Annotated in this window: 49 protein-coding genes and 1 pseudogene (2 of these 50 running past the window's edge); 18 read left to right on the forward strand and 32 right to left on the reverse strand. The window is 73.9% G+C overall.

The features are described 5' to 3' along the window. The 6 genes in view from ACZ7KX_RS16850 to ACZ7KX_RS16875 are tightly spaced (at most 52 nt apart) and all read right to left on the reverse strand, a layout consistent with a single transcriptional unit that may run on beyond the window. Positions 1-191: the 5' end (the start) of an SRPBCC family protein gene (locus ACZ7KX_RS16850; RefSeq protein ID WP_350520172.1), read on the reverse strand. Its footprint begins 265 nt before the window's first position; the window shows 191 of its 456 coding nt (coding positions 1-191); it begins with the start codon at positions 189-191; the stop codon falls past the left edge of the window. 1 nt (position 192) lies between these two features. Then, the gene (locus tag ACZ7KX_RS16855; RefSeq protein ID WP_350520171.1) at positions 193-453 is read right to left on the reverse strand and encodes an acyl carrier protein; all 261 of its coding nucleotides are present in this window, start codon (positions 451-453) and stop codon (positions 193-195) included. A 43-nt stretch (positions 454-496) separates the two neighbouring features. Next, entirely contained in the window at positions 497-1738 is a 1242-nt protein-coding gene (locus tag ACZ7KX_RS16860) for a beta-ketoacyl synthase N-terminal-like domain-containing protein (RefSeq protein WP_470327073.1), read from the reverse strand. A 5-nt stretch (positions 1739-1743) separates the two neighbouring features. Continuing rightward, positions 1744-3000, reverse strand: a complete 1257-nt coding sequence (locus tag ACZ7KX_RS16865) for a beta-ketoacyl-[acyl-carrier-protein] synthase family protein (protein ID WP_470327074.1) — start codon at positions 2998-3000, stop codon at positions 1744-1746. Then, complete coding sequence (locus ACZ7KX_RS16870; RefSeq protein ID WP_350520168.1) at positions 2997-3422, reverse strand: cupin domain-containing protein; 426 nt, start codon at positions 3420-3422, stop codon at positions 2997-2999. Before ACZ7KX_RS16870 ends, ACZ7KX_RS16865 begins: the two co-directional genes overlap by 4 nt. Positions 3423-3474: 52 nt before the next feature. Further along, entirely contained in the window at positions 3475-4650 is a 1176-nt protein-coding gene (locus ACZ7KX_RS16875) for a SchA/CurD-like domain-containing protein (RefSeq protein WP_470327075.1), read from the reverse strand. Positions 4651-4964: 314 nt separating this feature from the next. On the opposite strand from ACZ7KX_RS16875, the gene ACZ7KX_RS16880 reads away from it, so the two are divergent. Next, positions 4965-6590, forward strand: a complete 1626-nt coding sequence (locus ACZ7KX_RS16880) for an FAD-dependent oxidoreductase (RefSeq protein WP_470327076.1) — start codon at positions 4965-4967, stop codon at positions 6588-6590. 72 nt (positions 6591-6662) lie between these two features. Here the strand turns inward: ACZ7KX_RS16880 and ACZ7KX_RS16885 are convergent, their stop codons facing one another. Next, complete coding sequence (locus tag ACZ7KX_RS16885; protein WP_470327077.1) at positions 6663-8324, reverse strand: APC family permease; 1662 nt, start codon at positions 8322-8324, stop codon at positions 6663-6665. 426 nt (positions 8325-8750) lie between these two features. Between ACZ7KX_RS16885 and ACZ7KX_RS16890 the strand changes: the two genes are divergently transcribed. Beyond that, positions 8751-9017: a hypothetical protein gene (locus ACZ7KX_RS16890; protein ID WP_470327078.1), complete on the forward strand. Its 267-nt coding sequence runs from the start codon at positions 8751-8753 to the stop codon at positions 9015-9017. 15 nt (positions 9018-9032) lie between these two features. Here the strand turns inward: ACZ7KX_RS16890 and ACZ7KX_RS16895 are convergent, their stop codons facing one another. Continuing rightward, positions 9033-9377, reverse strand: a complete 345-nt coding sequence (locus tag ACZ7KX_RS16895) for a hypothetical protein (RefSeq protein ID WP_470327079.1) — start codon at positions 9375-9377, stop codon at positions 9033-9035. After that, positions 9374-9679, reverse strand: a complete 306-nt coding sequence (locus ACZ7KX_RS16900) for an SAV_915 family protein (RefSeq protein ID WP_470327080.1) — start codon at positions 9677-9679, stop codon at positions 9374-9376. Before ACZ7KX_RS16900 ends, ACZ7KX_RS16895 begins: the two co-directional genes overlap by 4 nt. A gap of 344 nt (positions 9680-10023) precedes the next feature. Here ACZ7KX_RS16900 and ACZ7KX_RS16905 point away from each other — a divergent pair, with 344 nt between their 5' ends. Further along, positions 10024-12243, forward strand: coding sequence for an NADP-dependent isocitrate dehydrogenase (locus ACZ7KX_RS16905; RefSeq protein WP_470327081.1), 2220 nt, complete (start codon positions 10024-10026; stop codon positions 12241-12243). A 172-nt stretch (positions 12244-12415) separates the two neighbouring features. Here the strand turns inward: ACZ7KX_RS16905 and ACZ7KX_RS16910 are convergent, their stop codons facing one another. Beyond that, positions 12416-13006 carry a YdcF family protein gene (locus tag ACZ7KX_RS16910; RefSeq protein ID WP_350520160.1) on the reverse strand — a complete coding sequence of 197 codons (591 nt, stop codon included), beginning with the start codon at positions 13004-13006 and terminating at the stop codon, positions 12416-12418. Between the two features lie 163 nt (positions 13007-13169). Further along, positions 13170-14201 carry a cytochrome c oxidase assembly protein gene (locus ACZ7KX_RS16915; protein WP_470327263.1) on the reverse strand — a complete coding sequence of 344 codons (1032 nt, stop codon included), beginning with the start codon at positions 14199-14201 and terminating at the stop codon, positions 13170-13172. 206 nt (positions 14202-14407) lie between these two features. On the opposite strand from ACZ7KX_RS16915, the gene ACZ7KX_RS16920 reads away from it, so the two are divergent. After that, entirely contained in the window at positions 14408-15424 is a 1017-nt protein-coding gene (locus ACZ7KX_RS16920) for an NAD-dependent epimerase/dehydratase family protein (protein WP_470327082.1), read from the forward strand. Between the two features lie 145 nt (positions 15425-15569). Here the strand turns inward: ACZ7KX_RS16920 and ACZ7KX_RS16925 are convergent, their stop codons facing one another. The 5 genes from ACZ7KX_RS16925 to ACZ7KX_RS16945 form a co-directional block, all read right to left on the reverse strand. After that, positions 15570-16577, reverse strand: coding sequence for a 2-hydroxyacid dehydrogenase (locus ACZ7KX_RS16925; protein WP_470327083.1), 1008 nt, complete (start codon positions 16575-16577; stop codon positions 15570-15572). A 153-nt stretch (positions 16578-16730) separates the two neighbouring features. After that, the gene (locus ACZ7KX_RS16930; protein ID WP_350520156.1) at positions 16731-17756 is read right to left on the reverse strand and encodes a 6-phosphofructokinase; all 1026 of its coding nucleotides are present in this window, start codon (positions 17754-17756) and stop codon (positions 16731-16733) included. A gap of 351 nt (positions 17757-18107) precedes the next feature. Beyond that, on the reverse strand, positions 18108-18836 hold the full coding sequence (locus tag ACZ7KX_RS16935) for a type 1 glutamine amidotransferase (protein WP_350520155.1): 729 nt from the start codon (positions 18834-18836) through the stop codon (positions 18108-18110). A gap of 46 nt (positions 18837-18882) precedes the next feature. After that, entirely contained in the window at positions 18883-20145 is a 1263-nt protein-coding gene (locus ACZ7KX_RS16940) for a MurT ligase domain-containing protein (RefSeq protein ID WP_360267817.1), read from the reverse strand. Between the two features lie 273 nt (positions 20146-20418). Then, positions 20419-21066, reverse strand: a complete 648-nt coding sequence (locus ACZ7KX_RS16945) for a GNAT family N-acetyltransferase (RefSeq protein ID WP_470327084.1) — start codon at positions 21064-21066, stop codon at positions 20419-20421. Between the two features lie 326 nt (positions 21067-21392). Here ACZ7KX_RS16945 and ACZ7KX_RS16950 point away from each other — a divergent pair, with 326 nt between their 5' ends. Both ACZ7KX_RS16950 and ACZ7KX_RS16955 read left to right on the forward strand, forming a co-directional pair. Next, entirely contained in the window at positions 21393-25349 is a 3957-nt protein-coding gene (locus ACZ7KX_RS16950) for a non-ribosomal peptide synthetase family protein (protein WP_470327085.1), read from the forward strand. 106 nt (positions 25350-25455) lie between these two features. Further along, positions 25456-25680, forward strand: coding sequence for a hypothetical protein (locus ACZ7KX_RS16955; RefSeq protein WP_470327086.1), 225 nt, complete (start codon positions 25456-25458; stop codon positions 25678-25680). A gap of 173 nt (positions 25681-25853) precedes the next feature. Here ACZ7KX_RS16955 and ACZ7KX_RS16960 read toward each other — a convergent pair whose 3' ends face one another. Further along, complete coding sequence (locus ACZ7KX_RS16960; protein WP_470327087.1) at positions 25854-26237, reverse strand: nuclear transport factor 2 family protein; 384 nt, start codon at positions 26235-26237, stop codon at positions 25854-25856. A 233-nt stretch (positions 26238-26470) separates the two neighbouring features. Between ACZ7KX_RS16960 and ACZ7KX_RS16965 the strand changes: the two genes are divergently transcribed. Then, on the forward strand, positions 26471-26761 hold the full coding sequence (locus tag ACZ7KX_RS16965; RefSeq protein WP_350520149.1) for a muconolactone Delta-isomerase family protein: 291 nt from the start codon (positions 26471-26473) through the stop codon (positions 26759-26761). A gap of 43 nt (positions 26762-26804) precedes the next feature. Here ACZ7KX_RS16965 and ACZ7KX_RS16970 read toward each other — a convergent pair whose 3' ends face one another. From ACZ7KX_RS16970 to asnB, 4 genes are all read right to left on the reverse strand, one after another. Continuing rightward, entirely contained in the window at positions 26805-27248 is a 444-nt protein-coding gene (locus tag ACZ7KX_RS16970) for a hypothetical protein (RefSeq protein ID WP_396546063.1), read from the reverse strand. Positions 27249-27324: 76 nt separating this feature from the next. Then, on the reverse strand, positions 27325-28779 hold the full coding sequence (locus ACZ7KX_RS16975; RefSeq protein WP_470327088.1) for a pyridoxal phosphate-dependent decarboxylase family protein: 1455 nt from the start codon (positions 28777-28779) through the stop codon (positions 27325-27327). A 131-nt stretch (positions 28780-28910) separates the two neighbouring features. After that, positions 28911-30029, reverse strand: a complete 1119-nt coding sequence (locus ACZ7KX_RS16980) for a hypothetical protein (protein WP_470327089.1) — start codon at positions 30027-30029, stop codon at positions 28911-28913. Positions 30030-30247: 218 nt separating this feature from the next. Next, entirely contained in the window at positions 30248-32104 is a 1857-nt protein-coding gene (asnB, locus tag ACZ7KX_RS16985; RefSeq protein WP_470327090.1) for an asparagine synthase (glutamine-hydrolyzing), read from the reverse strand. A gap of 273 nt (positions 32105-32377) precedes the next feature. Between asnB and ACZ7KX_RS16990 the strand changes: the two genes are divergently transcribed. Both ACZ7KX_RS16990 and glmS read left to right on the forward strand, forming a co-directional pair. Continuing rightward, positions 32378-32653 carry a hypothetical protein gene (locus ACZ7KX_RS16990; protein WP_350520144.1) on the forward strand — a complete coding sequence of 92 codons (276 nt, stop codon included), beginning with the start codon at positions 32378-32380 and terminating at the stop codon, positions 32651-32653. A gap of 86 nt (positions 32654-32739) precedes the next feature. Then, positions 32740-34566 carry a glutamine--fructose-6-phosphate transaminase (isomerizing) gene (gene glmS / locus ACZ7KX_RS16995; protein WP_350520143.1) on the forward strand — a complete coding sequence of 609 codons (1827 nt, stop codon included), beginning with the start codon at positions 32740-32742 and terminating at the stop codon, positions 34564-34566. 161 nt (positions 34567-34727) lie between these two features. Here glmS and ACZ7KX_RS17000 read toward each other — a convergent pair whose 3' ends face one another. The 4 genes from ACZ7KX_RS17000 to ACZ7KX_RS17015 all read right to left on the reverse strand — a co-directional run bounded on the left by ACZ7KX_RS17000 (position 34728) and on the right by ACZ7KX_RS17015 (position 41861). Next, positions 34728-35579: a hypothetical protein gene (locus ACZ7KX_RS17000; RefSeq protein ID WP_470327091.1), complete on the reverse strand. Its 852-nt coding sequence runs from the start codon at positions 35577-35579 to the stop codon at positions 34728-34730. Then, positions 35576-39793, reverse strand: a complete 4218-nt coding sequence (locus ACZ7KX_RS17005) for an AAA family ATPase (RefSeq protein ID WP_470327092.1) — start codon at positions 39791-39793, stop codon at positions 35576-35578. The genes ACZ7KX_RS17000 and ACZ7KX_RS17005 overlap by 4 nt, the downstream gene beginning before the upstream one ends. A 141-nt stretch (positions 39794-39934) precedes the next feature. Further along, entirely contained in the window at positions 39935-40846 is a 912-nt protein-coding gene (locus ACZ7KX_RS17010) for a glutaminase (RefSeq protein WP_470327264.1), read from the reverse strand. A 235-nt stretch (positions 40847-41081) separates the two neighbouring features. Continuing rightward, complete coding sequence (locus ACZ7KX_RS17015) at positions 41082-41861, reverse strand: DUF3152 domain-containing protein (protein WP_470327093.1); 780 nt, start codon at positions 41859-41861, stop codon at positions 41082-41084. Positions 41862-42242: 381 nt separating this feature from the next. Here ACZ7KX_RS17015 and ACZ7KX_RS17020 point away from each other — a divergent pair, with 381 nt between their 5' ends. Next, positions 42243-42458: a heavy-metal-associated domain-containing protein gene (locus tag ACZ7KX_RS17020; RefSeq protein WP_470327094.1), complete on the forward strand. Its 216-nt coding sequence runs from the start codon at positions 42243-42245 to the stop codon at positions 42456-42458. A gap of 62 nt (positions 42459-42520) precedes the next feature. On the opposite strand, the gene ACZ7KX_RS17025 is transcribed toward ACZ7KX_RS17020, so the two are convergent. Beyond that, a complete protein-coding gene (locus ACZ7KX_RS17025; protein ID WP_470327095.1) occupies positions 42521-43144 on the reverse strand; it encodes a DinB family protein in 624 nt (207 codons plus the stop codon). Between the two features lie 100 nt (positions 43145-43244). On the opposite strand from ACZ7KX_RS17025, the gene ACZ7KX_RS17030 reads away from it, so the two are divergent. Beyond that, on the forward strand, positions 43245-44285 hold the full coding sequence (locus ACZ7KX_RS17030; RefSeq protein ID WP_470327096.1) for a helix-turn-helix transcriptional regulator: 1041 nt from the start codon (positions 43245-43247) through the stop codon (positions 44283-44285). Positions 44286-44685: 400 nt separating this feature from the next. On the opposite strand, the gene ACZ7KX_RS17035 is transcribed toward ACZ7KX_RS17030, so the two are convergent. Beyond that, positions 44686-46020, reverse strand: a complete 1335-nt coding sequence (locus tag ACZ7KX_RS17035) for an aminotransferase-like domain-containing protein (RefSeq protein ID WP_470327097.1) — start codon at positions 46018-46020, stop codon at positions 44686-44688. A 191-nt stretch (positions 46021-46211) separates the two neighbouring features. Between ACZ7KX_RS17035 and ACZ7KX_RS17040 the strand changes: the two genes are divergently transcribed. Next, on the forward strand, positions 46212-46988 hold the full coding sequence (locus ACZ7KX_RS17040; protein ID WP_470327098.1) for an enoyl-CoA hydratase-related protein: 777 nt from the start codon (positions 46212-46214) through the stop codon (positions 46986-46988). Positions 46989-47212: 224 nt separating this feature from the next. On the opposite strand, the gene ACZ7KX_RS17045 is transcribed toward ACZ7KX_RS17040, so the two are convergent. Next, positions 47213-48136 (reverse strand): LysR family transcriptional regulator, encoded by a 924-nt coding sequence (locus ACZ7KX_RS17045; protein ID WP_470327099.1) that lies wholly within the window; start codon positions 48134-48136, stop codon positions 47213-47215. A gap of 219 nt (positions 48137-48355) precedes the next feature. Between ACZ7KX_RS17045 and ACZ7KX_RS17050 the strand changes: the two genes are divergently transcribed. The 3 genes and pseudogenes from ACZ7KX_RS17050 to ACZ7KX_RS17060 form a co-directional block, all read left to right on the forward strand. Further along, positions 48356-48940, forward strand: coding sequence for an SRPBCC family protein (locus ACZ7KX_RS17050; RefSeq protein WP_470327100.1), 585 nt, complete (start codon positions 48356-48358; stop codon positions 48938-48940). Between the two features lie 117 nt (positions 48941-49057). Beyond that, positions 49058-49402: a hypothetical protein gene (locus ACZ7KX_RS17055; protein ID WP_470327101.1), complete on the forward strand. Its 345-nt coding sequence runs from the start codon at positions 49058-49060 to the stop codon at positions 49400-49402. Between the two features lie 302 nt (positions 49403-49704). Beyond that, positions 49705-50031: pseudogene (locus ACZ7KX_RS17060) on the forward strand (response regulator transcription factor); the annotation flags it as partial. 49 nt (positions 50032-50080) lie between these two features. On the opposite strand, the gene ACZ7KX_RS17065 reads toward ACZ7KX_RS17060, so the two are convergent. The 3 genes from ACZ7KX_RS17065 to ACZ7KX_RS17075 form a co-directional block, all read right to left on the reverse strand. Beyond that, positions 50081-50740, reverse strand: a complete 660-nt coding sequence (locus ACZ7KX_RS17065) for an ankyrin repeat domain-containing protein (protein ID WP_470327102.1) — start codon at positions 50738-50740, stop codon at positions 50081-50083. 321 nt (positions 50741-51061) lie between these two features. Continuing rightward, entirely contained in the window at positions 51062-51553 is a 492-nt protein-coding gene (locus ACZ7KX_RS17070) for an HPP family protein (RefSeq protein ID WP_396546044.1), read from the reverse strand. Between the two features lie 161 nt (positions 51554-51714). Continuing rightward, positions 51715-52629 (reverse strand): immunity 49 family protein, encoded by a 915-nt coding sequence (locus ACZ7KX_RS17075; RefSeq protein WP_470327103.1) that lies wholly within the window; start codon positions 52627-52629, stop codon positions 51715-51717. A gap of 304 nt (positions 52630-52933) precedes the next feature. Between ACZ7KX_RS17075 and ACZ7KX_RS17080 the strand changes: the two genes are divergently transcribed. Both ACZ7KX_RS17080 and ACZ7KX_RS17085 read left to right on the forward strand, forming a co-directional pair. Further along, a complete protein-coding gene (locus ACZ7KX_RS17080; protein ID WP_470327104.1) occupies positions 52934-53389 on the forward strand; it encodes an IS110 family transposase in 456 nt (151 codons plus the stop codon). Between the two features lie 281 nt (positions 53390-53670). Continuing rightward, the gene (locus ACZ7KX_RS17085) at positions 53671-54147 is read left to right on the forward strand and encodes a transposase (protein WP_470327265.1); all 477 of its coding nucleotides are present in this window, start codon (positions 53671-53673) and stop codon (positions 54145-54147) included. Between the two features lie 244 nt (positions 54148-54391). Here ACZ7KX_RS17085 and ACZ7KX_RS17090 read toward each other — a convergent pair whose 3' ends face one another. Continuing rightward, positions 54392-54691: a hypothetical protein gene (locus tag ACZ7KX_RS17090; protein WP_470327105.1), complete on the reverse strand. Its 300-nt coding sequence runs from the start codon at positions 54689-54691 to the stop codon at positions 54392-54394. A 414-nt stretch (positions 54692-55105) separates the two neighbouring features. Here ACZ7KX_RS17090 and ACZ7KX_RS17095 point away from each other — a divergent pair, with 414 nt between their 5' ends. After that, on the forward strand, positions 55106-56266 hold the 5' portion of the coding sequence (locus tag ACZ7KX_RS17095) for a glycosyltransferase (protein ID WP_470327106.1). The gene runs 78 nt beyond the window's last position; 1161 of the gene's 1239 nt are visible here — the first part of the coding sequence; its start codon is at positions 55106-55108; its stop codon lies beyond the right edge, outside the window.

Raw genomic sequence — 56266 nt, forward strand, 5'->3', positions numbered from 1 at the left:
CTCCACACCTGGCCGTTCTCGTCCGGGTGCATGGTGAGCCGGAACTGCACGCGGTCGCCGTCGCGCTCCAGCACCTCGACCGAGGCGTACTCGCTGAACAGGTCCGGCCAGTTCTCCAGGTCGTTGGTGATCTCCCAGACCAGGTCGAGCGGCGCGGCGATGACGATCTCGTTGTCGGTGTGTCCGGGCATCTCAGGCACCAGCCTTCGCGGAGAGGGAGGAGTTGACCAGCTCGATGAACTCGGCCGGGGTCTTGGCGGACTCGGCGCCGGAGGTGACCTTGAGGCCGTGCCGGTTCTCCAACTCGCCGACGACGCCGAGCAGTCCGAGCGAGTCGACGCCGAACGCGTCGAACTGCGCACCCGGCTGCTCCAGGTCGCCCGGCTCCACGATGACGCCGGCCCGGGCCTGCAGCAGGGCGGCGAGCTCCGGATAGCTGAGGGTGTTGCTCACGGGGTGTGTCCCTTCGAAGGTGTGACGGAGTGGTTCGGCAGGTTCAGGCCCGCTCGCCGCGCCGGAGCACCAGCGCGGAGTTGGAGCCCATCAGCCCGCGGCTGAGCACCAGGGCGGTGCGCAGCACGGCCGGGCGGGCGCGGCCGGTCACCAGGGCGAGGTCGTGGCAGACCTCGGTGACGTTGGGGGTGGGCGGCAGCACGCCGTCCTCCATGGCCAGCACGGCGGCGGCCACGTCCAGCAGCGGGGCGCCGCAGTAGGCCCGTCCGGTGCCGGTCTTGGGCGCGGTGACCGGGACGCGCTCGGCGGCCGGGCCGAGCGCGTCGGCCAGCGCCAGCGCCTCCGCCCGGTCGGCGGCCGGGACGCCGAGGGCGTCCGCGAAGACCACGTCGATCTCCTCGGGCGCGATCCGGGCCTCGTCCAGCGCGATCCGGATCGCGGCGGCCAGCCCCTCGCGGGACTCCTCCCAGCGGGAGGCCCCGGTGAAGGTGGCGCCGTGCCCGGCCAGGTGCGCCCGGACGTTGGCGCCGCGGCGCCGGGCCGTCCGCTCGTCCTCCAGCATCAGCATCGCGCCGCCCTCGGCGGGGGCGAAGCCGCAGGCCCGCGCGGTGAACGGCAGGTAGGCCTCCTCGGCCCGTTCGGCCAGGCTGAGCTCGGGGTAGCCGAGCTGGCAGACCATCGAGTAGGGGGCCAGGGGGGCCTCGGCGGCGCCGACCACCACCGCGTCGGTGCCGCGCTCGATCGAGCGGGCCGCGTGCGCGAGGGCGTCCAGGCCGCCGGCCTCGTCGCTGGCGACGACCCCGCAGGGGCCCTTGTAGCCGCCGCGGATCGAGATCTGGCCGGTGCTGGCCGCGTAGAACCAGGCGATGGACTGGTACGGTCCGACGAACCTCGGTCCCTGGCCCCAGAGTTGCTGGAGTTCACGCTGGCCGAACTCGCCGCCGCCGGAGCCGGCCGCGGTCACCACGCCGACCGCGAAGGGCTGTTCGGGGTCGGGCCGGAAGCCGGCGTCCGCCACCGCCAGGTCGGCGGCGGCCATCGCGTAGTGCGTGAAGCGGTCGGTCTGCACCAGGTAGCGGTTGTCGATCGCCGACTGCGGCTCGAAGTCCCGTACCTGGCCCGCGATCCTGAGCGGCAGCTCGGTGCAGCCCTCGCGGGATATCCGGTCGAGGACGCTCACGCCCTGCCTGGTGGCCTTCCAGAAGGCGTCGGCCCCGACGCCGTTCGGCGCCACCACGCCGAGGCCGGTGACCACCGCCCGGCGGCCCTGCTGACGTGACGTCATGGAACTCACCCCGTTCTGTTGAGCACGACGGCGGACTGGAATCCGCCGAATCCGCTGCCGACCGAGAGGATGTGGCTCAGCGGCAGCTCGCGCGCGGTGCGCGGCACGTAGTCGAGGTCGCACTCCGGGTCCGGAGTCTCGTAGTTGGCGGTCGGCGGCACGACGCCGTGGGCGAGCGCCAGGGTGCAGGCGACGACCTCGATCGCGCCGATCGCGCCGAGCGAGTGGCCGACCATCGACTTGATCGAACTCATCGGGGTCCCGAAGGCGTGCCCGCCCAGCGAGCGCTTGACCGCGGCGGTCTCGTGCCGGTCGTTCTGCTTGGTGCCCGAGCCGTGCGCGTTGACGTAGTCGACGTCGGTGCGGTCGACCCGGGCGTGGGCGAGCGCGTGGTCGATCGCCCGGGACATCTCCAGCCCCTCCTTGGTGAGGCCGGTCATGTGGTAGGCGTTGCCGAAGGTGGCGAAGCCGCCGACCTCGCCGTAGATCCGGGCGCCGCGGCGCCGGGCGTGCTCCAGTTCCTCCAGCACCAGGACGGCGCCGCCCTCGCCGAGGACGAAGCCGTCGCGCTCGGCGTCGAAGGGACGGGAGGCGTGCTGCGGGTCGTCGTTGCGCTCGCTGGTGGCCTTGATGGCGTCGAAGCAGGCGACGGTGATCGGCGAGATCGGGGAGTCGGAGGCGCCGGCGACGCAGATGTCGGCGCGGCCCTCCTCGACCGCCTGGAAGCCGTAGCCGATCGCGTCCAGGCCGGAGGTGCAGCCCGTGGAGACGGTCTGCACCGGGCCGCGGGCGCCGGTCCGCTCGGCCACCGCGGAGGCGAGCGTGCTGGGCGCGAAGGCCCGGTGCAGCTGCGGCTCCGCCTGCCGGTGGTCCACGTCCCAGCGTGCGCCGGCGGAGCTGACCAGGGCGTAGTCGTGTTCCAGTCGGGTGGTGCCGCCGACGGCGGTGCCGAGCGAGACGGCGATCCGCCAGGGGTTCTCGGCGGTGAGGTCCAGGCCGGCGTCGGCGATCGCCTCGTCGGCCGCGACCATCGCGAACTGGACGTAGCGGTCGGCCCGCTGGACGTCCTCCGGGCCCAGCCCGTGGGCCGCCGGGTCGAAGTCGACCTCGGCGGCGATCCGGGAGCGGAACCCGGTGGGGTCGAAGAGCGTGATGCCCCGGGTCGCGGTGCGGCCGGCCGTGAGGAGCTCCCAGAACGCCGGGACGCCGACCCCGCCGGGCGCGACCACACCGATCCCCGTGACGGCGACGCGCCGGGTCACGAGGCCACCTTGGCGTGTTCCGGCGGGCCGGAGGCGGCGGACTCCTCGGTGGTCACGTGGCCGAGATCGGGGCGCGGGGCGAGCGGGCCGAGGTGGAAGACCATCCGAGCCTCGGTGTCGCCGACGTTGCGGAAGCGGTGGCGCATGTTGATCGGGATCATGAGGCCCTGGTCGGCCTTGAGCGGCCGGGTCTCCCCGTCCAGGTCGACCTCCAGCTCGCCGCAGACGACGAACACGAACTCCTCGGAGTACGGGTGGTAGTGCTCGCCGATCCGCTCGCCGGGCCGGACGATCGCCAGGCCCATGAAGCCGCTGGTCGCCCCGCACGTGGTCGGGGTGAGCATGGTGCGGAGCTCGGCGCCGTGGCGGCGGTTCTCCGGAGCCTCGTCGACGTTGACGATCCGTGGGTACTGCGTGGTCATGATGGTCTTCCTCCGTGGAATCGACGTGGAGTTGACGTGGGGTGACGGAGCGTCAGTTGGCGTGGGGGTCGGCGGAGCTGCGGTCGGTGACGGGGTTCATGGCGCGGGCTGCGAGGAAGGCGCCGAGCCCGGTGACGGTGCGCAGGTCGCCCTGCGGGCCGAGGTCGAGCAGCCGGGCCAGCGCGGCCGCCTCCAGGTCGTCCGCCACGCCGAGGGCGGCGGCCGGGTCGGCTTCGGCCGGCACCCGCAGGTCGACCAGGCGCACCACCACGTCCTCGCGCTGGAAGACGGTGCCCGCCGCGACCGGCCCGGTCGGGTCGGCGGTGGCCAGGTTGTCGTGCCGGGCCAGCAGCTCGGCCACGGCCTGCCCGTTGCCCGGGCGGACGGGGTAGAGCACGGCGTGCCGGTGCAGGCGGCCGGAGGCGGGGGAGCCGGCGATCGCCTGGTGCTTGGCGGGCAGCGCGGCCTTGGCGAAGAAGGCGCGGGCGGCCTGCGGGTCGCCCAGTTGGCGGGCCTCCTCCAGGTACGGGTTGATCGCCTCCTCGACGGCCCGCACCTCGGGCTGCATCGCCACGTGCCGCAGGGCGTCGCCCAGGTTGCCGACCACCTCGACGGCCCGCACCACCCGGTTGCCGTGCATGAACAGCGAGGTCCGCTGCAGCCGGGTGTGCTCGTCCACCTCGGCCCGGGGGGAGGCGTAGCCGGACAGGATCCTGGCCACCTCGGGCTCGCTGCCGGGCTTGACGGTGAAGGTCAGCGCGTGGCGGACCACGCCGTCCGGGCCCGGTTCGGCCTTCGGCGGGCCGACGTGGCCGGCCGGTGCGGTGCGCGGCAGGCCGGGCGGCACCTCCATCGGGGCGCGGGTGCCGGTCGAGCCGGCCGCCGAGGTCTCGCGCAGGACGGCGTAGCGCAGCGAGCGGAAGTTGTCGCTGACGCAGCCGTGCATCGGCTTGACCATCTCGCGGTGGGCCGGGCTGTCCACCCACTCCAGGAAGGTCTCCTGGTCCCGCCACTCGCTGGTGATCAGCCACTGGCGCGGGTCGTTGATCGACTGGCACAGCTGGTCGCTGACGTGGCCGGGGACCGAGGCCACCTGGTGGCGCAGCTGCTCGTAGACGTCGAGGAAGCGCTGCTGGGCGCCGTCCTGGATCTCCAGCATCAGCACCACCCGCAACCGGGAGTCGGACTCGTCCTGCTGCTTCGGCTGGGGTTCGGACAGAGTTGTCATGATCCACTTTCTGCTCTGGGTCGCACGCTGCGGGCCGTGTCGGCCGTGTCGGCCGCGCCCGGCGGGTGCTTCCCGGCCTGGGAAGGGCGGTGCGACGGCGGTCGGGCCCGAGCGGTCGGCTCCAGGCCTGAGGTCGATCGTGGGCGGCGCACCGGGCGCGGCGCGAGATTTGCGGGCCATCCGGGCGAAGGGGCGGCACAGCCGGCCTCGGGCGGGGGATGGAAGAGCGGGGCCCCCGGCTGAGCGGGCCCGTCGAGGGCGGCGCCGAGCCCAGTAGCCGGGCCGCGGAATCCCGTTACAGGGCGGAGCAATTGATGAATCCGAAGATCGACGACCGGGTGCCGGTCCTGATCGTGGGCGGCTCGCTGGTCGGGCTGTCGGCCTCGCTCTTCCTGGGCCGACTCGGGGTCAGACACCTGCTGGTCGAGAAGCACGCCGACACCTCGCACCACCCGCGCGGCCGAGGCAACAACGTCCGCACCATGGAGCTGTACCGGGTGGCCGGGATCGAGCCGGCGATCCGCGAGGCGGCCTCGATCCTCGCCCCCAACCACGGCATCCTGCAGGCGCCCTCGCTGACCGGCGCCGAGCAGGAGTGGCTGTTCCGCGAGATCGACCCCGGCGGCCGGCTGGCCCGGTTCAGCCCCAGCTCGTGGTGCCTGTGCAGCCAGAACGACCTGGAGCCGGTGCTGCTGCGGGCGGCCCGCGACCTGGGCGGGGACGTCCGGTTCAGCACCGAGCTGGTCTCCTTCGAGCAGGACGCCGACGGCGTGACCTCGGTGCTGCGCAGCAGGGAGAACGGCGAGGAGCGGGTGGTGCGCTCGGACTTCCTGATCGCGGCGGACGGCCCGCGCAGCCCGGTCCGCGAGCGGCTGGGCATCGGCCAGAGCGGCAAGGGCGAGCTCTTCCACAACGTGAGCATCACCTTCCGCGCCAAGCGGCTGGCCGAGGTGGTCGGCGACCGGCACTTCATCGCCTGTTACCTGACCAACCCGGAGGCGGACGGCGCGCTGCTGCCGGTGGACAACCAGGAGGAGTGGGTCTTCCACGCCCCGTGGCACCCCGAGCACGGCGAGCCGCTGGAGGCCTTCACCGACGAGCGCTGCGAGCGGCACATCCGCACCGCCGTCGGCATGCCGGAGCTGGACGTCGAGGTGACCGGCCGGGCGCCCTGGCACGCCGCCGAGCGGGTGGCCGAGCGGTACGGCGCCGGGCGGGTCTTCCTCGCCGGGGACTCCGCGCACGAGATGTCCCCGACCGGCGCCTTCGGCTCCAACACCGGCATCCAGGACGCCCACAACCTGGCCTGGAAGCTCGCCGCCGTGCTGTGCGGCTGGGCCGGGCCGCGGCTGCTGGAGACGTACGGGCAGGAGCGGCGGCCGGTCGCCCAGGTGACCGGCGAGCGCGCCTCGGCCCGCTCCGCCGAGCACAGCCACCCGGGCTACGCGGTGGTGCCGGGCGTCGGGCGGCAGGCCGGGGTGCTGGCGGTGGCGCTCGGCTACCGCTACCCGGTCGGCGCGGTGGTCGGCACGGACCGGGCGGGCGCCGTCGTCCCCGAGCAGTTCGAAGTGGCGGGTGAGCCGGGCAGCCGGGCCCCGCACCAGTGGCTGCTGCGGGCGGGCGTCAGGCTCTCCACGCTGGACCTGTACGAGCAGGCGATGGTGCTGCTCACCGGCCCCGAGGGCGGCGCCTGGCAGACGGGCGCCCGGAGGGCCGCGGACCGGCTGGCCGTTCCGCTGGACGCCTACCGGATCGGCGACGGCGCCGAGGACGACCTGGCCCCGGAGCCGGGCTCGGACTTCGCCGCCCTGCACGGCATCGGCCCGCAGGGCGCGGTGCTGGTCCGCCCGGACGGCTTCGTCGCCTGGCGCTCGCCCGGCCCGGCGCTGGACCCGGAGGCCGAGCTGGGCACGGTGCTGCGGACGGTGCTGGGCCTCTGAGCACACGCGGAAGGGCCCGCCGGTCGCTCGACCGGCGGGCCCTTCCGCGTCAGTGGGTGGGGTGGGTGGGGGTCAGTGACCGCCCGCGTCCACCACCTCGACGTCGGCGACCTCACGCTCGATCGCCTCGGCCGGCAGGGCCACCCGGATCGCCCAGAAGTAGATGCCCAGGGCGAAGACCGCGACCAGGCCCATGTCGTACCACATCGGGATCCGGCCGGTGCCGTCGCCGAAGCCGCCCTGCCAGGAGATCAGGCCGAGGCCCAGCAGGTAGACCGGCAGCCACTGGGCGGACTTCCAGCTCAGGCGCGGCGCGTTCGGCAGGCCCTTCTTGATCGCGTAGGCCGCGTATCCGCCGAGCAGGAGGTAGCCGAGCACGATGGCCATGCCCAGGCGGGACAGGGTGTGCCAGCCGGACCAGTAGATGATCAGGCTGGAGACCACGAACGCGGCCGGGGAGATGACCGCGCCGAAGGGCAGCCGGTAGGAGCGGTCGTGGTTCGGCAGCCGGCGACGCAGGGCACCGAAGGCGAGCGGGGCGCCGGCGTACATCAGCACGCTGGCGGAGGTGATGAAGCCGACCAGCTCCTGCCAGCTCGGGAAGGGCAGGAAGCAGATCACACCGGTGATGAACGACATGACCAGGCCGAACCACGGCACGCCGTTCTTGTCCAGCTTCTCGAACTTCTGCGGCGCGTAGCCGTTCTTGCTCAGGCCGTAGGAGATGCGGGAGGTGGAGGTGGTGTAGATCAGGCCGGTGCCGCCGGGGGAGACGATGGCGTCGAAGTACAGCACCCAGGAGAGCCAGCCGAGGCCGACCAGGGTGGCGAGGCCGGCGAACGGACCCTCGATGCCCGGGAAGTCGAGCTTGTCCCAGCCGTTGATGAAGGAGCTGACCGGCAGCGAGCCGATGAAGGCGACCTGCAGCAGGACGTAGATCAGGGTGCCGATGGCGACCGAGCCCAGGACGGCGCGGGGGATGTCGCGCTTGGGGTTGCGGCTCTCACCGGAGATCTGGATGGCCTGCTCGAAGCCGAGCAGCGCGAAGATGATGCCGCTGGAGCTGATCGCGGCGAGCACGCCCTTGGCACCGAACGGCGCGAAGCCGTGCGAGGTGAAGTTCGAGGCGTGGAAGTTGGTGATCGACAGCGCCAGGATCGTGAGCAGCGGGACGCCGATCTTGAGCCAGGTCGCGATCGAGTTGGTGGCCGCCAGGACCCGCACACCGAGGAAGTTGACCGCGACGAAGACGCCCATCAGCAGCACCGCGACGATGAAGCCGCTGGTGGTGAGGGTGCCGTTCGCGTTGAGGAAGCTCTTGGCGAACTGCCAGTGGCCCGCGTAGCCGATCATCGCCTCGACCTCGATCGGGGCGACGGTCGCGGCCTGGAGCCAGGAGAACCAGCCGAAGGACATGCCGGCCAGGCCACCGAAGGCGTAGTGCGGGTAGCGCGCGGTGCCACCGGCGACCGGGAACATTCCGCCGAGCTCGGCGTGCACGAAGGCGAGCAGCACGATCGCGACTGCGCCGATGCCCCAGGAGAGGAGGGCCGCCGGTCCGGCGGCGACGACGGCGTTCTTGGCGCCGAACAGCCAGCCGGAGCCGATGATCGAGCCGACCGAGGCCCACATGAGGCCGATGAGGCCAACGTGGCGCTTGAGCGACCGGGTGGTGGTGCCGGATTCGGCGCCGGTGCTCTGTCCGGGCGGCGAGATCTGGTTGAGGGAAGCCATGGGCGATCTCTCTGTGTGTGGGGGCTCCGCATGGGCGGAGCGCGGAGAGTTGCCACACAGTAGGGCTATTCATAGACCTCTGCACAGATTTCATTACTGAATGTTTACTTTCTTTGCCGGATATCCGTGCTGGTAGGAGGCATTCTGTTCAGTTGTCTGTTACGTTACCTGTGGGTAAGTCCGGGATCTGAGCAGCGATTGAGGTTTGGGCTGCGAACCTGCAATATTGACGCCTCGGGCGATTCATGGAATTGAAGATCTCCGCATAGTGATGCGCCGGGGTTGTTGATCTTCGCCGAATCTGGTGCCCCGCAAGGGTGTTGACTGTCCGTCAGCTCGGCGGCTCCCCCTTCGCTCCCGCCGTCGGCCACTCGGGCGGGCGTCCAGTGGTCGCCCGGGGCGCGCGGCCGTGCTGGGGTGGTCCGCATGAACCGCTCACGCCTGGCCCGGTTGGCCGCCGCGACCGCCTCCGTCCTCCTGCTCGCCGCCACCGCCACCGGCACCGCGGCCGCCGCCGCCACTGCTCGGGCGGTGGCGACCGGGCTCCGGGACGTCACCTCCGAGCAGTGCCGGGGCGCGGGCGGGCACGTCGAGGGCAGCGGTTACTGCGTCGACGCGTTCGGTGACGACGCCTGGGGCCAGCCCGTCGACGGCCAGGCGATCAACCCGGACCCCCGCCCCGGCGAGGAGTGAGCCACCTCACGTCCCTCACGGGACCGGCCGCAGGGTGACCGGGGCCGGGGTGAGGGTGCGCAGGACCAGGTCGATGTGGACCCTGGCGGCGCCCGCGCGGTAAAGGGCCGCGGAGATCGTCCGTAACTCCTCCGGACCGGTGCAGACGAGCCGGAGCTCCAGGTCGGCCTCGCCGGCCAGGGCGAGGCCGCTCCGGACGGCCGGGAACTCGGCCGCGATCCGGTCGAAGTCGAGCGCGACCGGGCCGTGGCTGACCCGGGCGATCGCGTGCAGCGGTCGGCCCGGCCGCAGGTGGGCCTCGGCGTCCGGCCCGGCCGGCCCGGCCGGCCCGGCCGGGACGAGCCGGAGCGGGGCCGTCACCGGTGCTGGAGCAGTGCGGTCGGGGCCGGGGCGGCCGGCGTGGCGGGGGCGGTGACGGGCGGGGCGACCAGCCTCGGGTCCAGCACCAGGACGTCCACGCCGAGCGGGGCGGTGAGGGCGCGCAGGGCGGGCTCGCCGAGCTCGGTGTGGGGGTGGCCCGGCCCGAGGAGTGCGGCGAGGGCCTCGGGGCTGGAGAATCCGACCGCACAGCGGCGGCCGTCGCGCAGGCGGAAGAGGCGGAGTGCGGTGCTGCTGCCGGGGCCGGAGGTGGTGACCGGTACGTGCCAGACGACGCGGGCCATGCGAACGCTCCCGAAGGGGGTGGTGGTGCCTGCCGGAACTGCTTCCTCGACGCTAGGGCGGCCGACCCCGGGCGGCCCCGGTCCTGACGCAGCGTTGACCGAATGAGGTGGTGCGTTGACGCACTCCTGACGTTCGACTCACCCGGGTGGACCACACCGGTGATCGGGGCTGCTCCGTTTGCCTCGCGTCCCGGCTCGGACCACCGTGGATCGTGTCGCTCGTCACGGCCGCCGGACGCCTCCGGGGAGACCGGCGCGCACTCCGGGGCGGGGGGAGGTGGAGCGAGGGGCCCGTGACGAGATATCTTGACGTCAAGACGTTGGAGACGTGAAGCGGAGTACCGATGACTGACTCGACCATCATCTATACGCACACCGACGAGGCTCCGGCCCTGGCGACCTACTCGTTCCTGCCGGTGGTCCAGGCGTACGCCTCGACCGCGGGTGTGCGGGTGGAGACCCGCGACATCTCCCTGGCCGGGCGGATCATCGCGAGCTTCCCGGAGCGTCTGACCGAGGCCCAGCGGATCGGCGACGCCCTCGCCGAGCTGGGCGAGCTGGCCAAGACCCCCGGTGCCAACATCATCAAGCTGCCGAACATCTCGGCCTCCGTGCCGCAGCTGAAGGCCGCCGTCGCCGAGCTGCAGGCCCAGGGCTACGCCCTGCCGGACTACCCGGACGACCCGCAGACCGACGAGGACAAGGACGTCCGCGCCCGTTACGACAAGGTCAAGGGCAGCGCCGTCAACCCGGTCCTGCGCGAGGGCAACTCGGACCGCCGCGCCCCGCAGTCGGTCAAGAACTACGCCAAGACCCACCCGCACCGCATGGGTGCCTGGACCGCCGAGTCCAAGACCAACGTCGCCACCATGGGCGAGAACGACTTCCGCTCCACCGAGAAGTCCGCCGTGGTCGAGGCCGACGGCGCCCTGCGCATCGAGCTGGTCGCCGAGGACGGCACCACCACCGTGCTGCGCGAGAAGGTGCCGGTGCTGGCCGGCGAGGTCGTCGACGCCTCCGTGATGCGCGCCGCCGCCCTGAACACCTTCCTGGCCGCCCAGGTCGCCCGCGCCAAGGCCGAGGGCGTGCTGTTCTCGGTGCACCTCAAGGCCACCATGATGAAGGTCTCCGACCCGATCGTCTTCGGCCACGTCGTGCGCGCCTTCTTCCCGAAGACCTTCGCCGCCCACGGTGCCACGCTCGCCGCCGCCGGTCTGAACCCGAACAATGGCCTCGGCGGCATCCTCGCCGGCCTGGACGCCCTGGCGAACGGCGCCGAGATCAAGGCCTCCTTCGAGGCCGAGCTGGCCGAGGGCCCGGCCCTGGCCATGGTCGACTCCGACAAGGGCATCACCAACCTGCACGTGCCGAGCGACGTCATCGTCGACGCCTCGATGCCGGCCATGATCCGCACCTCCGGCCACATGTGGGGCCCGGACGGCCAGGAGGCCGACACCCTCGCCGTGCTGCCCGACAGCAGCTACTCCGGCGTGTACCAGGCCGTCATCGACGACTGCCGCGCCAACGGTGCCCTCGACCCGGCCACCATCGGCTCGGTGCCGAACGTCGGCCTGATGGCGCAGAAGGCCGAGGAGTACGGCTCCCACGACAAGACCTTCGAGATCGAGGCCGCCGGCACCGTCCGCCTGGTCGACGCCGAGGGCAACGTGGTGCTGGAGCAGGCCGTCCAGCCGGGCGACATCTTCCGCGCCTGCCAGACCAAGGACCTGCCGATCCAGGACTGGGTCAAGCTGGCCGTCACCCGCGCCCGCGCCACCGGCGACCCGGCCGTGTTCTGGCTGGACGAGACCCGCGCCCACGACGCGGTGCTGATCGAGAAGGTCAAGACCTACCTGCCGGAGCACGACACCACCGGCCTGCAGATCGAGATCAAGTCCCCGGTCGAGGCCACCAAGTTCTCGCTGGAGCGCATCCGCCGCGGCGAGAACACCATCTCGGTGACCGGCAACGTGCTGCGTGACTACCTGACCGACCTGTTCCCGATCCTGGAGCTGGGCACCAGCGCCAAGATGCTGTCGGTCGTTCCGCTGATGGCGGGCGGCGGCCTGTTCGAGACCGGCGCCGGCGGCTCCGCCCCGAAGCACGTCCAGCAGCTGGTCAAGGAGAACTACCTGCGCTGGGACAGCCTGGGCGAGTTCTTCGCGCTGGCGGCCAGCTTCGAGCACCTGGCCAGCAGCACCGGCAACGCCCGCGCCCAGGTGCTGGCCGACACCCTGGACCGCGCCACCGGTACCTTCCTCAACGAGGACAAGTCGCCGAGCCGCCGCCTCGGTGGCATCGACAACCGCGGCAGCCACTTCTACCTGGCCACCTACTGGGCCCAGGAGCTGGCCAAGCAGACCGCCGACGCCGAGCTGGCCGAGGCCTTCGCAGGCCTGGCCAAGACGCTCACCGAGCAGGAGCAGGCCATCGTGGAGGAGCTGATCGCCGTGCAGGGTTCGGCGGTCGACCTCGGCGGCTACTACCAGCCGGACCCGGCCAAGGCCGCGGCCGTGATGCGCCCCTCGAAGACCTTCAACGAGGCGCTCGCCAACCTCGGCTGAACCGGGCCGGGCCGCACCGGGCGCGAGCCCGGACCGAGCCCAGCCGAGCCGAACCACCGGGAGGCCCCCGGGTCCGTGCCAGCGGACCCGGGGGCCTCCCCGCGTCTCCCGGGCCGCGGGCGGGCTCCCCGGTCGGCTCCCGGCCCGGTCCGGAGGCACGTGGGGGTGGGGCTCAGATCCGGCCGAACACGGCCAGTGCGGTACCGACGGCCTCCCGGAGGAGCAGGTACGGGCCGTGCGCCAGCGGGCCGTCCGCCCCGAGCACCTCCGCGGGGGCGCCGGCCCGGCGGGCGGCGAGCGCGGAGCGGACGGTGTGGAAGCCGCTGGTGACCACGGTGCACCGGTAGCCGGGCCGCTCCGAGGCCATCAGGGCGGCGCTGAAGCGGAGGTTCTCGGTGGTGTTCGCGGCCCGCTCCTCGCGCCGGATCCGCTCGGCCGGGACGCCGCGGTCGATCAGGTAGCGGGCCATCGCGGCGGCCTCGGTGCACTGCTCGTGCGGACCCTTGCCGCCGGTCACCACGACCAGCGGGGCGTACCCCGCGGCCTCCTCGGCGGCGAGCCGGGCCAGCGCGGCGTCCAGCCGGCCCGCCAGCGTGCGGCCGGGCTCGCAGCCGTCCAACGCGGCGCCCAGGACGACCAGGTAGTCGGAGCCGACCGGCGCGGGCCGACGGCGCCGGTACAGCAGCGCGAAGCCGAGGAAGCCGAGCAGCCAGAGCAGGGCGTACCCGCAGAGCAGGGCGGCGACGATCAGCAGGACGTGCATACCCGTTCGAACGCGTTCGGCGGAACCACCGTTCCGGCGCCGCCCCCGGCACCGGCCCCGGCACCCGCCCCGGGCGCCGCTCCGGAACGGCGGAACCCCCGCTCCGGAGACGGAACGGGGGTTCTCGGGACCAGGGGGATCCGGAGCGGGGCCGGCGCCGGGCTCAGCCCGCCTCGGCGGCAGGAACCGCGGGTGCGGCGGGAGCAGCGGGAGCGGCCGGGGCGGGCCGGGCGGCGCCCGCCCCGGGGCGCCGGTCGTTCCGGTGCAGCGAGGCCAGGTAGGCGTTGTACGCCTCCAGCTCGGCGTCGCCCGAGCGGTCCTCGGCGCGGTCGCGGCGGCGGGCCTGCCGCTGTTCGGAGCCCATCCACTGGTACACCAGGGCGATCAGCACGATCGCGGTCGGGATCTCGCCGAAGGCCCAGGTGATGCCGCCCGCCAGCTTCTGGTCCTCCAGCAGGTTCGTCCCGGGCGGGGAGCCCTCCACGGTGAAGGTGGTGACCAGCGGGTGGGCGGCCATCATCACCGCCACGCCGAAGAAGGCGTGGAACGGCATCCCCATGAACAGCTCGATGATCCGCATCACGTGGCCGGGCCGGTGCGGGCCCGGGTCCACGCCCATGATCGGCCAGAAGAAGGCCAGACCGGTGAACAGGAAGTGCACCATCATGAAGATGTGCCCGAGGCGGTACTGCATCAGGAAGTCGAACGCCGGGGTGAAGTAGACCCCGTACAGGCTCGCGATGAACATCGGGATGGTGAACGCCGGGTGCGAGACGATCCGGACGTACCGGCTGTGCAGCAGCGCCACCAGCAGCTCGCGCGGCCCGCGCGGGCGGCCCTTGCCGGCCGGGCGCAGGGCGCGCAGCGCCAGCGTGATCGGGGCGCCCAGCAGCAGCAGGATCGGCGTCAGCATGGAGAGCACCATGTGCTGGATCATGTGCGCGCTGAACAGCACCATCCCGTAGTCGTTCAGCCCGCTGCAGGTCACCAGCAGCAGGGTGCCGACGCCGGCCGCCCAGCCGACCATCCGGCCGATCGGCCAGCGGTCGCCGCGCCGGTACAGCCGGACCACGCCCGCCGCGTAGAGCCCCAGGACGACCAGGCCGGCGATCAGGAACACCCAGTCCGGGGACCAGGTCCACACATTCGAGAAGGTGAACGGTCCTAGCTGGGTCATCCCGCCGTGGTGGTGCATCCCTGACATTCCGTCGCCCATCGGCGGGTCCTGCTTTCCGTCCTCGTGGTCCCTGGTGCGGGTCCGGTTCGCCCGTTTTGCTTGGCACACACAGCCTAGGCGGGCCTTACCTCGGGCCGTCCCCCGCCCCCTCCGTACGGGTGGCGGCCCCGCCCGGCGGCCGGCTGGCTAGACTGATCGGCCGGTCGGCAGGGAGGGGCCCGGACATGGCGACACGATCACGAACGACGGAACCGCGTACGGCGACGGAACCGCGTACGGCGGCGGAACGGGGCGCCGCCGAGGCGACCACGGTCGCGCTGACCGGGGCGACCGGCTTCATCGGCTCCGGGGTCCTGGCGGCCCTCACGGCGCGCGGCGTACGGGTCCGCGCACTGGCCCGCAGGGTGCCGGAGGCCGCCGACCCGGGCACCACCTGGGTGCCGGGCGACCTCGCCGACGGGGCGGCGCTCGCGAAGCTCTGCGAGGGCGCCGACGCGCTGGTGCACCTGGCCTCCCGGGTCTCCGGCGGCACCGAGGAGTGCGAGGCGGCGAACGTCCGCGGCACGGCCGCCGTGATGGCGGCCGGCACCGGCGCCGGGGTCCGCCGGATCGTCCACCTCTCCACGGCGGCGGTGTACGGCGAGGGCCCGCACGCGGGCATCGCGGTGGACGGGGTGACGCCCGCCCCGCTGTCCGAGGCCAGCCGCACCCGGCTGCTCGGCGAGCGCCACGCCCTGGACGCGGGCGCGCACGTGCTGCGCCCCGGGCTGGTCACCGGGACGGGCGACCGCTGGGTGGTGCCCGCACTGGCCGAGCTGGTCCGCCGGGTTCCGGTCCGCTGGGACGGCGGCGAGGCCCGGCTCTCGGTCGTGGACCGCACCGACCTGGCCCGGCTGATCACCGTGCTGGCCCTGGACGACCACGCCGCCCCGCCCGGCGTCCACCACGCCTCCCACCCCGACCCGGTCCGCGCCGGCGACCTGCTCGCCGGCCTGGCCGCGCTCGGCCTGCTGCCCGCCCTGGACGGCCCGGACGTGCCGGACGTCCCGTGGGACGAGTGCTGCCGGCTGCTGGCCGCCGCGCCCGGCCGGGTCTCCGAGCGCCAGTTCTCCCTGGTCGCCCGCGACCACTGGTACCGCAGCGAGGAGATCTGGCAGCTGGCCGCCTGCCCGCCCGGCCCCGGCCCGCTCGCCCGCCTCCCCGAGGCCGCCGCGTGGTACCGCTCGGCGCTCGCGCCGTGACGCCTCGATGAAGACCGAGACGGCCGCGGGCTCGGCGGGCAAGGCCGGCAGCCGTCTGGCCTGCGTCGACGCGGCCTTCCGAGCCGCCGCCCGGCCCGACCCGGTCGGACGCCGGTGCCCGCGCACACCGGCGTCCGACCGCCCGTCAGGCGGTCCGCCGCCCGGCCGGGACCAGCGTGTTCTCGCTGCGCCGCCCGGCGGCGAAGTCGTCCACGTTGCGGGCGGTGGCGTCGATGATCTGGCCGACGGCGGTGCGGGTGAAGTAGGCCTGGTGGCTGGTGACCAGCACCTGCGGGAAGGTGACCAGCCGGGCGAGGACGTCGTCGGTGATGCCGTGGATGGAGCGGTCGGTGAAGAAGACGCCGGTCTCCTCCTCGTACACGTCCAGGCCGACGCCCGACAGGCGTCCGGCGCGCAGCGTCTCGACCAGGGCGGCGCTGTCGATCAGGCCGCCGCGGCTGGAGTTGACGAGGATCGCGTCGTCCTTCATCCGGGCCAGCGCGGCCGCGTCGATCAGGTGGTGGGTGGCCGGCAGCAGGGGCACGTGCAGGCTCACCAGGTCGGCGCGGGTGAGGAGTTCGGGAAGTTCGGTGTACCGCATGCCGAGTTCGCGGCAGGCCGGGTTCTCGGCGATGTCCCAGCCGAGCAGCTCGGTGCCGAAGCCGGCGGCGATCCGGGCGAAGCACTCGCCGATCTTGCCGGTGCCGATGACGCCGACGGTCATCCCGTGGACGTCCCGTCCGAGCAGGCCGTCGAGGCGGAAGTCGAACTCGCGGGTGCGGTTGGCGGCCCGGGTGAGGCGGCGGTTGACGGCCAGGGCGAGCGCCCAGGCGTGCTCGGCGACGGAGTTCGGGCTGTAGTGGGACACCCGGGCGACGGTGAGGCCGAGTTCGGCGGCGGCGTTCAGGTCGATGTTGTTGAAGCCGGTGGAGCGCTGGGCGATCAGCTTGGTGCCGCCGTCGGCCAGCGCCGCGAGCGTTTCGGCGTCCAGGACGGCGTTGACGCTGCTGCTGACGACCGGGTAGCCGGCGGCCAGCGGCGCGGTGTCCCGGTTCAGGAACACGTCCAGGCAGCGCAGCCCGTGCCGGCCCGCGAAGGCGGCCTCCAGCAGCGGCCGTTCGTCGGCCTGCACCCCGTACGCGAGGATGTCCATGTGCGGTCCCTCCGGTCGGCTCCCGCGCCCGGGTCTGCGGCCGGGCCGGGTCTGCGGCCACGCTAGCGGGCGGGGCGCGCGGACGCCCGCCGGGTGCGCGAAGGCCCCCGGAACCCGCCGTGGCGGTTCCGGGGGCCTTCGCGGGGCCGGCGGTCAGATGACCGTCTCGGCCTCCAGGTAGCGCTCCTGCGGGACGGTCTTCAGCTCGGCGACGGCCTCGGCGAGCGGCACCAGGTTGATGTTGGTGCCCTGCAGCGCGGTGATGTGCCCGAACGCGCCCTTGTGGACGGCCTCGACGGCGTGCCAGCCGAAGCGGGTGGCGAGCACCCGGTCGTAGGCGGTCGGGGTGCCGCCGCGCTGGGTGTGGCCGAGGATGACCGGACGGGCCTCCTTGCCGAGGCGGTGCTCCAGCTCGCGGGAGAGCTGGGTGGCGATGCCGGTGAAGCGCTCGTGGCCGTAGATGTCCTTGCTGCCCTCTTCCCAGTGCATGGTGCCGGGCTCGGGCTTGGCGCCCTCGGCGCAGACCACGATGGCGAACTTCTTCTGGCGGTCGAAGCGCTCGCGGACGACGGCGGTGAGCTTCTCGATGTGGAACGCGCGCTCGGGGACGACGATGGCGTGCGCACCGGCCGCCATGCCCGCGTTGAGCGCGATCCAGCCGGTGTGCCGGCCCATGACCTCGACGACCATGACCCGCTGGTGGGACTCGGCGGTGGTCTTCAGCCGGTCCAGCGCCTCGGTGGCGACCGAGACGGCGGTGTCGAAGCCGAAGGTCACGTCGGTGGCGGCGATGTCGTTGTCGATCGTCTTCGGCACGCCGACGATCGGCAGGCCCGCGTCGCTCATCAGCTTGGCGGCCTTGAGGGTGCCCTCGCCGCCGATCGGGATGACCGCGTCCAGGCCGAGGTCCGAGCAGTACTTCTTGGCGCGCTCGACGCCGTCCCGCAGGTGGCTGGGCTGGACCCGGGAGGAACCGAGGATGGTGCCGCCCTGGGCCAGGATGCCGCTCACCGAGTCCAGGGTCAGGGGGCGGTGGTGGCCCTCCAGGAACCCGCGCCAGCCGTCCTCGAACCCGATGATCTCGTCGCCGTGGTCGACCACCCCACGGTGCACCACGGAACGGATCACCGCGTTCAGGCCGGGGCAGTCACCGCCGCTGGTCAGCACTCCGATACGCATTAGCTTTGCAACTCCCGAGCAGAACCGAGGTACGGCCGGACTACAGGCTGGGACGACGAGCCGTCACCACGACGGGGCGCTCCCGCACCGCGCTGGCGGGGAGGTGGCCGTGGGGTGAAGGACCGGGCGATCCGGACAGAACGTCCTGAACCGACCGTGATGTCGAGCATACGGCCCCTGGTCCGGCCGGGCAGGAGCCGACGCGGGAGCGGCGCCGTCGGCGCCCCCGCGCGGAAGTGCAGCCTGCTGCCGAGGAGGGTGTGCAGTAGGCAGCCCCATTGTCGTACGTCCGGGGCCGCCCGCGGGCCGGGTGACCGCATCGCGGGCACCCGGCCGGGGCGTACCGGCGTACTACGCGGGGCGCGTGGCCGCGGCGATGCGCTCGGCGCGCAACGCGTCGTACCAGGTGGTGTCGGCCGGCGGCAGGGCGTTGACGTCCAGCGCCAGCTTGATCAGCATGTCGGCCACGGCGGGGTTGCGGGCCAGCACCGGGCCGTGCAGGTAGGTGCCGAAGACGGTGTCCCGCCAGGCGCCCTCGGAGCCGTCACCGGTGCCGTTGCCCCGGCCGACGGAGACGGTGGCGAAGGGCTGGACGCCCTGGCCGAGGTGGGTGACGCCCTGGTGGTTCTCGAAGCCGGTCAGCTGCGGCAGGCCGAGGCGGGGGTCGACGTCGGCGAGCACGTCGCCGACGCAGCGGGCGCCCTCGCCGCGCTGGGTCCAGACGTCGAGCAGGCCCAGACCCGGCTCCCGCTCGCCGAGGTCGTTGATGAACTCGTGGCCCATGATCTGGAAACCGGCGCAGACGCCGAAGATGATCGCGCCGTTCTCGGCGGCCCGCACCAGGCCGCTGTCGGCGCGCAGCCGCTCGGCGGCCAGGCGCTGCGGGCGGTCCTCGCCGCCGCCGATCAGGTAGATGTCCCCGCTGGTGGGGATCGCCTGGTCGGAGCGGACGTCGATCCGGGTCACGTTGAGGTGGCGCTGGCGGGCCCGGCGCTCCACGACCAGGGCGTTGCCGCGGTCGCCGTAGGTGCTGAGCAGGTCCGGGTAGACCCAGACCACGCGCAGGCTGCTCTCACTCATCCTCGAAGGCCTTCCGTCACGTAAAGACTGGTGTGCGGGCGCGGCATCAGCCGGCCACGACCTTCCGCAGCTGCTGGAAGGCGGTGTAGTTGGCGATGGCCTCGATCCGGCCGGGCGGGGCCATCCGGACGGCCTGCTCCAGGGTGTCCACCACGTGGAACTGCAGCCCGGCGACCTCCAGGCGGACGGCCAGGTCCAGCTTGCGCTGGCCCATCACGAAGACCGGGTGCCCGGCGAGGCGCTCGTAGTCGACGTCCCACAGCCAGGAGGTGTCGGTGCCGTCGGCGTCGAGGGCGTTGACGGAGAGGATCACCGGGGCCGGCGGGCCGTCGATCAGCGAGAAGGTCTCCAGCCAGCCGGCCGGGTTCTTCGCCAGCAGCAGCCGGATGTCCCGGCCCTGGTACTGGACCACGTCGTAGCGGCCGGCCACGGCGGTCACCGAGCGCATCCGCTCCAGGGCGACCTGCGGGGAGACGCCGAACACGGCGGCCACGGCGGCCGAGCTGGTGGCGTTGGCCAGGTTGGCCCGGCCGGGCAGCTGCAACTGGATCGGCCAGGCGCCGCGCTGGGGGTCGATCACGTGGGTGCCCTGGAGCGCCCAGTGCGGGTTGGGGCGGCGGAAGCCGCACTCCTGGCAGAACCAGTCGTCGCCGGGGCGCTGCATCACACCGCCGCAGGCGGGGCAGGACCAGGCGTCCTCCTTCCAGGCCTGTCCGGCGGCCACCCAGACCACCTTCTTGCAGGAGGAGGCGGCCCAGGTGACCAGCGGGTCGTCGGCGTTGGCGATGACCACGGCCTCGGTGTCCTGCAGACCCTCGCGCCACTTCTCGGCCATCATCCGGGTCTCGGCGGCGCGGTCGAGCTGGTCGCGGGAGAGGTTGAGCAGGGCGATCGCCTTGGGACGGGTGTCGCGGGCGACCGTCGCCAGGTACTTCTCGTCGACCTCGATCACGCCGAAGCGGGCCTCCGTGCCGCCCGCCAGGGCGGAGGTGATGCCGGCCGGCATGTTGGCGCCGAGGGCGTTGGAGACGACCGGGCCGGCGGCGCGCAGCGCCTCGGCGATCAGTCGGGTGGTGGTGGTCTTGCCGTTGGTCGCGCTGACCAGGACGACGTCGAGGTGGTCGGCGAGGGTGGCGAGCAGGTCGGGGTCGAGCTTGAGGGCGACCTTGCCGCCGATCACCGAGCCGCTCCCGCGTCCGGCCTTGCGCGACACGGCGGCGGCGACCCGGCCGGCCGTGACCGCGATCTTGGCGCGGGCCGGCAGCGAGGCGTCGCGTGCGCCTGTGGGCTCCGATTCGGTGCCTGCCATGCTCAGTGGTTCCTCCTTGCTGCGGCACCGCCCTGGACCGGACAACGGGCCGTCGGGCGGCGGGGACGGGGGTCAGCCTACCGACTCCGTCGCCCGACCGGACGATCCGGACCCCGCGCCGCCTGCTGCGACACGCCTACCGGGGCTGCTGACGGCCCGTCAAGGAGAGCCGTGTACGGACGGAGTCTCTGCCGCTTCAAGACGCCCACCGGCTCCGCCGGGTTCCCGGGACGCTCCGGTAAGGATCTGGTGAAGAAATGATCAGAGGCCCGGTCAGGGGGTGCAGACGGCCGGATCCCCGGCACCCAGGACGGCGGTGATCACCAGGGTGCCGTCCTCGGCCCGGACGTCCAGCGGCGCCTCCAGCCGGCGCATCGCGGCGATCAGCCCGGTGTTGGCGGCGTGGGTCACCGCGTACGCCGTCCCGATCCCGGCCGCCCGGGCCGTCGCCGACAGCCGCCGCAGCAGCGCCACGCCCAGCCCGCGACGCTGCCAGGCGTCCTCGACCAGCACGGCCAGCTCCGCCTCGTCGTCGTCCCACATCAGGTGCCCGAGGGCGACGATCCGGCCGTCCGGGGCGGTCACCGCGAGGCTGCGGCCGTGCCGGGGGTCCAGCAGGTGGTCGAGGTAGCGGTCGGCGTCGCGGACCGGGCCGTGGTAGCGCAGGCGCAGCGCGGCGGGGGAGCAGCGGCCGTGCATCGCCAGGGCCGCGGCCTTGTCGGCCGGGTCGGCGGGGCGCAGCAGAAGCTCGGTCCCGTCCGCCAGGGACAGCCGGGACGGGGCCTCCGGGGCCCGGTCGGTCGGACCGTGGTGGGGGTGCGGCTGCGGCTGCGGGCGCGTCGGCTGGTGCGGGTGCTGCCGGGCGACCCGGGACGGGCCCTCGGTGAGCGTGGGCGGGCGGCCGGCCTGACCGTCGGGCACCGCGCACCTGCGGTCCGACCTGCGGAAGGGTCGGTGCCAGAGCCGTTCGGGTCGAGTGCGCGATGCCGTCATGGGGGCGACGCTACCTACGCTTCGCTTCCGTTCGGTTACGTGATCGTGAACGCCCGAATGCCCGGGACGCGCCCGGGACCGGCCGGAGCGGGGACCGGGACCGCCCGGTCCGGGGCCGGGACGGAGCCGGCACAGGTCCAGACCGCTGCCTCAGGCGGGCGGGACAGCGGGCGGCCGACGGTGGATCCGTGCCCGGCGCTCCTGGAGAGCAGGCCGCCGGGATCCCTTCCCCCCGAGTACCGAAGGCACTTCCCATGCGCAACACCCCGTCCGCCTCCGCCTCCGTCACCGCCACCACCGCCACCTCCGCCGTCCCGCACGCCCGCCGCGCTCCGGTCGGCACCGCGCTCACCGCCCTGCTCGACCGCCAGGCGCGCATCCGGCCGGACGCCCCGGCCGTGATCGGCGAGGGCCGCGGCCTCACCTTCCCGGAGCTGTCCGGGACGGCCCGCCGACTGGCCGCCGAGCTGCGCCGCCTGGGCGCCGGCCCCGACACCTGCGTCGGCCTGTACGTCGAGCCGTCGGTGGAGCTGGTCGCCGGGGCCTGGGGCGTCCTGTACGCCGGGGCCGGCTACCTGCCGCTGTCGCCCGAGTACCCCGAGGACCGGCTCCGCTACATGATCGAGGACAGCGGCACCCGGATCGTGCTCACCCAGGAGCACCTGCGCGGGCGGCTGGCCGCGCTCGCCCCGGCCGGGACCGCGATCGTCACCGTCGAGGGCGCCCCGGCGGGCCGTGCGGCGGCTGCGGAAGCCGTAGGCGTGGAGACCGCCGTCGAGGACGCCGCCGTCGAGGACGCCGCCCGGCCGGAGTCGCTGGCCTACGTCATCTACACCTCCGGCTCCACCGGCCGCCCCAAGGGCGTGATGATCGAGCACCGGGCGGTGGTCTCCCAGCTGCGCTGGATGCGCGACGCCGGGCACCTCGACCCCGGGGCCACCGTGCTGCAGAAGACCCCGATGAGCTTCGACGCCGCCCAGTGGGAGATCCTCGCCCCGGCCGTCGGCGCCCGCGTGGTGGCCGGCACGCCCGGCCTCTACCGCGACCCGGAGGCGCTGGTCGCCACCGTGCGGCGGCACGGCGTCACCGCGCTGCAGTGCGTGCCCACCCTGCTCCAGGCGCTGCTGGACACCGAGGGCTTCACCGACTGCACCAGCCTGGCCCGGCTGTTCTCCGGCGGCGAGGCGCTGTCCCGGCGGCTCGCCCGCAACCTGGGCCGGGCGCTGCCCGGCGTGTCGCTGGTCAACCTGTACGGTCCGACCGAGTGCACCATCAACGCCACCGCCCACGTGGTCGACCCGGCCGAGCTGGGCGACGGCGCCGGTTCGGTGCCGATCGGCCGGCCGGTCGCCGACACCCAGTGCTACATCCTGGACGAGCAGCTGGTGCCGGTCGACGCCGACGGCGTCGGCGAGCTCTACATCGGCGGCGTGCAGCTGGCCCGCGGCTACCTGCACCGGCCGGAGCTGACCGAGGAGCGGTTCGTCCCCTCCCCGTTCGCCCGGGGCGAGCGGCTGTACCGCACCGGCGACCTCGCCCAGTGGAACCCGGACGGCACCATCCAGTTCGCCGGCCGGGTCGACAACCAGGTCAAGCTGCGCGGCTACCGGGTCGAGCTGGACGAGATCGCCCGCGCGATCGAGGAGCACACCTGGGTGCGCCGCTCGGCCGCGATCGTCACCGGGGACGACCGCACCGGCCACCGGAACCTGGTCGCCTGCGTCGAACTCAACCCGCGCGAGGCCGCCCTGATGGACCAGGGCAACCACGGCGGCCACCACCAGTCCAAGGCCAGCAAGCTGCAGGTCAAGGCGCAGCTCTCCGACCCGGGCGTGCGCGAGCCGGCCCGGCTCGCCGGCCGCGAACGGGTCGAGCTGCCCGGGCGGCGGGAGAGCGAGGCGCAGCGCCGGGAGACCTTCGCCCGCAAGACCTACCGCTTCTACGACGGCGGCCCGGTCACCCGTGAGGACCTCGCCGCGCTGCTCGCCCCGGGCCCGGCCGGCGCCTTCGGCCGGGACCTGGAACTGCTGAGCTTCCCCGAACTCGGCCGCGTCCTGCGGTGGTTCGGCCAGTTCCACAGCGAGGAGCGGCTGCTGCCCAAGTACGCGTACGCCTCGCCGGGCGCGCTCTACGCCACCCAGCTGTACCTGGAGACCGGCGGCCTGGACGGGCTCGCGGCCGGGCTGTACTACTACCACCCGGTCGAGCACGGCCTGGTGCGGATCGGTCCCGCCGAGGCCCGCGAGGAGGCGTACCTGACGCTGCACTTCTCCGGGAAGCACGGCGCCATCGAGCCGGTGTACAAGAACAACATCCGCGAGGTGCTGGAGTTCGAGACCGGCCACATGCTCGGCGTCTTCGAGGAGGTGCTGCCCGAGTACGGGCTGGACGTGCGCCCGCTCGGCCTCGACCCGCAGGCCAAGGAGCGGCTGGACGTCGCCGAGGAGGACCACTACCTGGGCGGCTTCGCGGTCGTCCGCAACGACGGCACGGCCCGCGCCGACCGCACCGAGTTGTACCTCCAGGCCCACGAGGGCCGGGTGGACGGCCTGCCGGGCGGTCTCTACCGGTACGCCGACGGCGAGTTGGCGCGGATCTCGGACGCGGTGGTGGAGTCCCGGCACGTGATAGCGATCAACCAGTCCGTCTACGCCCGTGCCGCGTTCGGCATCACCGCCGTGAGCCGCGCCGAGGAGGAGTGGCTGGAGTACATCGCGCTCGGCACCAGGCTGCACCACCTGCAGCGCAACGGCGTGGGCCTGGGCTTCATGTCCTCCGGCTACAGCTCCAGGTCCGGCCACCCGCTGCCCGCCGCCCGCCGCATCGACGAGATCCTGGCCGGCCGCGGCATCGCCGGCGGCGCGTCGTACTTCTTCCTCGGCGGCAAGGTGAGCGAGGAGCAGATCCGCAGCGAGGGCATGCAGGAGGACGCCGTCCACATGAAGGGACCGGCCGAGATCATCAAGGACGAACTGGCCAACCTGCTGCCCGACTACATGCTGCCCAACCGGGTGCTGATCGTGGACGCCATGCCGCTCACCGCGAACGGCAAGGTCGACCTCAAGGCGCTCGCCGCGTCCGACGCCGTCCGCACGGCGGACGTCCGCGGCGAGTACGTCGCCCCGGGCACCGAGCACGAGCGGTGGCTGGCCGAGGCCTGGGGGCAGGCGCTGAAGTACGAGGACGTCTCGGTGGCGGACGAGTTCTTCGCCGTCGGCGGCAACTCGCTGATCGCCGTGGCCCTGGTCAACCGGATCAACCGCGAGTTCGGCGTCGCCCTGCCGCTGCAGGTGCTGTTCGAGTGCCCCCGGCTGGGCGACCTGGCCGCGCGGATCGAGCGGGCCCGCGGGTCGGACGGCGCGGCGGACGGCGGGGCGTCCGCCGGCGGAGCGAGTTCCCGGCTGATCCCGCTGCACCCGGGCGAGTCCGGCCGGCCGGTGTTCTGCTGGCCCGGGCTGGGCGGCTACCCGATGAACCTGCGCCTGCTCGGCCGGGAGGCGAGCGACGGCCGCGCCTTCTACGGCATCCAGGCGCGCGGCATCAACGAGGGCGAGACGCCGTACCCGACCATCCGGGAGATGGCCGCCGCCGACGTCGCCGAACTGCGCCGGGTGCAGCCCGAGGGCCCGTACACCCTGTGGGGCTTCTCGTTCGGCGCCCGGGTCGCCTTCGAGGCCGCCTGGCAGCTGGAACAGGCCGGTCAGCGGGTGGAGAACCTGCTGCTGATCTGCCCCGGCAACCCGGAGGTGCGCCGGGACGACGGCCACCGGTGGGGCCGCGAGGCCTCGTACGCCAACCCCGCGTACGTGACCATCCTGTTCGGGGTGTTCACCGGCCGGATCAGCGGCCCCGAGCTGGCCCGCTGCCTGGCCGAGACGGCGGACGAGGACGGCTTCGTCGCCTCCGTGCGCCGGGTGCTGCCGGAGCTGGACGAGGAGCTGATCCGCCGGATCACCGGAATCGTCGGCGAGACCTACGAGTTCGAGTACAGCTTCCGTGAGCTGGCCGAGCGCCGGCTGGACGCCCCGGTGACCGTCTTCAAGGCCGCCGGCGACGACTACTCCTTCATCGAGGGCAGCAGCGGCTACTCCGCGGCCCCGCCCGCCGTGGTCGACCTGGCCGGGGACCACTACGGGGTGCTGAAGGAGCACGGCGTCGGCGAACTCGTCGCGGCGATCCGGGCGCTGGAGCGGACGGGCGACACCCGCTGAGGCGGACACGCTCACGGATGGCCCAGGATCCGCGAGCGGGGGAGCCCCTTCGGATAGGGATGGCTCGGCTTTCCGCCGATCCCACCTCGACCCGAAGGGGCTCCCCGTGTTCTCCAAGTCCTTCGCACCGGCCACGGCCTGTGCCGCCCTGCTGCTGGCCGTACCGCTCGCCTTCGCCCAGTCGGCCGCCGCGGCCGACAACAGCCACAACGGCCCCAAGACCCCGCAGGAGGCCGCCGCCTGCAAGGCCGTCACCGGCACCCTGCTCGGCGGCTTCGGCTCCATGCTCGGCAACGCCCTGTGCGTCGTGCAGCCGGCCGACAAGGGCTGAGCGGCGCACGACCCGTCAGCGCACGGGCCCTCCCCGCAAGGAGCGTCCGTGCGCTGACGTGGCATCCGGCGCCATGACGTTCGACGGACTCGCCGCGCGCAGGCCGGCCGTCCGCGCCGCGGTCGAGGCGAAGGCCGGGGACCGAGCCCCGGTGCCGGGCCCGCCCCGGACTGTCAGGGCGTGCCGTCCAGCCGGGAGACCTGGTAGTGGGCGATGGCCCAGCCCCGCTCGGTGCGGCGCAGCAGGACGCCGAGCTTGACGGCGACGGTGGGTCGGTCGGTGAAGGAGAAGTCGACGCCCAGGTAGCCGAGGACGAGGTCGTCGGCCGGGCGCCTGGTCTCCAGGACGCGGTAGTCGGCGGTCATGCCGAGGGGCTGCGCGTCGTAGTAGGCGGCGATGCCGGGGCGTCCGACGCTGTACGGGTGCAGGCCCTGGAAGATCGCGTCCTCGGTGAAGAGGTCGGCGACCCGCTCGGGCCGGTGCCGGTCGACGTCGGCCTTCCAGCTGTCGAGGACGCTGCGCAGGATCGTTTCGTCGGCCTCGGTGGTGTGCTGCATGGCGGGTGCTCCCGGGGTGTGCGGCGGGGGAACGGCGCCCGGTGCTCGTCCGGCTGCCTACCGGGAGGATGCCGCCGCGGGGGAGTGCCCCGCCTCCCGGCGGGCGCAGGGCCGCCCGATGTCGGTTCCGGATTCGTCCGACCGGCCCACCGGGGGCCGACCCGTCGTGGCGGCGGGCCGGGGCCGGGCCGACGATGAGGGGGCGGGGGCCGGGGCGAGAAGGGAGCAGGGCCGTGCAGGAGTTCCTGGTCGAGATCACCACCGCCATCCCCGAGGGCACCGCCGAGGAGGAGGTCGACCGGCGGCGGGCCGCCGAGGCCGTCCGGGCCCGCGAGCTGGCCGCCGACGGCCGGCTGGCGCGGCTGTGGCGCCCGGTCGGCGAGCGGCGCAGCATCGGCGTCTGGCGGGCGGCCGACGAGACGGAGCTGCGGGCGGAGGTGCTGGGCAGCCTCCCGCTGTGGCCGTGGATGACCGCCGTGGTGACGCCGCTCGAACCGCACCCCAACGACCCCGGCCCGGCCTGAGGCCCGGGCCCGGCGCCCGGGGCGGCGGGGCGGCGCGGGTGGCTCAGGCGATGCGGGTCGGTACGTCCTGGAGGGTGTGGCCGGTGGTGGTCAGCAGCGCCGTCAGCACGGCCGGGGTGACCGAGGGCTCGGTGCGGAGGTAGAGCTCGTCGGTGGTGGGGTGGGGGTGGACGGAGAGCAGGGTGATCCGGTGGTCGGCCAGCGTCGTGGGGGTGTGGGCGAGGGCCGTGGTGCGCACCCGCCAGAGCGTGGCCGGTGGCGGGGCGTGCGGTGACCACCAGCTGTGGAGCAGGGCGGTGGTGAGCAGGGCCAGCGCGGAGGCGGCGACCACGACCGGGCCGTCCGGGCCGTGGACGACGATCTTCGCGATGAGGTCGGCCGCCGTGACGGAGAGGAAGACGGCGGCGAGTTCGACGGTGTCCCGGCGCCAGCGGTGGGTGCGGAGAGCGCCGGCGGCACGGCGGGGAGAGGGCTTCGAGTGCTCCATGCCACCACGGTGCCCGACCGGTGTTTCCCGGCCGGGCGTCCGTCGTGACCAGGCGGTTACGGTCCGCGCGGGGCTGTTACGGGAGCAGGTCGCGGGCGGTGGCCTTGACCTCGGCGAGCAGGAGGCGCAGGTCCTCCTCCGTCGTCGTGGCGTTGAGGAGGCAGGCGCGGAGCATCTCGTCGCCGCCGAGGCGGGCGCCGGTGACGAAGACCCGGCCGCGCTGCTGGACGGCGACGGGCAGCTCGCGGTTGAGGGCGTCGCGGGCGGCGGGGTCCAGGCCGGGCGCGCGGTGGCGGAACGCCACGATGGAGGTCTGGACCTCGGCGAGGAGCTCCAACTCCTCGTCCTCCCGGACGAGTTCGCCGAGGAATCGGGCCAGCTCGGTGCACCGGGCGATGTCCCGGGTGAGACCGGCGCGGCCCCGGTGGGCGATGGTGGCCCAGACCTTGAGGGCGCGGAACGGACGGGTCTGCTCGGTGCCGTACTCGGAGAACCAGCCGAGCGCGCCGGCCGCCTCGTCGCGCAGGTAGGACGGGACGAGGCTGAAGGCGCCGCGCAGCTCCTCGGTGTCGCGGACCAGGGCGCAGCCGCAGTCCACCGGGACGCCCAGCCACTTGTGCGGGTCGAGGGCGAGCGAGTCGGCGCGCTCCAGGCCTTCGTAGCGGTGCGCGATGGCGGGGTCGAGCCGGCCGAAGGCGCCGTACGCGCCGTCCACGTGCAGCCAGAGCCGCTGCTCCTCGCACAGGTCGGCGATCGGGCCGAAGGCGTCGACCGCGCCGGTGCCGACGGTGCCGGCCGAGGCGACGACGAGGAACGGCAGCAGCCCGGCGGCCCGGTCGGCCTCGACGGCCGCCCGCAGCGCCGCGGTGTCCAGGCGGCCGTCGGGGCCGGTGGCGACGGTGCGCAGGTGCCTGCTGCCGAGGCCGAGGAGTTCGGCGGCCTTGCGGACGCAGGAGTGGGTCTCGCCGGTGACGTAGCCGACCAGCGGGGGCAGGCCCGCCAGGCCGTCCTCGCGGACGTCCCGGCCGGCCAGGCGGGCGGCGCGGTTGCGGGCGGCGGTGAGGCAGACGATGGTCGCCATCGAGGTGCCGGAGGTGAGCAGGCCGCCGCCGGCCGGGTGCGGGAAGCCGACGAGTTCGGCGATCCAGCGGACGACGGCGCGCTCCAGGTGGACGTCGGCGTGGTCGCCGCCGGCCGAGCTGGGGTTCATCGCGGAGGCGGCGAGGGTGGCGAGCACTCCGGCGGGTGCGGGTGCGGAGTTGACCCAGCCGAAGAAGCGCGGGTTGCCGTTGCCCATGGGGTACGGCATCACCTCGCGCCCGATGGCGTCGAGCAGCTCGGCGAGCGGGCGGCCGTCGGCGGGCAGCGGGGCGTCGAGCAGGGCCCGGCGCGCGGTCTCGTCCATGGGTTGCCAGACCGGGCGGTCGGGCAGGTCGGCGAGGTAGTCGGAGACCAGGTCGGCGGTGGCGTGGGCGGCGGCGCGGAAGTCGTCACCGGGGCGGGTGGCGGCGCGGAAGTCGTCGGTGGCCATGCGGGACACTCCAGGGAGGCCGGGGAGGGCAGGCGCGGCGTCCTCGGCGCACCCTGATCAGGCGATGGTCCGGTGATCCTACGGAAAGGGCCCGCGCCGTGCGGCGCGGGCCCTCATGCTGAGATCGGGGGTCAGTCCAGCGAGCCGGACAGGCCGCCCGCGGAGCGGCAGTACCCCTGCATCTCCTTGTCGGTGATCTTGGCGCAGAGCCGGCCGGCCGCACCGCCGTCGGTGTAGTTGACCGTGTAGTAGCTGACCAGTCCCTCCGCGCAGGCCTTGCGCTGCCAGCCGTCGGCGGCGGTGGCGCACTGCTGGGCGGCCCAGTCCTCGCGGTCCAGGTTGTACTTCATGGTCCGCGAGCCGACCCCGCGGCTGCAGTCCACCGCCCCGCCGCTGGCCTTGCCGTTGAGGCACCACTTGAGGGCGTCGGCGTAGACCTCGGGGTGGTTCGGGTAGTCGTGCGAGGAGAGGTAGAACGTCGGCGCGTAGAAGTAGCACGCGGACTGGAACAGGGCCGGCTGGTCCTTGCACGGGTAGAGCGGGTCCTGGGCGAGCTTGTCGGCGGGCAGGTTGGCCTTGGCCTGCTCGTCCTCCTCGTCCGGGCCGAAGAGCTGCATGAACAGGCCCTCGGAGCAGCGGATCCGGTTCTGGTCGGTGGTGAACTTGTTGCATAGGTCGCGCGCCTTGGCGACGTCCTGCTTGGCGACGAACATCGTGCCGTGGCCGACGCCGTGGATGCAGGGGCCGCTGTTCTTGGGCGCGCAGAGCTTGAGCAGGTCCACCTCGGGCTGGGTGGAGGCGTTGAGCATCTCCTCGACGGCGCCGTGCAGGTACCCCGCCGCGCAGGTCTCGTGCGGGTAGGAGATGACCTTCTGGAAGTCGGCGTTGAACCGCTTGACCGCCGCGTGGCCGAGCTCGTGCGCGATCGGGTGGCAGAAGCGCACGGTGTACGGCTTCTCCTTGGTGATCCTGTCGAGGTCGGCGAGGGCGACACCGGGGTCGGTGGCGTCCATCTCGGCCATCATCTTGTTGCGCAGCGTCGAGCGGGTCCACACCGCCGGGTCGCCGGTCGGGGTGGCGCTCGCCGCGCCCGCCGAGGCCGGCTGGGCGCCGCCGGCGGGTGCCCCGGCGGCCGGGCCGGCCGGGGTCGCGGTGGCCGCCGCGGGCGACCAGTCGGTGACGGCCACCGACCCGAGGCCCAGGACGCCCAGGAGCAGGGCGGTGAGAATCGCGAAGACTCGCGGCTGCATGACGGGATCCCCCGGCGGATCGAGGTGAACGGTTCGCTCCCATCCTGACGGCACGGGAGCGGGAATCCGTGATTTCGCCCGCCATTCGGGAGATGTCGGCGACGCTACCGCACCGTGCGACGCCCGGGCTCGCCGGGATGGTTCCCGGCGATCACCCGGACGGCGCAGCGGCCGGCAGCCGGCCCGGCGCGCCGGGCGGGCGCGCCGGTGCCGGTGCGTCAGAGCTCCAGGGTGACCTGGTACTCCGTCAGCCAGGCGTCCAGGTCCAGCGCGAGGTCGACGCCCAGCCGGACGGACTGCGGGTCGGTCTCCGGGGCGAGCGCGTCGGCGAGGCGCCGCGGGTCGAGCAGGTCGAGCGCCGGGGACTTCCGCTCGACGGCCAGCCGGGTGAGCTCGGCGCGCAGCTGGGCCGGGTAGTGCGGGTCGCTGGTCACCGGGTACGGGCTCTTCGCCCGGTCGGCGATCGCTGCGGGCAGGAGGTCCCGGACGGCGGCGCGCAGCAGGCTCTTCTCCCGTCCGTCGAAGCACTTCATCGCCCACGGCGTGTTGAAGACGTACTGGACCAGTCGGTGGTCGCAGAACGGCACCCGTACCTCCAGGCCGTTGGCCATGCTCATCCGGTCCTTGCGGTCGAGCAGGATCCGGACGAAGCGGGTCAGGTTGAGGTAGGAGATCTCGCGCATCCGCCGTTCCAGCGGGTCGGCCACGGGCAGGTGCGGGACCTCGGCGATCGCCTCGCGGTAGCGGGCCCGGCGGTACCCGTCCAGGTCGAGCTTGCGCAGCAGCTCGGCGTCGAGCAGCTGTTCGCGCGGGCCGGAGCCCAGGCCGGCGATGTGGGTGAGGCCGGCGGCCCAGGGGAAGTCCTCGGCGGCGACGGTCCGCGGGTCGTGGAACCAGCGGTACCCGCCGAAGAGCTCGTCCGCGGACTCGCCGGACAGCGCGACGGTGGAGTGCCGGCGCACGCCGCGGAAGAGCAGCAGCAGCGAGACGTCCATGTCGCCGACGCCGCCCGGCAGGTCGCGGGCGCGCAGCGCGGCGGAGCGCCGGGTGAGGTCGGTCAGATCGGCGGCGTCCAGCTCGATCACGCTGTGGTCGGCTCCGACGTGGTCGGCGAGCAGCCGGGCGAACGGGCCGTCCGGGGTCTGCCGGACCTCGCTGGCGTGGAACTCGCCCTGGCCGGTGAAGCCCACGGAGAAGGAGCGCACCGGGCCGGCCCCGGCGGCGCGCAGCGTCCGGGCGGCGAGGGCGGTGATGGCGCTGGAGTCGAGGCCGCCGGAGAGCAGTGAGCAGAGCGGGACGTCGGCGTCGAGCTGGCGGTGCACGATGTCGTCCAGCAGGGCCCGGACGGTGGCGACGGTGTTCTCCAGGCCGTCGCGGTGCTCGCGCGCCTCCAGCGCCCAGTAGCGGTGGACCGAGACGCCCTCCCGGCGCACCCGGACGACGTGGCCGGGCCGGACCTCGCGGATGTCGCGGTACGGCGTCAGGCCGGGGGTACGGGTGTGGCCGAGGAGTTCGCGCAGTCCGTCCAGGTCGACCACCGGGCGGACGGCGGGGTGGGCGAGCAGGGCCTTGGGCTCGGAGCCGAAGACCACGCCGTCGGGGGTGGGGTGGTAGTGCAGCGGTTTGACGCCCATCCGGTCGCGGACCAGCAGCAGCTCCTCGCGCCGGGCGTCCCAGACGGCGAAGGCGAACATGCCGTTGAGCCGCTCGGCGAGTCCCGCGCCCCACTCCAGGTAGGCGTGCAGCACGACCTCGGTGTCGCTGCGGGTGCGGAAGCGGTGGCCGGCCGCCTCCAGCTCCGCGCGCAGCTCGCGGTGGTTGTAGACCTCGCCGCTGTAGGTGAGCGCGGCCAGCAGTCGGCCGTCCTGCTCGACCGTCATCGGCTGGGTACCGCCCTCGATGTCGATCACCGCGAGGCGGCGGTGGCCGATCGCGGCGTGCGGTTCGAGGAGGACGCCGCCCGCGTCCGGGCCGCGGCAGAGCTGGGTGGCCGTCATCGCGTCGAGGACGTGCCGGGCCCTCGGTTCGGCGGTGAGGTCGCGGTCGAAGGCGACCCATCCGGTGATCCCGCACATCAGCAAGCCTCCGGTCTTCCGCTTCGTGTTCAGGGGATCACGCTACGTGTGGATCCGGTGGCGCTTCAAGGGTTCGGCGGAAGACGAACGAACGGGGGGCGGGTGATCGCCGGGGGTGCCGCCGGGGGTTCGTCGAGGGTGCGCGCGCGGGTGGGTGGGGGGTGGGTGTCGGGGGTCCTGCGGGGGCGGGGCTGGGCCGATAGCCGTCATCCCTGCCCGATTTCGGGCAGGATCTTTGGCTTCGGCGGGTGGTGCGACCTAGGCTGCTCACTCGTGCCGAGCTCATCCCACCCTCATGAAGACCTTCTCGCCCACCTGACCCGGACCAGCCCGCTCGGGCCCGGGGAGGCGGCGCGGGTCGTGGCGGAGGTGCTGGCGTACTTCTCCGAGAGCACCGAGGAGTACGTGCGCCGACGCCACACCGAGCTGCAGGCACGCGGTCTGACCAACGAGCGGATCTTCGCCCGCCTCGCCGAGGAGCTCCCGCAGCGCCGCGTCGCGGCGCCGGAGCTCTCGGCCCGCCAGCTGCGGCGGATCGTCTACGGCTGAGCGCGGACCGCCCACGGCCGGGCGACGCCGCCCACGGCCGGGCGACCTCGCCCACGCCCCCGTCACTACCAACGAGGAGTCCACGCATGTGCGGAATCGTGGCCTACATCGGCCCCAAGGACGCGACCCCCTTCCTGCTGGAGGGACTGGCCCGGCTGGAGTACCGCGGCTACGACTCGGCGGGCGTCGCCGTCACCGGGCGCACCGGCGGCATCAAGCTGCGCAAGGTGAAGGGTCGGGTCGCCGACCTCGCCGCCGCCGTACCGGCCCGGTTCAAGGGCACCACCGGCATCGGCCACACCCGATGGGCCACCCACGGCGTGCCCAGCGACGCCAACGCGCACCCGCACCTGGACAACGCCGAGCGCATCGCCGTCGTCCACAACGGCATCATCGAGAACGCCGACGAACTGCGCGCCAAGCTGACCGCCGACGGCGCCGTGTTCCGCTCCGAGACCGACACCGAGGTGCTCTCCCACCTGATCGCCGCCCACCTCACCGAGGGCGTCGAGCTGGAGGACGCGGTGCGCGCCGCGCTCGGCCGGGTGGTCGGCACGTACGGCATCGCGGTGCTCGACGCCGACCAGCCCGACCGGATCGTGGTCGCCCGCAACGGCAGCCCGATCGTGCTGGGCATCGGCGAGAAGGAGATGTTCGCCGCCTCCGACGTCTCCGCGCTGGTCCGCTACACCCGCCAGGTCGTCCACCTGGAGGACGGCGAGCTGGCCACCGTCCGGGCCGACGGCTTCCGCACCTTCACCGCGGACGCCCGCACCACCCACCGTCAGCCGTCCACCGTGGACTGGGAGATCGACTCCTTCGACACCGCCGGCTACGAGCACTACCTGCTCAAGGAGATCCACGAGCAGCCCGGCTCGGTCGAGCGCACGCTGAGCGGCCGGCTCGACGAGCGCTTCGCCACCGCCCACCTCGGCGGCCTCAACCTGGACGCCCGGGAGCTGCGCGAGATCCGCCGGGTCAAGATCCTCGGCTGCGGATCCGCCTACTACGCGGGCGAGATGGGCGCGCAGCTGATCGAGGAGCTGTCCCGGATCCCCGCGCACAGCGAGCCGGCCTCGGAGTTCCGCTACCGCAACCCGGTGATCGAGGCGGACACCCTGTACGTCGCGGTCAGCCAGTCCGGCGAGACGTACGACACGCTGGCCGCCGTCCAGGAGATCAAGCGCAAGGGCGGCCGGGTGCTCGGCGTCGTCAACACCGTGGGCAGCGCGATCGCCCGCGAGTGCGACGGCGGCATCTACCTGCACGCCGGGCCGGAGGTCTCGGTCGCCTCCACCAAGGCGTTCACCTCCACCGTGGTCGCCTTCGCGTTGCTGGCCCTGCACTTCGGCCGCATCCACGACCTCTCGCCCGCCGACGGCCGCCGGATCGTCTCGGCCCTGCAGGCGCTGCCGGACCAGATCCGCGAGGTGCTGGAGCAGAGCGAGTCGATCGCCGAACTCGCCGCGGAGTACGCCGAGTCCGCGGGCATGATGTTCATCGGCCGGGTGCGCGGCTACCCGGTGGCCCGGGAGGGCGCGCAGAAGCTCAAGGAGATCTCCTACGTGCACGCCGAGGCCTACCCGGCGAGCGAGCTGAAGCACGGCCCGCTGGCGCTGATCAGCCCCGAACTGCCCACCGTGGCCCTCGTCCCGGACGACGAGCTGCTGGAGAAGAACCTCACCACGCTGGGCGAGATCAAGGCCCGGTCGGGGCGCGTCATCGCCGTCGCGCACCGCCGCCCGGAGGAGAAGCTCGCGGACCACTGCATCCTGGTGCCCAAGAGCGAGCCCGAGCTGGACCCGCTGCTGCTCAACATCCCGCTGCAGCTGCTCGCCTACCACGCCGCCGTCGCCCTCGGCCGCGACGTGGACAGGCCGCGCAACCTGGCGAAGAGCGTGACGGTGGAGTAGTGGAGTAGCCGTCACGGTCGGCGCCGTCGTTGCAGTCGGCGCGTGAAGTCGTCGGGCCCCGGTCGCTGTGCGGACGACCGGGGCCCGTCCGGTTCCGGGGGTGTTCGCGACCGGACGTGCTCGCGGTTCAGAGGTGCTCGCGGTTCAGAGGTGCTCGCGGTTCAGAGGTGCTCGCGCACGGCCGCCGCCACCGCTGCGGAGCGCAGGTAGCGGGCGGCGGTGTGGAAGTCGAACAGCGCGATGCTCTCGGTGAGGTCCAGGTCGACCTCCGGGAAGCGGCGGGTCAGCGGACGGGGGACGGCCACCGGGTCGCCGTGGTCGCTGATGTTGACCCAGCGGCGCACACCCGGCGGGCGCCGTCCGACGCCGCCCTCGGGGGCGGGCGACAGCCGGTGGAAGACACCGTGGGGCAGGGCCAGCGGGGAGCCGAGCGTCAGCAGCAGGTCGACCTCGATCTCGGGGTGGGCGTGCAGCGCCTCGTAGGTGACGACGCTGCCGAGGGAGTGCGCGATCACGATCCGCGCCTTGCGGTCGGCGATGGCGTCGGCCACGCCCTCCCTGGCGGCTTCGCGGGCCCCGGGGCCGCCGAGGTAGCGGGCGACGTCGCGGAACAGCGCCGCGACGAAGGCCCGGGTCAGCCTGCCGTCCAGGCTCAGGTGCTCGGCGACCATGCCGGCGAGGTGGCGCAGCGGTACGGTCAGCCGCCCCTGCGCGGTCGCCTGCGGGAGGCCGAGGGCCTCGGCCCAGTCGGCGGCCAGGGCCGCGGCGGCGGGGTCCTCCCGCTCCAGGCGGTCGAGGGCGGTGTCCTCGTCCCCGCCGCCCTGGGCGGTCGGCCGGTCCGCGTGCAGGTGGTGGGCGTAGTAGGCGTAGGTGAGGTCGATGTGCTCGGGGGAGAGGGCGAGGCCCCGGGCGAGGTCCTCCGCCCAGCGGCGGGAGCGGGCGGTGACGACGTCCTGCGGGGCGTGGTCGGGGGCGTGGTGGCCCACGCCGTGGACGGCGACGATCGGGGTCACGGGGTACCTCCTGGGGTTGGCGGGGTCGGGCGCAGGACGGGGCCGTTCGGGTCGAGGTCGAGGCGGATGACGTCCGGGCCCATGCCGACGAAGACGCCGCCGTCCGGGCCGACGGCGACGGCGAAGATGCTGTCCGGGAACCAGAGGCGGTGGAGCTGGGTGCCGGTGGTCAGGTCCCAGAGGCGCAGCGTGCGGTCGAAGCCGCCGGTGAGGGCACAGGGGCGGCCGTCGAGGACCGCGGGGGCGACGGCGAAGACGGCCTCGGTGTGGCCGAGGAGTTCACGGCGGTGGGTGCCGTCGAGATCGGTGAGGTGGACGCTGCCGTCCTCGTGGCTGCTGAGGACGTGGGGACGGCCGTCGACGGTGCACACCGCGAGCGCGTGGACGTCCCAACCGGCGTTCTGGACCACGAGCTCCGGCCGGGTCCGACGGCCCGGGGCCACCTTCCAGACGAACCCGCGCCGGTCCCCGACGAGAACGGTGCCGCCCGCGGTCGTGAGGCTCGTGACCTCGGCAGAGGCCCGCATGAGGCGGGTGATGCCGGGCCGGTCGTGGCGGTGGAGCCAGACGTGGCCGTCCTCGTCGCCGGTGACCGCGTGCCGGGTTTCGTCACCGAGGGAGAGCGCGGCGACCGCGGTGTTCGACCTGGGCTGGGCCGGTGAGAGCCAGAGGTTCCTGCCGTCCGGATCGACGCCGAGGACTCCATGGGCCTGACCGGCCACGAGGACGAGTGTTCCGTCGGAGCCGGGACTCACCGCGATGCTGTTCGGCCAGGTGCCGGTGAGGACGAAGAACCGGTCGCGGTCGTCGGCGCGCTTCGCGTCGATCACGCCGATCTCGCCCTCGCGGCTGGCCGACACCAGACGGCCGTCCGGCAGGACCGCCAGCGCGGTGACCGCGTGCCGGTGGCCCCGGCGCTGGCGCAGTGCGAACTCGCCGTCCGGGTTCCAGATCCGGACCGTACCGCCCTCGCCGGCCGTGAGGAGGCACCAACGGCCGTCCACGGTGGCGTCGGTGACCGCGGTGATCGCCGTGGTGTGGGTCGCGACCATCCGCCAGCGCTCGTTGGCCGCGCCGTACACGAAGACGTGGTCGACGTGCGCCATCCGGACGGTGCCGTCGTCGCTCCCGGTGAGGAGGTGGCGGTTCCGAGCGCCGCCGTGTCGGCGCGTCGCGGACAGCACGGTGATTTCGCCCGCGTGCCCGGACACCCTGCTCCTCGGCCGGACGGTGCGGCCGAACAGGCTCACGGCGCCGGACTCGTGGGCCGTGGCGATGTCCGGCCCGTGGTCGTCCATGGCGGTGGCCGCGGTGACCGGATCCTCCCGGTCGTCGACGTGCCGGACCGCGATTCGGGTGCCGTCCGCGTCCCAGGCCGTGACGCCTCCGTTCTCCTGGTGGACGAGAACACCGGTGTCCCGGTACCGCACGAGCCGCCGAACGGTGCCGCTGTACCTGGGCAGCGTGACGGTGGCGAGCGCGTGCCCGGTCTCCGCGTCCCAGTGGCGGAGCCGTTCGTCCTCCCCGGCGCTGACGACCCGTGGTACGCCGTCGACCGACAGCGTGACGACCGCCCAGACCGGGCCGTTGTGCGCCTCGGCGGTCCACAGCGGGCGACCACTGGTCAGGTCCCAGCCGTGCAGCCTGCCGTTGTCGTCGCCGGTGACGGCGATCGGCCCGCCGGGCAGCTCGGCCGCGGCCACGCAGCCCACCGCGGCCCCGTGGTCGGGCAGTTGGAGCACGGTGGTGGCCGTTCGCAGGTCCCAGAGGCGGGCCGTACCGTCCTGACCCGCGGTGAGCGCGTGGGCCCGGCCGTTGATCTCCAGGGTGGTCAGGTCCCAGATCTTGCCCCGGTGCCCGATCAGGGTGGTGAGCAGCCGGGTGGCCAACGGGCGTCCGGCCGTCCAGGTGACGGTCCACGGACCGTCGGCGGACAGCGCGGCGGACAGTTCACCCAGCTGGTAGCGGGCGGCGTCGAGGGCGAGGATCTGGCGGCGTTCGTCCGGGGCGGCGGCGCTGTGGGCGCCGAGGGAGGCGCGGTAGACGACGCCGTGGGGGTGCTGTTCACCGCTGTGGTACAGCTCGGCCGACAGGGCCGCCGGGTCGGCGTGGACGAGGAACTCCGGATCGTCCAGCAACTCGGCGAGCGCGCCCGCCTCGGCGGCGTGGCGGGCGGCGTGCCGGAGCAGGTAGTGCTCGGCGGTGGCCCACTGCGCGGGGCGGTCGGGGACGGGGCGGACGTCGGCGAGCAGGCGGTCCCAGACCGTCCGCGCGTCCAGGTCGGGGCGGGCGCGCAGTCGGTCGGCGAGGCCCTGGTGGAAGATCCGGTACAGCGGGGTGCCGTCCCCGTCGGGGGAGCGGCGCAGGTAGAAGCGGGCGGTGTCCAGGAGGGTGTCGGTCGCGTCGGTGTCGGCCACCACGCCCACCAGGCGTTCGGGCATGCCGGTGCCCTCGGCCCGGGCGAGGGCGGTCAGCACCGACCGCAGGCGCTGGTCCGGCTGGTGGCCGAGGTCCAGGTCGAGGATCGCGTCGAGGGTGCGGGGGACGGCCCGGCCCAGCGCCTCGGCGTCGGCCGGGGTCCGCAGGGGCGGTCGCTGCTCCAGCAGGTACCGGGTGTAGAGACCGGCGACCAGGAACTCGCCCCACTCCGGCTCCGCCGACACCAGGGTGTCGGCGACGGTGCGGGCCAGCCGGTCGACCAGGCCGCGTTCGTGGGCGTCGTAAGGTTCCGCGCGGCCCAGCAGGTCGGCGACGAAGTCGGCCAGCTCCTCCCGCAGGCGGTCCCCGGGCACCTCGCCGAGGTCGAGCAGGCCGCCCTGGCCGCGGGCGGTGTCGAGCAGCAGCCTCAGCCCGGGCTCCGGGCGGGTCGCGACCAGCACCCGGCACAGCGGTGAACCGTCCGGCCGGCGGCGGGAGATGAGTGGTGACAGCAGCGCGGTGAGCAGGTCTTCGGGATGCTCGGCCTCGTCGAGCGCGTCGAGCAGCAGCACCGGCGCGGTCGGCCGGGCACGCAGGGCGTCGATCAGTCGATCAGCCGTCCAGTGGGAGCTGCCGCTGCTGCCCGGCGGCAGGGGCAGCTCCCACTGGGCGGCGAGCGACGCCACGACGGCGGCCAGGCGGCGTCGGCGGGCGTGGACCACGGCCAGGCCGGGCACCTTCCGCGGCGCCGACCTCCGAAGGGTGCCCCAGACGTGCTGGGTGGGCGTGCGCAGCGCGGGGTGCGCCGCGCAGGCGAGCATGCCCAGCAGGGCGGACTTCCCCACGCCGGGCTTGCCGGTGACGACCTGCAGCGCCGGGCCCTGCCCGTCGAGCCAGCCGCAGAGCCGGTTCAGCTCCTCGGTGCGGCCGGTGAAGGAGGTCAATCCCTGTGTGCCGTAGGCCTGTTGGTGGCCGAGCGCGCGGCTGACGAAGTGTCCGGCGTCGGCGGTCTCGTCGAGCAGGGCGGCCAGCTCGGGGTGCGTCCCGCCGCCGCCGGGGCGGTGGCGGGGATTGCGGAAGAACCGCAGGTGGCCGAGGTCGGCGCCGAGCGCCGCCAGCGGGCGCTCGATCCGCTGCTCCGGCCCGCCCCGGCCGAGCTCCTCGACCCGGCGGGCGAGTTCGCGGCAGAAGCGGTCGATCGGGATGTACTCCAGGGACTCGTCCAGCGGCAGCGTCCCGTCCGCGAAGCCGCCGAGCACCTCGGCCACGGCGGAGCTCAGCCGGCCGTCGTACGCCGGGTCCTCGGGGAGGCTCGCGGCGACCACCCAGACCCGGCGCAGCTCCGGCCGCACCAGCCGCTCGAAGTGGCCCCACACGACCCGGCCGGAGTAGCAGAGGTCGAGGAGGAGCAGGACGGTCGGGCCGTCCTCGCCCGCCCGCGCCTCCACGTCGGTGATCCAGGTGGACAGCTCGTCCGTGAGCAGCCCGTCGCCGCCGACCACGTGGAGACCGTTGGTGATCCGGTCGGACGGCTTCCCGTGCGCGAGGAGGTGGACGACCACGAAGCCCGGCCCGCTGTGCAGCGCGGCCCGCACCGCCTCCGACAGGGCCGCCGCGGTGACGGCCGGATCGGCGGTGGTCTCCACCGGCGTGTAGCGGTACCGCTCGGTCAGGATGCCGCGCAGCCGCTCGGCGCGGTCCGGCGCGTAGGCGAGCCGCGGCCACGCGGGCGGCACTTCGTCGGCCGGATCGCCCGCCTCGCCCTCGACCCCCACCACGAGCGCACGGTGCTGCACCGGCCGTCCCCCAACTCGCCGCCTGTGTGCCCGGTCGTGCGGGCGTGATCCGGAGTCAGGTTACCGAGCGGGGAGGTCGGCGGGGTGCGGCGGGCCGGTCAGTTGAACGAGCGGGAGGGTCGGCGGGGTGCGGCGGGCCGGTCAGAACACCGAGCAGCCGGACAGGGTGGTCAGGGTGTCCAGGGCGGTGACCGCGGCGACCGAGTTGCCGGCCTGGTCGAGGCGCGGGCCCCAGGCGCAGACGGCGGCGCGACCGGGGAGTATGGCGAGGATGCCGCCGCCGACGCCGCTCTTGCCGGGAAGGCCGACGCGGAAGGCGAACTCGCCGGCGGCGTCGTAGGTGCCGCAGGTCAGCAGGACCGCGTTGATCCGCTTGGCCTCGCTGCGGGACATCAGGTGGGTGCCGTCGGCGCGCACGCCGTAGCGGGCGAGGAAGGAGCCGGCCAGGACCAGGTCCCGGCAGCTCGTCGTGAGGGCGCAGTGGGCGTAGTAGTGCTCCAGGACGGTGTCGACCGGGTTCTCCAGGTTGCCGTGGCTGGCGATGAAGTGGGCCAGCGCGGCGTTGCGGTGGCCGTGCTCGGCCTCGGAGGCGGCGACCACCGGGTCGGTGTCGAGCCCCGGGTTGCCGGACTCGCGCCGCAGGAACTCCCGTACCGCGCCGGAGGCGTCGCCGGTCATGGTCTGCAGGCGGTCGGTCACCACGAGGGCGCCCGCGTTGATGAACGGATTGCGCGGGATGCCGTGCTCGGTCTCCAGCTGCACCAGGGAGTTGAAGGGGTTGCCGGACGGCTCGCGGCCGACGCCCCGCCAGAGCGCGTCACCGCCGTAGGCGACCGCGAGCGCCAGGGTGAACAGCTTGGACACGCTCTGGACGGAGAACGGCTGCTCCCAGTCGCCGACGCCGTGCAGCTCCCCGTCGACGGTGGCGACGGCCATGCCGAAGGACTCCGGGTCGGCGGTGGCGAGGGCCGGGATGTAGTCGGCGACCCTGCCCTGGCCGCGGGTCGCCCGGGCGGCCGTCTCCGCGGCTGCCAGCAGCACCGGCCAGTCCAGGTTCTCCCCGCCGGGCACACCGTTCACCGTTCGTCCTCCACGTTCTGCCACGTTCATCAGCCCTCGGAGCCGCCGCGTGCGGACGCGTCTCCGGTCCGGGCCGCGGCCCGGCGCACGGCGGACCGCGGCTCGGACCGGGCGCGCGCGGCGACGGCGGCGTCCGGTCCGACCAGGATTATCCGTGTTCCGGGAGGACGGATTCGGCAGGGGGTGGGAATGGCGCCACCGGGACGGGCTACGGGGCGTTGGTGGGCGCCAGGACGGGCGGGCCCGTGAGCAGGGTGCCGGCGTCGGAGTAGGGCCAGCCGTTGGGGACGCAGCCGTGCAGCCCCTTGATCTGCTGCATCATCACCGGCGCCGGTTCGCCCGGACCGGGGCAGTCGACGTGGCCGTTGCCGAGGATGTGGCCGACCTCGTGGTTGATCGCGAGCGCGTGGTAGAGCTCGGGCTTGCCCTGGTAGAACTCGGACAGCTCGGTCCAGCGCTTGAGGTTGATGACCACCTGGTGGGTCACGCCGCAGTTCACCCAGCCGCCGGTGTCCAGCCCGTACTGGCCGCAGATCCGGTCGGTGGACTTCGGGGTGGCCAGGTAGACCGTGAAGTCCACCGGGTCGGCGGGCATCCGCTGGAAGGAGGCCGTGCCGCCGGCGGCCCAGCCGTGCCGGACGTCACCGAGGACCGCGTCCACCTCGGCGGCGAACTGCTCCGGGCTCTCCGCGATCCCGTTCTCCACCCGCACCTTGTACCTGTACAGGTGCTCGCCGGTGCCGAAGCGGGCGGAGCCGCCGGGCGCGGTGGTGAAGGCGAGCGGGGCCGGCCCGCGCTTCCGGTCGCTCCACGGCTGCCACCACAGCAGGCCGGCCGTCACCACGGCCACCAGGGCGAGGGCGAGCGCGCCGTGCCAGGGCTTGCGGGGGCGCAGCCGGCGCAGGCCCGGGCGGCGGGGCCTCGGGGGGCGGGGGCCCGGGCGGCGGGCGCCGGGGCGGCGGGAGTTCGGCTCGGCCGGGGTGCTCAACGACTGCTCCCGGCGTGCGGCGCCGTGTGGGACGGCGGGCGTGCGGCGGTGGCTTCCGGTCGGTCGGGTATCGGGGCCAGTGTGGACATGGTGGAACGGCTCCAGTGCGGGGACCGGCACGGCCTGGTCGGTACGGGTGGCACGTGTTCGGGTCGTGCGTCTTCGGGTCGTGCGTGTTCGGGTCGTACTGGGAGGAACGGGTGGGGGCGGGGCGGTGGTTCAGGGGCCCCTGTCGGATGTACGTCCCGGTCGGTTCCCGGAACCGCTCGATGGTGTCACCCGTGCGGCGTGTCCCTGGGGACCGGGCCCCGGATTCGGGTGTGGTGGGCGGGTCGATCCGTTCCACCTGTCCGTCACGGGTACGTCTTGGGAGGCGCCGTCATGCCCACCACCGCTGTTTTCGCCGTCGAAGGGATGAGCTGCGGCCACTGCGAGAGGACGGTCAGCGCCGGGCTCTCCGCGCTGCCGGGCGTCACCGACGTCGTCGCCGACGCGCCCAACGGCCGGGTCACCGTGGCCTCCGCGCAGCCGTTGGACGAGGACGTGGTCCGCGGCGCGGTCGACGGGGCCGGGTTCACCCTGGTCGGGCCGGCCTGACGGCGGGTTCGCACGGCGCGGGGTCCGTCGGTCGCGACCGACGGACCCCGCCGACGTCCGGCTCAGCCCATCGTCTTCGCGCCGTCCAGGGCTTCGCGGATGATGTCGGCGTGCCCCGCGTGCTGGGAGGTCTCGGCGATGATGTGCAGCAGCACCCGGCGGGCCGACCACGAGGCGTCCGCCTGGAACCAGGGGGCCTTCGGCAGCGGGTGGGCGACATCCAGGTCGGGGAGGGTGACCACCAGCTCGTCAGTCCGGCGCGCCACGTCCTCGTAGGCGGCCAGGACGTCGGCCAGGGTCTCCCCGGGCAGCATGCGGTACTCGTCGGCCCGGCGGGCGATGTCCTCCTCGGTCCAGGTGGTGAAGTCGGGCATCGCGGACGGGCCCTCCACGATGAAGGCCGCCCACAGCCGCTCCATCGAGGTCACGTGCTTGACCAGGCCGCCCACGCACAGCTCGCTCGCGGTGGTCCGCAGGCCCGCCTGCTGGTCGGTGAGGTCGCGGGTGGTGAAGCGAAGGAAGTAGCGGTGCTTCGCCAGCGCCTCCAGGAAGTCGGCGCGCTCGCCGGTGACGTTCGCCGGAACGGCGCCGGTGGTGGCGGTGGTGACGCTGCTCGCGGCGTTGGTGGTGGTCACGGTCGTGGCCTCGTTGGTCGTGTTGGTGGTCGCGTTGGTGGTCGCGGTCATGGTTCTGGCCTTCCGTTCGGTTCTTGCTCCCTCGGACAAGAACAACGTTACGGACCATTGCGGCCACTTCCTGTCCTGAATTCCGGGAAGAATGGGACCCATGGCGAACACCAGCACCCGGACGCTTCGGCTGCTCTCCCTGCTCCAGACCCACCGGTACTGGCCCGGCGATGAACTGGCCGACCGGCTCGGCGTCTCCGTCCGCACCCTGCGCCGGGACATCGACCGCCTGCGCGAACTCGGCTACCCCGTCGAGGCGCAGCGCGGCGTCGACGGCGGCTACCAGCTGGCGGCCGGCGCGGCACTGCCGCCGCTGGTCATCGACGACGAGGAAGCGGTGGCCCTGGCGGTGGGCCTGCAGGCGGCGGCGGAGAGCCCGGTCGAGGGCGTCGCCGAGGCCTCGGTCCGCGTGCTGGCGAAGGTCGTCCAGGTGATGCCGGCCCGGCTGCGCCGCCGGGTGGAGGCGCTGCGCGCGATGACCGTCCCGGTCGACTGGGGCGCCCACGGAGGCGTGGGCGTCGACCCGGACGTCCTCACGGTGGTGGCGCTCTCCTGCCGGGACGACGAACGGCTGCGGTTCGCGTACACCGCCGCCGACGGGCGCGGTTCGGAGCGGCACGTCGAACCGCACCGGCTGGTCTGCCTCAACCGCCGCTGGTACCTGGTCGCGTACGACCTCGACCGCGCCGACTGGCGCAGCTTCCGCCTCGACCGGCTGAGCGCCCCGCAGGGCAGCGGCGCCCGCTTCGCCCCGCGCACCCTCCCGGCCGCCGACGCGGCGGAGTTCGTCCGCGCGGGCCTCAACGGCGTGCCCCGGCCGCACCGGGTGGAGGCGCTGGTCGACGCGCCCGCCGACTACGTCCGGGCGCGCGTCGGCCGCTGGGGCACCGTCGAGGCGGTCGACGGCGGCCGCTGCCGGCTGCTGATGACCGCCGACTCCCTGGACTGGCCCGCCATGGCCCTGGGATCGCTCGGAGCCGACTTCGAGGTGATCGGCCCACCCGGCCTTCGAACGCTGCTGGAGGACTGGAGTACCCGCTTCAGCCGCGCGGCCGCCATGACCGCCACGGCCGCCCCGGGCGAGGCGGGCGAGGCGGCCGAGGCGGGCGAGGCGGGTGAGGTTGCGGGGCGATCGGAGTAGGAAGTCGGGCGGGCCGACTTCTGGCGCGCCTCCAGGGGCGGGGCGCGCGCCGACGCGGTGCCGCCCCCGGAAAGAAATATGCAGACCGGTCTACTGATTATGTCCCCGGAGGGGCGCTGGGGTTGGGGCGGCGCGCGCAGGAAGTCGGCGTGGTCGACTTTTCGCGTGGGGTGGCTTGGGGGCGGGCCAAATTATGCAGATCGGTCTACTGATTGATGGGGAGTGGGGTTGGTGCGTAGGAAGTCGGGCTGGTCGACTTTCTGCGCCGGGGGAGTCGGGCAGGAATATGAATATGCAGATCGGTCTACATATTTCCCTGGGGCGGGCAGAGGCGGGCAGGGGCGGGCAGGGGCAGGGTCGGAGCGCGCGTAGGAAGTCGGGTGGGCCGACTTTTGGTGGGTCAGGGGGCGATGGTGTCGAGGGTGGTGCGGAGGCGGGTGAGGACGGTGGGGAGGTCGGCGAGTGGGGGTGTGGCGAGGGCGAGGCGGAGGGCGTTGGGGTGGTGGGCGGTGGTGGCGAACGCATCGGCGGTGGAGATCAGGATGCCCTCGGCGGCGAGGGCGGCGGCCGCGTGGTCGGGGCGCTGGTGGGGTTCGAGGGTGAGCCAGAGGATGTAGGAGCTGGGGTGGGCGGTCGTGGTGAGGCCGTCGAGGGCGGCGCGGGCGATGGTCTGGCGCGCGGTGGCGTCCGTCCGGCGCTCGCGTTCCAGCCGGGCCACTGTGCCGTCCGCGAGCCAGCCGGTGGCGAGGGCGGTGATCAGGCCGGGTGCACCCCAGGCCGCCGTGCGCAGCTGGGTGGTCGCCGGTCGTAGCAGGTGCTCGGGCAGGACGGCGAAGCCGAACCGCAGGCCCGGCGCCACGTTCTTGGACAGTCCGGCCACGTAGCAGGTGCGCTCGGGCGCGAGGGCGTGCAGGGGTGGTGGCGGCGCGGCCTCCAGGAAGGCGTACGTGCCGTCCTCGATCAGCGTGCAGCCGTGTTCGGTGGCCAGGTCGGCCAGGCGTTCGCGCCGCGCTTGGTCGAGCACCCAGCCGAGCGGGTTGTGGACGGTCGGCATGGTGTACACCGCGCGTACCGGTCGGGCGTGGCAGAGCCGGTCCAGCGCGTCGAGGTCCGGGCCGGCGGGGGTGGCGGGGACGGGTGCCAGGTCGAGCCCGTGCGCGGAGGCGAGCAGCTTGATGCCCGGGTAGCTGAGCGCGTCCACGGCCAGGACGTCCCCGGGGCGGGTGAGGGTGCGCAGGACGCAGTCCAGCGCCTGCTGCGCCCCGCTGGTGAGCAGCACGTTCGCCGGTGCCGTGTCGACGCCGCGGTCCAGCAGGTACTTGGCGACGGCCGCCCGGTCGTGCCGGTGGCCGCCCGGGGGGTGCTGGCGCAGCAGGGCTTCGGCGTCGCCCGAGGAGGCGAGGGCCCGCAGGGCCTGCCGCAGCAGGTCGCCCTGGTCGGGGGCGAGCGGCTGGTTGAAGGAGAGGTCCGCCAGCCGCGGCACCGGGAGCGCGCGGGAGGGTTCGAGGCCGTCGTAGCCCGAGCGCAGCCGGACGAAGGTGCCCCGGCCCTGTTCACCCACCACCAGCCCGGCAGTGGCGAGTTCGGCGTAGACCCGGGTGGCGGTGGCGAGGGCGACCCGCCGTTCGCGGGCGAGGGCGCGGTGGGTCGGCAGTCGCGTGCCGGCGGGGAGCGCGCCGGAGCGGATGGCCGTCGCGTACTCGTCGACGATGGCCTTGTAGGAGGGCGGTCGCACCGGTCACCTGCCGTTCCTGTGCGTCGTGCGCGTGGACGTGTATCCAGGACAATAACTGGATTGTCATGGGGCGGAGTTCCTAGCCTCGATCCGTCCGGCAGTGGAGCCGGGAAACCGAGCGGGGAAGCCGAGCCGGGGAACCCGAGCGGGGAAACCGAGCGGGGAAGCCGAGCCGGGAACGGAGCGCGCCCATGACCGTCCGCAGCGAGCGGGACCAGCACGTCGTCACCCTCACCATCGACCGGGAGAAGAAGCTCAACGCCCTCGACCACCCGACGATCGACGCGCTGCTCGCCGAGTTCGACCGGATCGACGCGGACGACACCGCCCGCGCGGTGGTCCTCACCGGCGCTGGGCGGCGGGCGTTCAGCGCGGGCGCCGACATCCCGTCCCTGGCGGCCGACATCGCGGGCGGGCCCGAGCGGGCGCTGCGCGAGTTCGTCCGGCGCGGTCACACCCTCACACGGCGGATCGAGGAGTTCCCCAAGCCGATCATCGTGGCCGTCAACGGCCTTGCGTACGGTGCTGGTTGCGAGATCACCGAGGCGGCCCCGCTGGCCGTCGCCGCCGAGCACGCGACCTTCGCCAAGCCGGAGATCTCGCTCGGCTTCCCGCCGCCCTTCGGTGGTTCGCAGCGGTTGCCGCGTCACGTCGGGCGCAAGCGCGGCCTGGAGATGATCCTGACCGGGGACCCGATCCCGGCCGCCCGGGCCGCCGAGCTGGGCCTGGTCAACTCGGTCGTCCCGGCAGGTGAACTGCTCGACGCGGCCCGGGACCTGGCCGACCGCATCACCAGGCACGCGCCGACGGCGGTGGCTGCCTGCCTCCGGGCGGTGACCCGCGGGATCAACCTCCCGATCGACGAGGGGCTCGCGGTCGAGGCAGCGGCCTTCGCGGCGACCGTGCCGACCGAGGGCGTCCGGGACGGGCTGCGGCGCTTCCTGGACCGCTCGTCCGGCTCCCGCTGACGGCGGTCCGGCCGGGCGCCGCGCTCCCGGGGCCGCCCGCCCGGTTCGCTCGGGCAGGTGGACGGCGCCAACGGGCGGGCGGTGGAGGGAATTGGGCGACGTCGGGCAAACCCGGGATCTGCTCGGGCGCCGGACGGGGACCTCGCGGGAGAACGTACGGCCGGGGGCCGCCGGCGGCGTGCCGGTGGTCGCGGAGCAGGGCGCGCGCGGTCGGGCAGTGGTGGTCAGACGGTTCCCGGGTGTCCCGCCGGGAGGGCGGGCCCGGCGCCGCAGTGAGCGGCGACCGTGTCGGCGAAGGCGCGGGCCAGGGGGCACAGATTGGCCCAGTCGCGGATGGCCCAGCCGGCGGTGAGGGCGGGCAGGTCGGGGAGCGGGAGCAGCCGCAGGCCGGGGTGGCCGGGTCCCTGCCACTGGGGGAGGGCGGGGACGACGGCGTGGCCGAGGCCGAGCTCGGCGAGCAGGATCGCGGTGTCCCAGTCCGCGACGCTGGTGTCGAAGACCGGTCGGATGCCCGACTTCCCGAGCCAGGAGTCGAGTTGGGAACGGGCGACGGAGTTCTGCGGCAGCCCGATGAGCCGGGCGTCTTGGAGGTCGGCGGGTTCGATGCGGGCCCTGGTGGCGAGCGGGTCGCCCGCGGCGACGGCCAGGACCCACGGCAGGTCGACGACCGGCCGCTGGTCGATGCCGCGGACCGGGGTGCCGAGGGTGATCCAGGCCAGGTCGACCCGGCCGGCCGTGAGCGCCTCCAGGCAGCTGCGGCTGGAAACCTCCGTCTGGAACTCCAGGCTGACCTGGGGGAAGCGCCGTCGGAAGGCCACCACGGCCGCCGACATGAAGTGCCGGATACTGGTGGCCCCGGTGGTGATCCGGACGGATCCGCCCTCGCCGCGCGCGAGTTCGGCCACCCGGTGCAGCGCGTGGTCGATGCTGCCGAGGCCGGTGGAGACGCCCGCCTGGAGCAGGCGGCCCGCCTTGGTGGGCACCACCCCGCGCGAGTGGCGCTCGATCAGGGCGAGGCCGAGCTCGCGTTCGAGCCGCTTCACGTGCTGGCTGACCGCGGACTGGGTGCAGTGGAGGTCGCGGGCGACGGCGCTGAGCGAGCCGGCCCGGCAGACCGCCGCGAAGACGCGGAGATCGTCGATGGTCACGGGGACCCAAGGTATCGCTTGGAGATGTCCCAGCAAACCGGCGGATTGACTTGGGTATTCGGCGGGCTCGATCATCGATTCCGGGCCCAGGGCGGCAACCCGCCCGCTGCCCCCGCGGCGTTCCGGACGCACAGGCGGGGGCAGCGGGCGGGTGTCGACCCGCATCGAATCGCTACCTGCACGACGTGCACCACGTGGATGACCAGAAGGGGGAACGGAATGCGCTACGCCGACGGTCCGGGGACGGTCTGCGAGATCTTCGTCCAGGCACCGGTGGAGCGGGTGTGGGAGCTGGTGACGGACATCGACCTGCCCACCCGGCTCAGCCCGGAGCTCCAGCGCGTCGCCTGGCTGGACGGCGCGGACGGACCGGCGCCGGGCGCCCGCTTCGAGGGCCACAACCGCCGTGAGGGTCTGCCCGACTGGCGGACGGTATCCGAGGTGACCGAGCTGACCGTGCCGGCAGGGGGAACCGAGCCGACCGAGCCGGCCGTTTCCGCCGACCCGACCCGCCCCGGCGCCTTCGCCTGGGCCGTGATGGACGCCGACGGGCGTTACGGCGAGCCGGTGTCCGAGCCGGCCGGTGCGCTGGCGCGCTGGCGCTTCGACCTGACCCCCGAGGACGGCGGCACCCGGCTGCGCCAGTCGGTGGTGATCGGCCCGGGCCGCAGCGGCATGAGCGGCATCATCGACGCCAGGCCCGAGAGCGAGGAGAAGGTCGTCGACTTCCGGCTGGGCGAGCTGCGTACGGCCATGACGGCCACCCTCGAAGGCATCAAGTCGCTGGCCGAGCAGGGGGAGTAGCCCCCGTCGTCCCCGTCCGGCGGTCGATCCGGGCCGCCCGGAGCGACCGGACAGCCCGGATCGACCGGGCCGCCCCGGCCGGTGAGACGGGTGCGGGTTCCCGGAAGGAGCGGTGAGGTGGCACCGGTGGCGTGGGCGGGCTCCGAGGTCCGCTGGATCGGGCAGCTCGGCCGACGACTCGTCGTGGTGCGGGAAGTGGACGGTCAGCGGATCCTCCAGGTCGATGACTGGTCCACCGTGGTGGACGAGCGGACCGCCGTCCACCACCGCACCGGGCTGCTGCACCACCGCCTGGTGGTGCGGCAGCCCGGCCGGCCCCCGGTCGAGTTCCGCTACCGGCTGCCGTGGCCGATCCGGTCGGCCCCGTTCTGGGAGGCCACCTACGACCTGTGGTCGGCCGAGGCCGACGATCCGGGACTGGACGTCGTCGCCCTGCTGGGCGGCACCAACGACTGGGTGTGAGACCGGCCCGACCGGGGCAGCGGCGACGGCCGGGGCAGTGGCGACTCCCCGGGGCGAGGGGGTCGATCGGGAGCAGCGGGCCCAACCCGGACGGGTCGGCCCCCGGGGGAGTGGCCGTCAGGCGCTCACCCGGGCGCCGGTGCGGCGCAGCGCCAGCCGGGCCGGGAGCAGGCCGGCCGGCGGCGGACGGGCTGGTGCTGGAGGTCCGGGACGACGGGGTCGGCGCCGCCGACCCGGCCGCCGGGACCGGCCTGCTGGGCATCACCGGCCGCCTCGCCGTGATCGACGGCACCCTGTCCGTGCTGCTCACGGACCGGATCGGCGAGGTGCGGGAGTTCGTCTCCGCCCTCGCGGACGTGGCGGCGGGCGGCACGGTGGTCGACCCGGAGGTCGTCCGCCGGTTGCTGACCCGCCGTCACGACCCGCTGCAGCGGCTGAGCCCCAAGGAGCAGGAGGTGCTCGCGCTGATCGCCGACGGCCGCTCCAACGCGGCCATCGCCCGGCGCCCGGTGGTCACGGAGGCCACGGTGTCCAAGCGGATCGCGAGCATCTTCACCAAGCTCGACCTGCCCCAGGCGCCGGACGACCACCGGCGGGTGCTGGCGGTGCTGCGGTACCTGGGGGCCTGAAGGGGTGTCCGGCCTCCCGGCGTGGGGCGTCCGGCCTCCCTGCGCGGGGTCAGCGGCCGCTGCTCGGGCGGGGGTTGCGAGGCTTTCCTTCGGCCTCGGCCTCGGCCTCGCGGAGTGCTGCAGCGATGGCGTGGAAGCCGCGGCGCTCGGCGTGGGCGCGGGCGGTGGTGCCGTCGGCGTCGGGAAGGAGGGGGTCGGCGCCGTGGGCGAGAAGGATGCCGACGATCTCGCGGTGGGCGGCACCGCCGTCGCCGAGCAGGACGGCTTCCAGGAGGGCCGTCCAGCCCAGGTCGTTGACGTGGTCGACGTCGGTCGCGGTCTCGGTGAGCACCGCGCGGACGTAGGCGACGTGGCCGCGTTCGGCGGCGGGGATGACCGACACCCCGCCGTAGCGGTTGCGGCGGGTGAGGTCGGGCCGACCGGGAAGCAGGGCGCGCATCATCGGGACGCTGCCGGTGATGCCGGTGACCAGCCAGGGGCTGTTCAGCGCGCGGTCCTGCGCGTTGACGTCGGCGCCGGCCCCGACCAGCAGCCGGGCGACGGCGACCCGGTCGGCGAAGGCGGCCCGCAGCAGCGCGGTGCGGCCCTCGGCGTCCCGTGCGTCGACGGCCGCGCCCGCGGCCAGTGCCGCGTCGGCGGCGTCGTGGTCGCCGCGTTCGGCGGCCTCCAGCAGCGACCGGTCGGCGGGGGAGAGCGGGCGGTCGGTCATGGCGGGGTTCCTCCACGGGGTGGGGGGTCGGCGGGTGCTTCCAGCCTGACCTCTGCGGCACGTTCCGGCGTCGGCGGGGCGGTCGGTCGAGTCGGGCGGAACGGAGGACGGCCGGGTCATCCGATCGGATGACCCGGCCGTCGGCGATCACCGCGACAGCGTGGGCGGGTGGGCGGGTGGGCGGGTGGTCGGGTGGTCGGGTGGTCGGGTGGTCGGGTGGTCGTGCAGGCGTGCGGGCGTGCGGCCTGGGGCCTGCTGGCCTGCGGTCATGTGAAGTCGTGAAGTCGTGAAGTCGTGCGGTTCGCGGGGCCCCGCGCGCGGTCACCAGGACAGCGGGTAGCGGACCGGGTGACCGCCGATCCGGCCGGGCAGCAGGCCGATGACGACCAGCAGCCCGGTCGCCAGTGCCAGCAGGGGCAGGAACGGCACGGGATGCGGCGCCTGCAGGACCACGATCACGGCGGTGGCCGCCGCCGGGGAGTGCGAGAGGTGGGTGAGCATCATCGCGCCCAGCGAGAGCCCAGCGGCAATGGCCGCGCCCCAGGCGGTGCTGCCGGTGACGGCGAGGGTGGCGTAGCCGATCAGGGCCGACATCAGCTGACCGCCGACCAGGTTGCGGGGCTGCGAGATCGGCAGGCCGGGTGCGCCGTGCACCAGTGCCGCGCTGGCCGCCAACGGGGGGATCAGCAGGGGCTGGCGGAGCAGCACACCCACCGCGACGAGCAGGAGCAGGGCGCCGATGGCGAAGACGGTGGCCCGCAGGGCGTGCAGCCGGTGCGGTCCGGGCGTGGCGGCGGGCGAGGGCGTGGGCATGCGTGAGTGCTCCGGATGGGGGATACGGACCCGGAGATGATAAACAGACTGTTGAGGAAAAGGTGGGATGTTTTGCCTGGTGGGCAAGATCGCCCCCGAGTCGACCGCGATTGCCTTGCCCCCCACCGGCGGTTCGCGCCGGTAGACCCCGGCGTGCCGGGTCAGCCCGCGCTGATCAGCGTCGTCGGGAGGTAGCCGGAGGTTATGCCCAGCTCCCACCCGTGGGCCTGGACGGCGAGCGCGGCGAGGGCGATCGGGACGACCGGGAGCAGCGTCCGGGGCCAGGACGTCGAGGGCGTGCTGTTGCGGTGCCGGGCCAGACGGGCGGTGAGCGCCTCCTCGAAGGCCGCCCGGTCGTCGTCCAGCAGGACCCGCAGCAACTGCTGGTCCGGGCTCAACCCCTCCGGCGCCGCCTCGCCGGCGGCGTCCAGGGCCCGGGCGGCGGCCGCGCGCCCGTCGGCGTCCGGCTTGCGCAGCGGCACGGGCCCGGGGGCGATCCACGGCGACCGCTCCGTCGGGACGACGAAGAGGTACGAGCGGAGCGCCTCCATCTCGGCGAGGGCGGCGGGGTCGGAGACCGAGGTGAGGTCCGAGTGCGGCAGGCCGTCACGGACCGCGGGCGCGTAGTCGTCGGTGAGCAGCGGGCCGAGCATCCGCTCCCGGTTCCGGATCAGTCCGCTGATCACGCACATCGCGAAGGCCTCCACCCACGTCGCGGCGGTGGGTGCGAAGTCGACGGTGGCGCCGAAGCGGATGTCCTCGCTGTCCAGCGTCGTGCCGATGTACGGGAAGGGGACGTCGAAGTCGCCCCGGGGGAAGCAGCCGAGCTGGAGCACCCCGAGAGCGCACTCCGCCGCCGTCCGCAGGGCCGCGCGGGCGTCGGCGCCGGCGAGCGTCGGGTCCTCCAGGGTGAGGGCGCCGAGGTGGTCGAGCAGCTCCTCGCCCATCGAGCGGACGGACCCGATGGTCAACTCGTCCTCGATGTCGTACCAGTGGCCGAGGACCCGCCCTCGGATGTCCCCCAACGCGTCGCGGATCCGCTGGTGGACCACCGTGTGGCACGTCACTTCCACCACTTGCTGCTACCTCCCCGTCGGCGGCGCGGCACTCGTTCCGCGATCCGTAGCTGATGGAGAGGGACGCTAACAGCGACCACTGACATTGATGCTGGTACTCAGGTTCTGGTGGTCGTGGCTCAGCCACTGACTGACGTCCTGCTGGACTGTCTTCGCGTTGTTCTGTCCGGCCACCGGAGCCTGTTCTCATGGCTCCGGCCGGGCGGAACATGACCTGATAGGAGCTTGGTCCAGAAGCCCCTTCAATGTCCTGTCTGCTCCACCCGGCCGGCGCCAACCTCCGGCTGGGGAAGGCATCATCAGCATGACAGCTGCGGTCACCGGACACACAGCGGGCCAGGACGTGTTCGGCGGGGTCGACTCCCACGCCGACACCCTCCACGTCGCCGTCATCAGCGACAACGGCGGCCACCTCGCAGACGCGGAGTTCGCCACCACCGCGGCCGGATACGCCGCGGCCCTGGCCTTCCTGAACGCCCGTGGCCACGTGCTGGCGATCGGCGTGGAGGGCACCGCCTCCTACGGGGCGGGCTTCACCCGTGAAGCCCGCGCGTGCGGGCACCGGGTCGTCGAGGTGAACCGCCCGGACCGGGCCGAACGCCGCCGCATCGGCAAGTCCGACCCCATCGACGCCTACGCCGCCGCCCGCGCCGCCCTGTCCGGACGGGCCTCCAGCGCCCCCAAGGACGACACCGTCGCCGGATACGCGCCCTGCACAACGCCGCCCGCTCAGCCGTCAAGGCCCGTACCGCCGCACTGAACCAGATCGGGCACATCCTCGTCACCGCGCCCGAGGCCATCCGCAGCAAGTACGGGCGGCTCAAGACGGCCGAGCGCACCGACGCCCTGGCCCGGCTGCGGCCGGCCGGGGACGCGGTCCATGTCGCGGTCCTGACCGCGCTCAAGAGCCTCGCCCGACGCGCCAAGGAGCTGACCGCCGAACACGAGGCCCTCACCCGGGCCCTGGATGCCGAGGTCACCGCCCACAACCCCGGTCTGCGGGCCGCCTACGGCGTCGGCCCCGACACTGCCGCCCAGCTGCTGGTCACCGCCGGAGGAGATCCCGAACGCCTGCGCACCGAGGCGGCGTTCGCCGCCCTGTGCGGAGCCGCACCGGTGCCCGCCTCCAGCGGCAGAACGAACCGGCACCGCCTCTCGCGAGGCGGTGACCGGGCAGCCAACGCGGCCCTCTACCGCATCGCCCTGGTCCGTATGTCCAGCGACTCCCGAACGCGTGAGTACGTGGCCCGGCAGAGTGCCGTCGGCCGGACGAAGAAGGAGATCATCCGGCTCCTGAAACGGGCCGTAGCCCGGGAGATGTTCCGCTGCCTGACCACCGTGGTCACCGTTCCCGGCATCGCCGACCTGCGGCCTCTGCGGCAGTCGAAGAACATCACCCTCACTGCCGTTGCCCAGCACTTCGGCGTCTGGCCCGCCACCATCTCCACCCTCGAACGCGGCATCCGCCGAGACGACGACCTCGCCAACGCCTACCGCGACTGGCTCACCGCCGCTTGACAGCCAATAGGAGCATCAAGGCCCGGAGCGCGGAGGGGGCGGGTCGCATGGGCCAGGTGCGAGAAGGAGGTGGAGGCACACGGGTGGTCGGCGGCCAGGGCCGGGCTGCCGGGGTCCGTGGCCGCCGTGCGGTTGTCGGATGATCGGATATGGATGTGACGCGACGTCAGGCGCCAGGTGTCAGGCCTCAGGCGTCAAGCGCAGGAATCGAGGCCTCGGACGCCGGACGCCGGCCGTCGGCGTTTCAGGTGGAGTGGACGAACTGCTGGTAGCAGGCGACGTCGTACTGGGAGGGCGCGCCCGCATTGCTGTAGGCCTGTCCACCCGTGCCACCGTTCGGTTGGCTGCCGAAGCCCGGCTCGTCGAAGGGGGAGCCGGGGGAGGAACTGGTGTGTCCTGGAGTTTGTCCGCCGGCCGCCAGGAAGTCCTGGCAGGTCTGGTTCGGCGGCCCCGGCTGGTTCGGGGTCGGGTTCGCGAACGCGACGGACGCGCCACCCAGGCAGAGGAGCCCGGCGAGCAGCCCGGTGGCTGCGGTACGGAGCATCGTGCCTCCTCGGTCGGGCACGTACGCGGGACCGGGCGGCCCCACGCCCCCGTTCAGGGGTACGGAGCGGGATCGCCCGGTGTTCAGACCCGCGGTGGCCGGTCGGCCGTGCGTCACCGGTCGCCCGTGCGTCGGGCGGAGGCGGCCCGCTGGGTGGGCCGGCAGGACGGTGAGGCTCGCGCGGTGGCCGACGGTGAGCCGGCCCTGTCGGTCGGGATGGCGGTCGCGGCTGCCGCGTGCGCCTTGCTGATGCGCCTCCGGGTGTGACGGGGCGCCTGCCGAAGCCGTGGTGCTCGCCGTGGACCCCCCTGCCACTACCAGATTATCGCCCGCCGGGGGGCTTGCGGCAAGGCCCCGGTCGTCCCGCAGAATCGACGGCTGTAAGGCCATGACCTGCGGAAACGGAGCCGTGAGATGCGTGTGTTGTTGACGACGTGGGGCTCGCGCGGAGATGTCGAACCGCTGGCGGGGCTGGCGGCGGCGCTGCTGGGGCTCGGGGCGGACGTGCGGGTGTGCGCGCCGCCGGACGAGGAGTTCGTGGACCTGCTGGCCCGGATCGGAGTGCCGCTGGTGCCGCTCGGCCCGACGGTGCGTTCGGTGGTCGCCGGCCCGAAGCCACCGACCATGCAGGACGCGTTCCGGCTCGCCCCCGAACTGGTCGCCGCGCGGTTCGAGGTGCTCGCCGAGGCGGCCGAGGGCTGCGACGTCATCCTGGCCACCGGCCTGATGCCGGCCGGTGCCCGGGACGTGGCCGAGCACCTCGGCATCCGCTACGTGCTCGCCTGCTTCCACACCCTGGGACTGCCCTCGCGGCACTTTCGGCCCGGAGCCCGGCCCGGCACGCCGTCCCCCGAGGGCGAGACCGACCACAGGGTGCTGTGGGAGCAGGACGCCCAGCGGGTGAACGGGCTGTACGGCGAGGCGCTCAACCGGCACCGGGCGGCGCTCGGCCTGCCGCCGGTCGACAACGTCCGCGACCACGTACTCACTGACCGGCCGTGGCTGGCGGCGGACCCGGTGCTCTGCCCGTCGCAGGGCATGACGGAGCTCGACCCGGTGCAGACGGGCGCGTGGATCCTGCCCGACGACCGTCCGCTGCCGGCCGACGTGGAGGCGTTCCTGGAGGCCGGCGAACCGCCCGTGTACGTGGGCTTCGGCAGCATGGCCGCCTACGCTCCGGAAGGCATCGCCCGGATCGCGATCGACGCGGCCCGCGCCCACGGCCGCCGGGTGATCCTGGCCCGGGGCTGGGCCGGCCTGGCCCCGGTCGACGACGGGGACGACTGCGTCGCCGTCGGCGAGGTCAACCAGCAGGCGCTGTTCCGTCGGGTCGCCGCCGTCGTCCACCACGGCGGCGCGGGCACCACCACCACGGCCGCCCGGGCGGGCGCGCCCCAGCTGGTCGTCCCCCGGATCGCCGACCAGCCGTACTGGGCCGCCCGCGTTGCCGAGCTGGGCATCGGCGCGGCTCACCTCGACCCCGCGCCCACCGTCGATTCCCTGTCCGCCGCGCTGGCCATGGCCCTGGCCTCCGAGACCCGTACCCGCGCGCTGGCCGTGGCCGGGACCATCCGC

The organism is Kitasatospora sp. NPDC038210 (assembly GCF_055600605.1).

Coding starts and splice junctions, on each gene's coding strand:
- ACZ7KX_RS16860 (WP_470327073.1), bottom strand. CDS start 1,738: ATGACGTCACGTCAGCAGGGCCGCCGGGCGGTGGTCACCGGCCTCGGC.
- ACZ7KX_RS16870 (WP_350520168.1), bottom strand. CDS start 3,422: ATGACCACGCAGTACCCACGGATCGTCAACGTCGACGAGGCTCCGGAG.
- ACZ7KX_RS16875 (WP_470327075.1), bottom strand. CDS start 4,650: ATGACAACTCTGTCCGAACCCCAGCCGAAGCAGCAGGACGAGTCCGAC.
- ACZ7KX_RS16880 (WP_470327076.1), top strand. CDS start 4,965: ATGAATCCGAAGATCGACGACCGGGTGCCGGTCCTGATCGTGGGCGGC.
- ACZ7KX_RS16885 (WP_470327077.1), bottom strand. CDS start 8,324: ATGGCTTCCCTCAACCAGATCTCGCCGCCCGGACAGAGCACCGGCGCC.
- ACZ7KX_RS16890 (WP_470327078.1), top strand. CDS start 8,751: ATGAACCGCTCACGCCTGGCCCGGTTGGCCGCCGCGACCGCCTCCGTC.
- ACZ7KX_RS16900 (WP_470327080.1), bottom strand. CDS start 9,679: ATGGCCCGCGTCGTCTGGCACGTACCGGTCACCACCTCCGGCCCCGGC.
- ACZ7KX_RS16905 (WP_470327081.1), top strand. CDS start 10,024: ATGACTGACTCGACCATCATCTATACGCACACCGACGAGGCTCCGGCC.
- ACZ7KX_RS16910 (WP_350520160.1), bottom strand. CDS start 13,006: ATGCACGTCCTGCTGATCGTCGCCGCCCTGCTCTGCGGGTACGCCCTG.
- ACZ7KX_RS16915 (WP_470327263.1), bottom strand. CDS start 14,201: ATGCACCACCACGGCGGGATGACCCAGCTAGGACCGTTCACCTTCTCG.
- ACZ7KX_RS16920 (WP_470327082.1), top strand. CDS start 14,408: ATGGCGACACGATCACGAACGACGGAACCGCGTACGGCGACGGAACCG.
- ACZ7KX_RS16925 (WP_470327083.1), bottom strand. CDS start 16,577: ATGGACATCCTCGCGTACGGGGTGCAGGCCGACGAACGGCCGCTGCTG.
- ACZ7KX_RS16930 (WP_350520156.1), bottom strand. CDS start 17,756: ATGCGTATCGGAGTGCTGACCAGCGGCGGTGACTGCCCCGGCCTGAAC.
- ACZ7KX_RS16935 (WP_350520155.1), bottom strand. CDS start 18,836: ATGAGTGAGAGCAGCCTGCGCGTGGTCTGGGTCTACCCGGACCTGCTC.
- ACZ7KX_RS16940 (WP_360267817.1), bottom strand. CDS start 20,145: ATGGCAGGCACCGAATCGGAGCCCACAGGCGCACGCGACGCCTCGCTG.
- ACZ7KX_RS16950 (WP_470327085.1), top strand. CDS start 21,393: ATGCGCAACACCCCGTCCGCCTCCGCCTCCGTCACCGCCACCACCGCC.
- ACZ7KX_RS16960 (WP_470327087.1), bottom strand. CDS start 26,237: ATGCAGCACACCACCGAGGCCGACGAAACGATCCTGCGCAGCGTCCTC.
- ACZ7KX_RS16970 (WP_396546063.1), bottom strand. CDS start 27,248: ATGGAGCACTCGAAGCCCTCTCCCCGCCGTGCCGCCGGCGCTCTCCGC.
- ACZ7KX_RS16975 (WP_470327088.1), bottom strand. CDS start 28,779: ATGGCCACCGACGACTTCCGCGCCGCCACCCGCCCCGGTGACGACTTC.
- ACZ7KX_RS16980 (WP_470327089.1), bottom strand. CDS start 30,029: ATGCAGCCGCGAGTCTTCGCGATTCTCACCGCCCTGCTCCTGGGCGTC.
- asnB (WP_470327090.1), bottom strand. CDS start 32,104: ATGTGCGGGATCACCGGATGGGTCGCCTTCGACCGCGACCTCACCGCC.
- glmS (WP_350520143.1), top strand. CDS start 32,740: ATGTGCGGAATCGTGGCCTACATCGGCCCCAAGGACGCGACCCCCTTC.
- ACZ7KX_RS17020 (WP_470327094.1), top strand. CDS start 42,243: ATGCCCACCACCGCTGTTTTCGCCGTCGAAGGGATGAGCTGCGGCCAC.
- ACZ7KX_RS17025 (WP_470327095.1), bottom strand. CDS start 43,144: ATGACCGCGACCACCAACGCGACCACCAACACGACCAACGAGGCCACG.
- ACZ7KX_RS17030 (WP_470327096.1), top strand. CDS start 43,245: ATGGCGAACACCAGCACCCGGACGCTTCGGCTGCTCTCCCTGCTCCAG.
- ACZ7KX_RS17040 (WP_470327098.1), top strand. CDS start 46,212: ATGACCGTCCGCAGCGAGCGGGACCAGCACGTCGTCACCCTCACCATC.
- ACZ7KX_RS17050 (WP_470327100.1), top strand. CDS start 48,356: ATGCGCTACGCCGACGGTCCGGGGACGGTCTGCGAGATCTTCGTCCAG.
- ACZ7KX_RS17065 (WP_470327102.1), bottom strand. CDS start 50,740: ATGACCGACCGCCCGCTCTCCCCCGCCGACCGGTCGCTGCTGGAGGCC.
- ACZ7KX_RS17070 (WP_396546044.1), bottom strand. CDS start 51,553: ATGCCCACGCCCTCGCCCGCCGCCACGCCCGGACCGCACCGGCTGCAC.
- ACZ7KX_RS17080 (WP_470327104.1), top strand. CDS start 52,934: ATGACAGCTGCGGTCACCGGACACACAGCGGGCCAGGACGTGTTCGGC.
- ACZ7KX_RS17090 (WP_470327105.1), bottom strand. CDS start 54,691: ATGCTCCGTACCGCAGCCACCGGGCTGCTCGCCGGGCTCCTCTGCCTG.